Consider the following 42,380-nt stretch of genomic DNA (forward strand, 5'->3'; position numbering starts at 1 on the left):
TCCCGTCGCCGGAGATCTCGACCTTGCCCTCGGCGAACAACCCGGTCTTCACCGGCACGTACCGCGTGGTGGCGCCGTCCACGACCTCGACGCCGTCGGGCTGCAACCCGGTGGTTCACCACGACGGGCGGCGGCTCCTCGCGCAGCTCGCCACCCGCCGCTCGCACCCCGTGAGCGGCGTCATGGTGCGGACCCCTCATCGGCGGGAGTAATTTCGGGAATTAGCGAAATGTCGAAGGACGGTGCGGGTGCTCCCTGAGTGCAAGGCCCTGGCGAACGAGACGCGGCTGCGCATCCTGGAGTGGCTCAAGGACCCGGCGGCCAGCTTCCCGGCGGCTGCCAACACGGCCGGGCTGGGGGTGTGCGTCGGCCTGATCCAGCAGAAGGCAGGCACCTCCGCGTCGACGGTCTCGGCGCACCTGGCCATCCTGCAGCGTGCCGGGTTCCTGCTGGCCACGCGACAGGGCCAGTGGACCTACTACCGGCGCGACGAGGACCGCATCCGCGCCTTCACCGAGCGACTGCACCGCGACCTGTGACCCGGAAAAGGTGAGCCCGTCATGTCCCCAGTCCTGTCCGTACTGGACCTCGCGCCGATCGCGCCCGGCCAGACCGCGCGCGAGAGCTTCGCGGCCAGCGTGGCGCTCGCGCAGGCCGCCGAGCGCAGCGGCTACCGGCGGGTCTGGTACGCCGAGCACCACAACATGGCGTCCATCGCCTCCAGCGCGACCAGCGTGGTGATCGGGCACGTCGCCGAGCACACGTCGACCATCCGGCTGGGCGCCGGCGGGATCATGCTGCCCAACCACTCGCCGCTGGTGATCGCCGAGCAGTTCGGCACGCTGGAGACCCTGTTCCCGGGACGCATCGACCTCGGGCTCGGCCGGGCGCCGGGCAGCGACCAGCAGACGATGGTGGCGCTGCGGCGCGACCCGATGTCGGCGGATTCGTTCCCGCAGGACGTGCTGGAGCTGCAGGCCTATCTGAGCGGCAAGGCCGTGCACGGCGTGCGGGCCGTGCCGCGGGCCGAGGGCGTCGTGCCGCTCTACATCCTGGGCTCGTCGCTGTTCGGGGCGCAGCTGGCCGCCCAGCTCGGGCTGCCGTACGCGTTCGCGTCGCACTTCGCGCCGGACTCGCTGCACCAGGCCGTCTCGCTGTACCGCGAGCGGTTCCAGCCGTCGGAGCAGCTCGCCGAGCCGTACGTGATCGCCGGGGCGAACGTGTTCGCGGCGGAGGACCACGACGAGGCCGAGGCGCAGCGGTCGGTGGCGTACCGGGCGCGCACCCGGGCGATGCTGTCGCAGGGCCGCGCGGGGGCGAACTTCACCGACGCGGAGATCGACGCGTTCCTGGCCTCGCCGCGCGGCCGCGGCCTGGCGTCGATGACGCGCTACACCGCGGTCGGCACTCCCGACGAGGTGCGCGCCTACCTGGCGGACTTCGCGACCGAAGCCCAGGCCGACGAGCTGATCCTGACGCACCACGCGCACGACATCGCGGACCGGGTCCGGTCGGTGGAGCTGACGGCGAACGCCATGGCGGCGGTCGCGTAGGAACTCCGGCTGGCCGCCCCAGCCCGGGGCGCGCAGGTGCCGGCCGCGGACCCGCGTGGTGCAGCCGGAGGTCGGCTGCAAGCGCGGGTGCCGCCCACAGGCGGATCGGCGGCGCGCTGCCCCTGGACAGTGCCGCGCTGGCGCGGCCGGTCCGGGCGGTCAGCGGCGCCCAAGCGCTAGTCGCGTCGCATGCGGATCAGCAGGTTCCGCAGCTCGGCGAGTTCCCCTGCCCCCAGCTCCCGGCACGGTGAGCCGCTCGCGGCGTGGCTGTCGATCCGCTCCAGCGCGGTCTCGGCAGCCGCCGTCAGGTGGATGCGGCGCACCCGCCGGTCGGCCTCGTCGGCGCGGCGTTCGAGCAGTCCCCGCGCCTGCAGACGGTCCACCAGCGCCGTGACGGTCGGCGGCTCCGTGTCCAGCCAGGCCGCCAGCTGCCCGATCGGCGGCGCCTCCCGCTCCTGCCGCAGCCGCCGCAGCACCAGCCACTGCAGCTCGGTCAGCCCCTCCGCCCGGTACGCCTCGCCGTAGACCTGCCGCGCGCGCTCCACCACGTCGAACAGCAACGCGGCCACCTCGCCGACCAGCGCCGGATCATGTGCCACTTGTCCCTCCCGCCGCATATGCTTAGACTGCACTAAATATGAGTGCCATTGAAGCTTCTGTTCAGGGTAGTACCACCTGGGGCGACGGTGACTACCCGTCGATGGCGCGCCGACTCGAACCGGTCGCCCGGCAGGTCGTCGACGAAGCCGCGATCACCGCCCGGGACATGGTGCTCGACATCGCCACGGGCACCGGCAACGCGGCCCTGCTCGCCGCCACCCGGGCACGCACCATCGCCGTCGACTTCGAACCCGCCCTCGTGCGGATCGGCGCCACGCGGAGCGCCGCGGTCGGCTGGCTGGTCGGCGACGCGGCCGCGCTGCCCATCGCCGACGGCGCCGCGGACGTGGTCCTGTCGGTCTTCGGCGTCATGTACGCGCCCGGCTCCGCGGCCCGCGAACTGGCCCGCTGCACCAAACCGGGCGGCCGCGTCGTGCTCGCCTCGTGGGTCCCGGGCAGCCTCCTGCCTGCCACCGGTGCCGCGATGGCGCCCTTCCTGCCACCGCCCACCGGCGCGCCGCCCTCCCGCTGGGGTGACCCCGCCGCCCTCGCCGATCTGCTGACGCCCCACCGCCTCCGGCTCGACGCGGCCGACGCGCACGACCTGCCCCTGATCTTCCCCGACGTGGAGACGGCCGCCGGGTTCTTCGTCGACACCGCCGGCCACGCCCAGCGCGAGCGTCCGCGCCTGGAAGCCGAGGGCCGGTGGGACGACCTGCACGCCGCTGTGGGCGACGCGATCGAAGCCCGAGCCACGCACCGCGCGGGCGGGATCGAGTTGCGGGCGCGGTACCTGCTGGCACGTCTGCGCCGCACCCGCGCCTGACCTGCGATCCGCCCGCCGGGCGGCCGGGTAATATCGGCCGGGTTGTTGAGCAGACAGCGACCGGGTGCGGGCCCGGTGCTGTCTGTCGCTGGTCGCTCGCCCCGCTCCGGATGGTTGCCAGGAAGGGACACGACCAGGATGAGCGACGGTGCGGCAGGCCAGCTCGCACACCTCGACGAGGTGACCCGTGCACTCGAGGAACTGGCCGGCACGGTCGGGAACACCGACGACTTCGACGTGCTGCTGCGGGTGGTCTGCGAGCAGGTCGTGCGCGTGGTGCCCGGGGCCGACATGGCCTCGATCACGGTGCTCGACGATTCCGGCGCGCGATCGGTGGCTTCGACCGACGACCGCGCCACGCGCATCGACGCGGCGCAGTACGACGAGGACGACGGCCCGTGCCTGCGCGCGGCGCGCACCGGGCAGGTGGTCCGGGTCGAGGTCGGCACGGCGCGGGAGTTGTGGCCCGGGTTCTCCGCCGTCGCGGCCGGGCACGGGGTGGCGAGCTACCTGGCTTCGCCGCTGCAGGTGCGCGACGAGGCGATGGGCGCGATCAACCTGTTCGGGTTCGGCGAGCACGGGTTCCGCGACGTCGACCAGAAGTACCTGGAGCTGTACGCGACGGTCGTGGACACGGTGCTGCACCTGTCCAGACGCGCGTTGCGCACCCAGGAACAGGTGCGCCAGTTGCGCGCGGCGATGCGCACGCGCGGGGTCATCGAGCAGGCCAAGGGCATCCTGATGGCTGCGAGGCGGATCAGCGCCGACGAGGCGTTCCAGCTCCTGGTGGGGCAGTCCCAGCGGGAGAACGTCAAGCTGCACACCATTTCGGCGCGGTTCGTCGCCGAGCACTCCGGGCACGTGGTGGACCCGGACGACAGTCTGCCGAACTGAGCGTCAGGCCGCCGACGGCACCGCCGAGGCGATCGTGAAGACCCGGTCCAGCCCGGTCAGCTCGAGCGGGCGCAGCACCGGGCGGCTCGTGCAGACCAGGATGAACTCCTGCCCGGCGGCCTCGCACTCCCGCGAAACCTCGACCAGCAACGCGAGGCCGCCCGAGTCGAGGAATCCGACGCGCAGGAGGTCGAGAACCAGCGTGCGCGGCGGGGGCACCGGCGCCCCCGCACGGGCCGCCCCCAGCCCGTCCCGCAGGTGGACGACGGTTCCGGCGTCGATTTCACCCGTCACGGTCACGACGAGCGCGTCCGGCCGGTAGGTCCACTCCACTTTCAGGTTCGTCACTGGTATCTCCTGGGGCAAGCTCGTGGGCTCGCGAAACAGGGCAGGACACGGACACCGCGCTGCCGACGGAAACTGGCGAGCCACAGCTGCTTGTATAACCGTGACGCAACCGACCCTACCGCATCGCCCGGCTAGGCTTGCCGGACGAGGACCGGCAGGTCGCGTGGAAGAGACGAGGTGTCATGAGCGAATCGCTCCTGTCCGCACCCGCGGTGCTCACGATCGCGCAGGAACTCGCCGAGATCGGCAGGCTGGTGGACGACGACGACGTCACCTCGACCCTGTCCCGGTACGTGGCGCGTGCCTGCGCGTTGCTGCCGGGCTGCGACCGCGCGTCCATCACGGTCCGCACGGCGGCGGGGACGGCCGAGGTGCTCGCGTCCGCGGGCAAGCCGTTGCCGGAGCCGCCGACCGACGGGTCCGGGCCGGACCCGGTCACGGAGGCGCTGACCTACCGCGAGCCGCGGCGGGTGGACGACACCGCGACGGACGAGCGGTGGCCCGCCTACAGCGCGCACCTGCGCCGGCACGGGTTCGGCAGCGCGCTGACGCTGCCACTGCCCGGCGCCGAGTCCGGGGCGGCGTTCAGCGTGCTCTCCGCCGAGCGCGGCCGTTTCGGCGAGGATTCACACGACCTGGCGCTGTTGTTCACCCTCCACGCGGGCGTGGCGTTCGACAACAGCGCGCTCTACCACGACAACATCCGCCTGCTGGGGCACGTGCAGACGGCGCTGCGGACGCGGACGGTCATCGCGCAGGCGCAGGGCCTGCTGATGCACCACGGCCACCAGACGGCGGACGAGGCGCTCGCCGCGCTGAAGCGGATGTCGCAGCAGCGGAACGTGAAACTGCGCGACGTGGCTGCGGCGCTGGTGACGGCCCACCACGAAGGCAGGCTGGCGGAGGTGCTGCGGGCGCGCTGAGTGTCCGCCTCGGGCGTGGTTCGGCGGGTGGTGATGTGGTCTGGCGAGCGTAGCTGGGGGCGCTGGGTGGTCTGCTGGGCGGGTTTTGTTGGTTGGTGGGTGACTGCCGTTGGGCGGTGGTGCTGGAGTCCCGCTGAGTATCGGCCTTGGCTTGGTCGTTCGGCGGTGGAATGTGCTGGCGAGCGCGGCTGGGGGCGCTGGGTGGTCTGCCGGGCGGGTTTTGTTGGTTGGTGGGTGACTGCCGTTGGGCGGTGGTGCTGGAGTCCCGCTGAGTATCGGCCTTGGCTTGGTCGTTCCGGGGTGGAATGTGCCGGTGAGCGCAGCTGGGAGCGCTGGGAGGTCAATCGGGCAGGCTTCATAGGTTGGCGCGCCACTGCTGGCCGCCGGCGGAGGTGTCGGAGGCGTCCGCCTCGGTGTGGTCGCTCGACCGCCGTGTTCGCCGTCGTGTTCAGCGAATGCGACTGGAGGCACTGGGAGGTCAACCGGGCGGGCTCGTCAGCCAATGCGCAACCGCGCGCCGACTGCCGAGCGCTGGTCGCCCGTTGACCGTCCACGGCGGGCGTGGTCGCCCGGCGGTCGATGCCCGCCCACCGGGCGGGCCGTCGGCTGGCCGACCCTCGGCGTGCCGGCCAGCCGGCCGGACCCTCCGCGCGCGGAAGGTCCGTTGACCGTCCACCTCGACCAGTTGGCGTCGGCGCGAGCCAGGAGCGCCGGGGTCCGCGGAACTGCCCACGCTGGGGGGACATCCGCGGACCACGGCGGCAAAGGGGCCGCTGCTGCCAGCGTGCCTGAAACTCAGTGCCGCACGAGCAGGCGGCTCATCAGGGGCAGGTGGTCCGAGGCGACGGGATCCCCGTCCAGCACCCGCGTCACCAGCGGCTGCACCGAGCGCGACGCGTAGATGTAGTCGATCCGCCGGTCCGGCGCCTCCGCCGGGTACGTCGCGCCCGCGCCCTTCCCGGACACCGGCCACGTGTCGGTGAAGGCCACGTTCAGCGGGGCGATCTCCGGGGCCTCCGGGAGCGCGTTCAGGTCGCCCACGAGCACCGCAGGCGTGGTGTCGCCGATGAGCTCCGTGATCTGCCGGGTCTGCTCCAGCCGGTCCACCTGGGAACTTGCCGCGAGGTGTGTGTCGTACACGTGCACCGCCACGCCGCGCACGTCCAGCACCGCGTGCAGCAGCCCGCGCTGCTCCTGGTTCGGCGACCGGAACAGGTGCGTGTTGTCCCACGCGGTGATCGGGTAGCGGGACAGGATCGCGGTGCCGTACTGGATCCGCGGGCTGCCGGCGGCGGGCGGATCCCGGTCGATGTTCGCGCCGAAGACCACGTGGTAGCCGAGCATCCGGGCGAGCTCGGCGGCCTGGTCGGCCCACTCGCTGCGCGCCGAGTAGTGCCGGTCCACCTCCTGCAGCCCGACGACGTCGGCGCCGCTGTCCCGGATCACCCCGGCCACGCGCGCGAGGTCGAGCACGTCGTCGGTGCCCTGCGCGTGGTGGATGTTGAAACTCAGCACGGACAGCACCCGCTGCCGCGGCTCGCTCGCGTTCGCGGGCGCCACCGAGGTCAGCAGGATTCCGCTCAGCATCAGCACGACCGCCAGTGTTCTACGCACCCGGCGATCTTCGGCCGCGCACATGAGGGCCGGGTGAACGAGCGGCGAACGTTTCAGCGCCAGCCGGCGTCGGGTGCGACGTCGCGGACGATCGACTCCAGCAGGTGCGCGTTGTAGTCCACGCCGAGCTGGTTCGGCACCGTCACCAGGACCGTGTCCGCCGCCTGCACGGCCGCGTCCTCGGCGAGCTGCTTGGCGATCACGTCCGGCTCGCCCGCGTAGGTCTTCCCGAACCGCGCCACCCCGCCGTCGAGCCAGCCGACCTGGTCCTGGCTGTCCCGTTCCCGCCCGAAGAACCGCCGGTCGACGTCGGTGGTGATCGGAATTACGCTGCGGCTCACCGACACCCGCGGCTCGCGGACGTGCCCCAGGCGCGCCCACTCCGCGCGGAAGATCTCGATCTGCTCGGCCTGCAGCTCGTCGAACGGCACCCCGGTGTCCTCCGTGAGCAGTGTCGAGCTCATCAGGTTCATCCCCTGCTCGGCGGCCCACTTCGCGGTGGCGCGGGTGCCGCTGCCCCACCAGATCCGCTCGTACAGCGTCGGCGACTGCGGCTGGATCGCGAGCATCCCGCCGCGGCCGGTCATCCGCGGATCGGCCCGGACGACACCGCTGCCGCCGATCGCGGTCCGGAAGATCTCCGTGTGCTTGCGCGCCATGTCCGCGTCGGTCTCGCCGTCGGCCGGGACGTAGCCGAACGCGGACGCGCCGTGCAGCGCGGGTTCGGGGGAGCCGCGGCTGATGCCGAGCTGCAGCCGTTCGCCGCTGAGCAGGTCGGTGGCCGCGGCCTGTTCGGCCATGTAGAGCGGGTTCTCGTAGCGCATGTCGATCACGCCGGTGCCGAGCTCGATGCGCTCGGTGCGCGCGGCCATCGCCGCCAGCAGCGGGAAGGGTGTCGAGAACTGGGGCGCGAAGTGGTGCACGCGCAGGAACGCGCCGTCGACGCCCAGCTCCTCGGCGGCCACGGCGAGCTCGACCATCTGCCGCAGCGCGTCGCCGGCCGTCGGGGTGGGCGTGCCCGGCTGGTGGTGGCCGAACGAAAGGAACCCGATCTTCTTCACACCGGGTATTGTCCAGGACTCGACCGGCATCTGGGGGGCACGATGTTTCTCGTCACTGGCGCGACCGGCACGGCGGGCGGGGCGGTGGTGCGCGAGCTCGCCGGGACTGGTGAGCCGGTGCGGGCGCTGGTGCGGAAGCCGGACGCCGTGGTCCCCGGTGCGGAGCCGGTCGTCGGCGATCTCAACGATCCGGCGAGCGTCCCGTTCGAGGGCGTGACCGGGGTGTTCCTGCTGTCCGGGTACGCGGACATGCCGGGGCTGCTGGCGCGGGCGCGGGCGGTCGGTGTCGAGCGGGTGGTGTTGCTGTCCGGTGGGTCGGCCGCGCTTGCGGATCTGGACAACGCCGTGTCGCGGTACATGACGCTGTCCGAACGGGCCGTGCGGGAGTCCGGTCTGGCGTGGACGTTCCTGCGGCCGCGCGCGTTCATGTCGAACGCGCTGCGGTGGCTGCCGCAGCTGCGGGCGGGCGACGAGGTGCGTGTGCAGTACCCGGACGTGCCCGCGGCGTGCGTCGACCCGGGCGACATCGCGGCGGTGGCCGTGCGGGCGCTGCGGGGCGGGCACGAGGGCCGGATCTACGATCTGACCGGTCCCGAGGCGCTGTTGCCTGCCCAGCAGGTGGCGGTGCTCGGGCGTGTGCTGGGCCGGGACCTGCGCGTGGTGGGCCTGTCCGACGAGGAGACCCGGGCCGAGATGGCAGCGGCGATGCCGGCCGACTACGTGGAGGCGTTCGCCCAGTTCTACGCCGAGGGCAAGCTGGACGAGGCCACGGTGCACCCCGACGTGGCCGAGGTGACCGGGCGGGCGCCGCGCACGTTCGAGCAGTGGGCGCGGGAGAACGCGGACGCTTTCCGCTGACCTGCTGGGGAAAATGTCGCGCGCAGGGTCTGAAGTGGACGCTCCCGGGCGCAACCTTCGGGGCGCCTTCAAGGACGGGAAACTCGCACTGCGGAGCGATGCGCCTGACAGTGCGAGACGTGAGACCGCGTGGCAGCGTGGGCGCGGCTCGCGCCTGGAGGCAGATCGCACCGCGGAGCCTGTGATTCGGGCGGGGCAGTGCGGGACGCATCGGAGGCGTGGGGTAGCACGGGTGGCGTGGCGGGGCGTGTGGTTCGGGCGGGGGGCAGCGCGGGATGCGTCGCGGGGCGTGTGGTTCGGGCGGGGTAGCGCGGGATGCGTGGCGGGGCGTGTGGTTCGGGCGGGGTAGCGCGGGATGCGTGGCGGGGGTGTGGCCGCGCGGGGTAGCGCGGGATGCGTGGCGGGCGTGTGGCCCCGCGGGGTAGCGCGGGATGCGTGGCGGGCGTGTGGCCCCGCGGGGCAGTGCGGGATGCGCCGCGGGCGTGTGGCTTGCGCGGGATAGCGCGGATGGCGTCGTGGGGAGTGGTTCACGCGCGGGGTAGCGCGGGATGCATCGCGGAGCGTAGGACACGGGCGGGGCAGCGCGGCGGGTATCGCGGAGTGTGGGAAGCTCGTAGCGGAGCGTAAAAACCCCGCCGCGAACAGTAGGGCGAGCGCCACCGCCTGCCGCGCGAGCTCAGCCGCCCGCTGACCAGCGTCGAAGCCGCCACCGCGACCCCACGCGCACCCCGGTGTTGACACCCCTCGAACCGGATGTCACTATTCCCCGCAGCCCCTTGGAATCGTTTCCAACCACCGAGCGTCACGGGTTGGAAACGTTTCCAAGGCAACGAACGACGACGGAGCGACAATGACGTCTACACGGGCCACGCTGCTGCAGGTGGCCGAACGAGCCGGGGTGTCTCTGGCCTCGACCTCGCGCGCCCTGCACGGCACCGGCGCTAGCCCGGCCATGATCGAGCGCGTCCGGGCCGCCGCGGAGGAGCTGGGTTACAGCCCGGACGCCATCGGCCGCTCGCTGCGGATGAAGAAGACCTTCCAGATCGCGTTCGCGGTCGCCGACATCGGCAACCCGGTCTACGTCGAGATGATGCGGGCCATCCACGAGGTCCTCGCGCCGCACGGGTACCGCGTCGTGGTCATGACCACCGGCGACACCTCGACCTCGACGGCCGACCTGGTGCGCAGCCTCAACAGCGGTTTCGTCGACGGCATGGTCATCAGCCCGCTGCGCACCGACGACCGCCTGATCGAGGAGATCCAGCAGGCCGCCGTCCCGGTCGTGGTCATCGGCCGCGCCCTGGACGCCCACGGCATCAGCTCGGTCTCCACCGACTCCGCGGGCGGCATCGGCCAGGCGGTCCGCCACCTGCAGGAACTCGGGCGCCGCCGGATCGGCTTCCTCAACGGCCCCCTCGACACGACCCCCGGCCAGGCCCGCCAGCGTGGCTTCGAAGCCGCCGCGGGCACGGGCCACACCACCGAGGTCGCCAAGGACTTCACCGTCGCCGCCGGCCTCACCGCCGCGCGCCGCCTGCTGGCCGCGGCCCCGGAACGCCTCGACGCCATCGTCGCGGCCAACGACCTGCTCGCCATCGGCGCCATCCACGCCATCCGCGAACTCGGGCTGTCCGTGCCGGACGACATCGCGGTCACCGGCATGGACGACACCGAGATCGGCCGCGTCTTCCACCCGACCCTGACCAGCGTCTCCCTCGGCAGCACCGAGCGCGGGCGCGCCGCCGCGCAGCTCATGCTCCGCCTCGCCGACGACGCCGGCCAGGACGCGCAGCAGGTCACCGTCGGCCCGGAGCTGATCGTGCGCGGTTCCACCGTCCCCGCCGCGGGCGGGCTCACCGAGGGAGGCCGGCGATGACCCTGGCCGCGGACACCCGCGCCCCCGCGCCCGCACCGGCGCCCCGCAAGCGCCGCAAGGGCACCATGGCCCGCTCGCGCCGCCGCGAGGCGATCGCGCTGGTGATGCCGTCGCTGATCCCGATCCTGGTGCTCAGCGTCGCGCCGCTGGTGATGGGCCTGGCGCTGGCGTTCACCGACGCCCGCCTGGTCCGCAACCCCGACTACGACTTCACCGGCATCGACAACTTCACCAAGCTGGCGGGCAACTCGTTCTTCTGGGACAGCCTCCGCATCGGTCTGATTTGGACGGTCGGCGTCACCGTGCTGCAGCTGGCCGCCTCGATGGGCCTGGCGCTGCTGCTCAACTCGGGCCTCAAGCTGCAGGGCCTGACCCGTGTGCTCGCCCTCATCCCGTGGGCGATGCCGCCGGTCGTCGTGGCGATCATGTGGCAGATGATCTACTCGGCCAACGGCGGCCCGCTCAACGCCTTCCTCGGCAGCGTCGGCCTGCCCGCCGACACCAACTGGCTCGGCGACTTCTCCACGGCGCTGCCCGCGGTGATCGTCGTCGGCGTGTGGGTCGGCATGCCGCAGACCACCGTCACCCTGCTGGCCGGTCTGCAGCAGATCCCGCAGGACCTGCACGAGGCCGCGGCGGTGGACGGCGCGGGCGCGTGGCGGCGGTTCACCGCGGTCACCTGGCCCAGCCTGCGGCCGATCGTCACCTCGATCACGTCGCTGAACTTCATCTGGAACTTCAACTCGTTCTCGCTGGTCTACGTCCTCACCGAGGGCGGGCCGGGCGGAAAGACGATGGTGCCGGTGCTCTTCATCTACCTCGAAGCGTTCAAGAACCGCAACATCGGCTACGCGGCGGCGATGGGGCTCGTGCTCGTGATCATCGTCGTGCTGCTGCTGGCGGTCTACCTGCGGTCGCAGTTCCGCGACGACCGCGCCGAGCGGGGGCGGTGACCACATGCGCGTCCTCCTGCGTCCCGCCCAGTACCTGGCGCTGGCGGCCTACATCCTGTTCCTCGGCTTCCCGCTGCTGTGGCTGATCTCGGCGTCGGTGAAGTCCTCCGGCGAGCTCAACTCGCTCACCGTGAGCCTGCTGCCGCAGCAGTGGCACTGGGACAACTACACCGAAGCGCTCGACCGACAGGGCCTGGTGCACTCGGCGGGCAACAGCCTGGTCGTGGCGCTGGTGTCCACCGCGCTGGTCATCGTGATCGCGCTGCCCGCGTCCTACGTGCTCGCCCGGCTCAAGGGCAAGATCCGCGCCGCCGGCGTGGGCTGGATCCTGGTGTCCCAGGTCTTCCCCGTGGTCCTGGTGATCCTGCCGCTGTTCCTGATCCTGCGCACCATCGGGCTGGCCGACAGCCTGGCCGGCCTGACGCTGGTGCACACCACCTACACGCTGCCGTTCGCGCTGTGGATGCTGCAGGGCTACGTCAGCGCGATCCCGGTCGACCTGGAAGAGGCCGGCGCGATGGACGGCGCGGGCCGGTGGACCGTGCTGCGCCGGATCGTGTTCCCGCTCCTGATGCCCGGCATCGTCGCCACCGCGATGTTCAGCTTCGTCTCCTCCTGGAACGAGTTCTTCTTCGCGCTGGTGCTGCTCCAGTCGCCGGAGAACTACACGCTGCCCATCACGCTGAACATGTTCATCGGCGGCGAGGGCAAGGTGTCCCTCGGCCCGCTCGCCGCGGGCGCCGTGCTCGCCGCGATCCCCAGCATCGTCTTCTTCACCATCCTGCGCCGGAGGCTCACCAGCGGGCTGATGGCCGGGGCGGTGAAGGGATGAACCCCCGGAAAACGAAAGGTCGGTCAATGAAGTCTCGACGTTTGGTGACGGCCGCGCTCGCGGCGGCCGCGAGCCTGCTGTTCACCGCGTGCTCCAGCGGCGGTGACAGCGCCGGCGGCCCGGTGACGCTCAAGTTCCAGTCCCTGTCGGACCAGCCCGCGGCGATCGCGGCGACGAACAAGATCGTCGACGACTGGAACAAGGCGCACCCCGACGTCAAGGTCGAGGTCGTGCAGGCGGGCTGGGACGGCGTCTACGACAAGCTGATCACGCAGTTCAACGCGGGCAGCGCGCCGGACATCATCCACTACGAGGCCGCCGGCGTCGTCCCGTTCGCCAAGGACGGCTACCTCGCCGACCTCACGCCGTACCTGTCGGAGCAGAAGAAGACCGACATCCCCAAGGGCGTGCTGGACTCGGTCACCGTGGACAACCAGGTGATCGCCTACCCGACCGAGCTGCAGTCCTATGTGGTCTTCGCCAACCGGGCGCTGCTGCAGAAGGCCGGGGTCACCATCCCGGCCGGCGACACGATGACCTGGGACCAGCTGCGGGAGATCGCGAAGGCGACCACCCGCGACGGCGCCTACGGCCTCGGCTGGGGCCTGTCCAGCCCGACCGCCGCGATGGTCGCGCTCGCGCCCGGCTTCGGCGGCAAGTACTTCGACGGCACCGGCACCGACGCGAAGATCAGCGTCGGCCAGGGTGAGATGGCCCTGCCGCAGCTGGTGGACGCCATGGCGCACCAGGACAACTCGATCCTGCCGGTCACGCTGACCCAGTCCGGTTCCAAGGCGCTGGCGCCGTTCTACGCCGGGCAGACCGCGATGACGATCCAGGGTTCGTTCCAGGCCGCCAACATCGCCAAGGACGCGCCCGCCGGTTTCGACTGGGTCGTGCTGCCGCCGCTGGCCGGCCCCGCCGGTCCCGCGCAGGCCGCCAATCCGCAGACGCTGTCGGTGAACAAGGACTCCGCGCACGTCGAGCAGGCCGCGCAGTTCATCGAGTTCTTCACCAACACCGAGAACCTGGCCGCGCTCAACGAGGCCGACGCGCTGATCCCGGCGACCACTTCGGCCCGCGAGGCGCTGACCACGAAGCTCGGCGCGCAGAACGGCTGGAAGGAGATCCTGTCCTCGGGCCAGTACCTCACCTCCGCGCCGTACCTGTTCGTCGACAAGTACGCGCAGTGGAAGGACACCGTCGCTACCCCGGCCTACCAGAAGTTCCTCGCGAAGCAGATCGACGCGAACGGTCTGTCGAAGGAACTGACCGACGGCTGGAACTCCATCAACCGGTAGCGACCGGACCATCTGGAAGGGAAACGTGAAGCCGGTGACCTGGCTGGAAGACCGAGCGGTGGCGGTGATCACCGGGGCGGCCGTGGGGGACGCGCTGGGTGGCGCCACCGAGGGGTGGACCCCGGAGCAGATCGAGGAGCGCCACGGCGGCCGGGTGACCGGCATCGTCGGGCCGTGGTTCCCGAACTGGCGGGAGGCGCGCCCGATCGCGCCGTACCACAAGGGGGACGGGCACGTCACCGACGACACCCTGATGACCCGCGCGCTCGTCGAGGTGTACGCGAAGCGCCGCGCGCACCTCGACGCGTACGCGATGGCCGAGGACCTGGTGCCGCTGATGATCGGCGAACCCAGGTGGGTGCCCGAGCTGGAGTCGACCGCGCTGCTGCTGCAGCGGGTCTTCCTGGCGGAGAAGTGGATCGTCGCCCGGCTCCACTACGGGCACGTCGACCCGCGGGAGGCCGGGGTCGGCAACGTCGTCAACTGCGGCGCCGCGATGTACGTGGCGCCGGTCGGGCTCGCCAACGCCGGGGACCCGCGCGGCGCCTACGCCGAGGCGATCGACCTGACCGGCGCCCACCAGTCCAGCTACGGCCGGGAGGCGGCCGGCGTGTTCGCGGCGATGGTCGCGGCGTCGGTCGCCCCCGGCGCGACGCTGGACGACGTGGTCGCCGCGGCGCTGGACGTCGCGCACGACGGCACCGCCGCCGCCCTCCGCGCCGTGGTGGACGCCTTCGACGGCTGGACTTCCGCACCGTCCAACGACGACGAGGAGCGGGAGCTGGCCCGGCTGATCCGGGACACGGTCGCCCCGTACGACTCGGTGGGGCCGCAGTACCGGCAGATGTCGATGGACGCGCGGCGGCCGTCGCGCACCAAGTCGATCGAGGAGCTGCCCGCCGCGCTCGGGTTCGTGCTCGGCCACCGCGGCGACTACCGCGGCGCGGTGCTGGGCGCGGTGAACTACGGCCGGGACGCCGACTCGATCGCGGTGATGGCGGGCGCGTTGTGCGCCGGTCTCGGTGGCACGGCGGCCGTGCCCGCCGACTGGATCGACGCGATCGGCGAGGCGAGCAGGATGGACCTCCGCGAAACCGGGCGGCTGATGGCCGCGGCGGCCGCGGACATCCTGAAGGCGGACCGGGAACGCGCACTGGCGCGGCTGCGGACGCTGGACGCGCTGGACCAGGCGTGACGGTGCGGGACGACATCAGCTGGGGGTTGTGTGAGGAGGGTGGCGTGACTGTGCGGCTGGAGTGGCGGGAGCCGGTGGTGATCGCGCGGTCGGCTGGGCCGGTGAGTCGGCAGGTGGGCACGGCGCAGGCGGGGGCGCCGCGGCGGCGTGCGGGGGAGCGGTCGTGAGGCTCGGCTGGGGGTTGTGTGAGGAGGGTGGCGTGACTGTGCGGCTGCGGTGGCGGGATCCGGTGGTGATCGCGCGGCCGGCGGGGCCGGTGAGTCGGCAGGTGGGTACGCCGCAGGCCGGGACGCCGCCGCGGCGGACGGGGGAGCGGTCGTGAGGCTCACCTGGGCGCAGCCCGAGGACCTGCTGGCGCACGAGCTGGTGCAGTCCGCCGCCGAGGGCCGGGACGTCACCGCTATCCGGGACCGCTGGGTCGCGGCCGGTGGCGACCCGGTGCCCGCGGTGAGCGGCGCCGGTCCGCGGCCGGCCACCCCGGAGCTGCGGGCGCTGGCCCGCGACCTGCTCGACGAGCTGGCCGCGCTGCCCGCCACGCCGGCGCCGCACGAACCGGACGACTGGGACGCCATCGCCGAACTGCTGCCGCCCGCGCCGAAACTTTCCGGCGGCAGCGGGCGCGTGCTGGACGCGTGGACCGGCCGCGCCGCCGGGTGCCTGCTCGGCAAGCCGGTCGAGAAGATCCCCCGCGAGGGCATCGAGGAGATCCTGCGCGCCACCGGCCGCTGGCCGCTCGACCGCTGGTTCACCGCCGTCGGCCTGCCGGACGAGGTCGCCACGCGGTGGCCGTGGAACCGCCGTTCCGCCCCGACCTCGCTGGCGGAGAACATCGACGGGATGCCGGAGGACGACGACCTCAACTACCCGATGCTCGCGCTCACGCTCCTGGAGCAGCGCGGCCGCGGGTTCACCACCGACGACGTCGCGCAGCTGTGGCTGGACAACCTGCCCGCCGGGCGGGTGTTCACCGCCGAGCGCGCCGCCTACCGCAACATCCTGGACGCCCGCCCGGTGCCGGAGACCGCCACGCACCACAACCCGTTCCGCGAGTGGATCGGCGCGCTCATCCGGACCGACGTGTTCGGCTGGGTCTCGCCGGGCGACGTGCGCGCCGCGGCCCGGATGGCGTGGACCGACGCCCGCCTGAGCCACACCCGCAACGGCATCTACGGCGCGATGTGGGCAGCCGCGCTCGCCTCGGCGTCGATGGTGTGCGGCACGGCCGACGAGGTGCTGGACGCGGCGGAAGCCGTGATCCCGCCGGACAGCAGGCTCGCGCAGGCCGTCCGGTTCGGACGGTCGCTGGCCGGTCTCGGCGTCGACGCGGGACTGGACCGCCTGCACGCCGAATACGGGCACCTGCACTGGGTCCACGTCCTGAACAACGCGGCCGTCATCGCCTTCGCGCTGGCCAGGGGCGGCGGCGAGTTCGGCCCGAGCATTTCGATCGCGGTCACCGCGGGCTGGGACACCGACTCGGCGGCCGCTACTGTCGGCGGCGTCGTCGGCGCCCTGCACGGGGTGCCGGACCAGTGGGCGAAACCGCTGGACGACCGCATCGCGACCTCGCTGCCGGGCGGGGAGCAGCGCATCACCGACCTCGCGGCCCGCACGGCCGCCCTGACCGTGGAACGAGGTGCCGCATGACCGGGCAGGTCGTGGTCGTCGGCTCGGCCAACGTCGACCTCGTCGTCGACGTGCCGCGCCATCCGGGTGGCGGGGAGACGATCCTCGGCGGCGACCTGCGCCGCACCCCGGGTGGCAAGGGCGCGAACTCGGCTGTCGCCGCGGCGCGGGCCGGGGGAGCGGACACCACGTTCGTCGGCGCCCTGGGCCGCGACGAGTCCGCAGATCTGCTGCTGGCCTCCCTGGAGCGAGCCGGGGTCCGCGTCGACCTGGTGTCCCGTGTGGACGCTCCGACCGGGACCGCGCTCATCACCGTCTCCCCGGACGGCGAGAACGCCATCGTGGTCGCGCCCGGCGCGAACGCGCGCCTCGAACTGACCGCCGCCCAGGTCGAGCGGATCGCGCACGCCGACGTCGTGCTGGCGCAGCTGGAGATCCCGCTCGACATGGTCCGCGCGGCCGCCGCCGCACGACGGCCGGGCGCCCGGATGGTGCTCAACGCGGCGCCGTCGCAGGACCTGCCCGGCGATGTCTGGGCGGCGCTGGACCTGCTGATAGTCAACGAGTACGAGGCCGCCGACCTCGCGCACACCCAGGCCGCGCCGGAGGAACTGGCCGCGGCGCTGCTGGAGCGGGTGCCCGCCGTGGTGATCACGCTCGGCGCCGAGGGATCCCTGGTGGCGCAACGGGACCGCGAGCCCGTGCGGGTGCCGGGCGTCAAGGTGGACGCGGTCGACACGACCGGCGCCGGGGACACCTTCTGCGGCGTGCTCGCGGCCGGGCTCGCCCGCGGACTGGACCTGGCCGGCGCCGCCCGGCTCGCCGGTGCCGCGGCCGCGCTCGCGGTCACCCGGCCCGGCGCGCAGGACGCCGTGCCCACCGTCGCGGAGGTCGAGGAGAGCGCGAAATGACCTACACGTTCGACCCGCTCGTGCCGCGCCCGATCGACCGGCCCACCGAGGTCCCGCCCGGCCCGCTGACCGGGGACCAGCTGGTCGCGCTGGACGAGGCGAAGATCTTCGCCGGCCCGGCGGACCCGGCCGACCGCCCGGCGTGGCGCGAGCGGTTGCGCGAGTGGCGCGAGGACGCCCGCGGGCGGCACGGCTACACCGGCGCGGCCTACGAGCGGCCCGGCGCGGCGTGGGCGGCGCGGTGCCGCACTGTCGCGCAGGTGTGGCTGTGGGACGAGCTGCTCTACGACTTCGAGCAGGGCCGCTTCACGCCGGAGCGGTTCCTCGCCGACGCCCGGGAGCGGTTCGCCGGGCTGGACGCCGTCGTGCTGTGGCACGCCTACCCGGTGATCGGCCTGGACGACCGCAACCAGTGGGACTTCTACCGCGACGTGCCCGGGCTGACCGATCTCGTGCGGCAGTTCCACGACGCGGGCCTGCACGTGTTCGTCGACTACAACCCGTGGGACGTCGGCACCCGCCGCGCCGGGGACGACCTCGAGGAGCTCGCGTCGCTGGTCGCCGACCTCGGCGCGGACGGAGTCTTCCTGGACACCCTCAAGAAGGCGGAACCCGAGTTCGTCGAGGCCCTGGAGCGGGCGAAGCCGGGGATCGTGCTGGAGGGCGAGTCGAAGCTGCCGGTCGAGCGGATCGAGGACCACGCGTCGTCGTGGGCGCAGTTCTTCGCCGACTCGCCCGTGCCCGGCGTGCTGCGCGCGCACTGGTACGAGCGGCGGCACATGCAGCACCACGTCCGCCGCTGGCACCGCGACCACACCGAGGAACTGCAGTCGGCGTGGCTCAACGGCGTCGGCGTGATGGTGTGGGAGGTCGTCTTCGGCGTGTGGGTCGGCTGGTCGCGCCGGGACGCGGCGACGGTGCGGCGCATGGTGACCGTCCAGCGGGCGGCCGAGGACCTGCTGCTGCACGGCGAGTGGACGCCGCTGGCCGAACTCGCGCCCGGCGCGGAGGAGGCCGGGGTGTACGGCTCCCGCTGGGACCTCGGCGACCAGACACTGTGGACGGTCGTCAACCGGAGCGACCGGGACTACACCGGCCCGGTCGCGCCCGGAATCCCGTTGCTGGGTCCGGGTGTGCCCGCGCGAGGGATCGCCGCGTTCCTGCGGGCCGAGGCGGAACCCGCGTGGGTGAAGGAACTGCCGGACGTGCCGCACGATCCGGACGCCCGCTTCCCGCACCGCCTCGCCGTGCGCAAGCAGTCGGCCCGCAGCACCGGCACGCCCGACCCGGACGCCGTGGTCGTGCCCGCCGGACCGTACGTGCTGACCGTCCGCTACCGCGCCCGCGAGACCGGGATGTACCAGGGCGCGCCGTACGTCGACGAGTGGAAGCCGCTGCCGCCGCGGCTGCACGACGCGCGCACTCTCCAGCGCGACGGTGTGCTCGCGAACGCGGTGGCCGTCGCGGCGACCGAGGTGACCAACGCGCAGTTCACCGAGTTCCTGGAGCGGACCGGCTACCGGCCGGCGCAACCGCACCGGTTCCTCGCGTGGAACACCGACGCCGACGCGCCGGTGACCTACGTGGACCTCGACGACGCCCGCGCGTACTGCGCGTGGCGCGGCGGGCGGCTGCCCACCGAGGACGAATGGCAGCTCGCGGGCGAGACCGGCCTGCTGCGCCGCGGCGAGCCCGCCGTGTGGAACTGGACCGAGAGCGAGCACTCCGACGGGCGCACCCGGTTCGTGATGCTCAAGGGCGGCTGCGACTACCGCGCCGAAGGCTCCGACTGGTACGTCGAAGGCGGCCGCCGCGACCCGGACTACAGCGTGAAGCTGCTCCTGCCCGGGCTCGGGCTGGCGCGCGGCGCGACCGTGGGGTTCCGCTGCGCCTGGGACCTGCCGGAGGTGACCGCGTGACCGTCTCCCGGGACCCCGCCGCCGGGGCGCTGGCCGGGCTGCGCGTCGTCGACGCCGCCACGCTGTTCGCCGGCCCGATGGCCGCGATGCACCTGGGTGACATGGGCGCCGAGGTGATCAAGGTCGAGCACCCCGGCCGTCCCGATCCGGCGCGCAACCACGGCGTCGCCAAGGACGGCGTCAACCTGTGGTGGAAGACGCTCGGCCGCAACAAGCGCACCATCACCGCCGACCTGGGCAAACCCGGCGGCCGCGAGGTGTTCCTGAAGCTGGCCGAACGGTCGGACGTGATCATCGAGAACTTCCGGCCGGGCACGCTGGAGCGCTGGGACCTGGGCTACGACGAGCTGTCCGCGCGCAACCCGCGGCTCGTGCTCGCCCGTGTCACCGGGTTCGGGCAGATCGGCCCGTACCGGCGGCGGCCCGGGTTCGGCACGCTGGCGGAGGCGATGAGCGGGTTCGCCGCCGCCACCGGGGAACCGGACGGGCCGCCGACGCTGCCGCCGTTCGGGCTCGCCGATGGCATCGCCTCGCTGGCCACCGCGTACGCGATCATGGTGGCGCTGTCGGCGCGTGAGCGGACCGGGCGCGGTCAGGTCGTGGACACCGCGATCGTGGAGCCGATCCTGGCGATGCTGGGGCCGCAGATCACGCGGTGGGACCAGCTGCGCTCGGTGCAGCCGCGCACCGGCAACCGGTCGGTGAACAACGCGCCGCGCAACACCTACCGCACCGGCGACGGGCAGTGGGTCGCCGTGTCGACGTCGGCGCAGTCGATCGCCGAGCGCGTGATGCGGCTGGTCGGGAGGCCGGACCTGATCGACGAGCCGTGGTTCGCCAGCGGCGCCGAGCGCGCGAAGCACGCCGACGAGCTCGACGAGGCCGTGGGCGGGTGGATCGCCCGGCACACCCGCGACGAGGTGGTCGCCGAGTTCGAGGCCGCGCAGGCCGCGGTGGCGCCGATCTACGACGCCGAGGACATCGTCGAGGACCCGCAGTTCCGCGCCCTGGGCACGATCCACGAGATCGAGGACCCAGAGCTGGGGCCGACGCTCATGCAGGGGCCCATCTTCCGGCTGTCCGGCCACGACGGGGTCATCGCCCACACGGGCCGCGCGCATGGCGCGGACACCGACGAAGTGCTGGGGGAGCTGGGTTTCGCGCCGTCCGAGGTGGCGCGGCTGCGTGAGGAGGGTGCGGTGTGAGTGCGCCCGCGTTGACGCTGTTGCATGCGCCCGCGGATCGGGTCGTGAAGGTGCTGGGTGTCGCGTCTTCGGTGGTGGCGGGGTTGCGTGAGGAGGGCGCGGCGTGAGTGCGCCCGCGTTGACTCTGGTGCCGGCTGGCCGGCGGGACCGGGTGGGGAAGGTGCTGTTCGCGCCGTTGGTCGTGGCGCGGATGCGTGGGGAGGGTGTGGTGTGAGCGCTCCGGCGTTGACTCTGCTGTATGTGCCGGCCGATCGGCCGGATCGGGTGGTGAAGGCGCTGTTCGCGCCGTTGGTCGTGGTGCGGTTGCGTGAGGAGGGTGTGGTGTGAGCGCTCCGGCGTTGACCCTGCTGTATGTGCCGGCCGATCGGCCCGACCGGGTGGCGAAGGCGCTGGATTCGGCCGCCGACGTCGTGCTCGTGGACCTGGAGGACGCCGTCGCCCCGGCTCGCAAGGACGAGGCGCGAGCGAACGCGGTGCGGCTGCTGTCGGAGTCGCTCGCCCGCCGCGTGCAGGTGCGCATCAACCACGCGAGCACGCCGTGGCACACGGCGGACCTGGCGGCTCTGGCCGGTTTGCCGGTGGAGGTGGGCGCGCGGATCCCGAAGGTCGAGTCTGCGCAGGAGATCCACGCGCTGGCCGAGGCGTTGCCCGGCCGGGAGCTGCACCCGCTCATCGAATCCGCGCTCGGCGTCGAGCGGGCACTGGAGATCGCGACGGCGTCGGCGCAGGTCGCCTCCATCGGCCTCGGCGAAGCGGACCTGCGCTCCGACCTCGGGGTGACCGACGAGGCCGGGCTGGCCTGGGCGCGCAGCCGGGTGGTCGTCGCCGCGCGCGCTGCCCGCCTGGTGCCGCCGGTGATGTCGGCCTACACCAACGTCCGTGACCTGGACGGGCTCGCCGCGTCCTGCCGCGCGGGGCGGGCGCTGGGGTTCCGCGGGCGCACCGCGATCCACCCGGCCCAGCTGGACACCATTCGGGTCGCTTTCCTGCCCAGCGAACAAGAAGTGTCACGGGCCCGCGAGGTGCTGTCCCGGCTGGACCACGCCACCGCGGCCGGCGTCGGGGCGATCGCCCTGACCGACGGCACCTTCCTCGACGTGGCGATGCTGGAGCAGGCCCGCACGGTCCTCGCACTCGCGGGGGAGTGACGCCTGGTCCGCGGAGGCGCCGGCGGACGGATCATTCCGGCCAGTCGTTGCGGAGGATCACCTCCACGAAGTCGATGTGCCGGTAGGCGGGGTCGACGTGTTCGAGGACGTCGGCGTTGACCGTGCCGAAGGTGGAGTCCGGGCGGTGCCGGAAGCCGTCGGCGAAGGCCTGGATGATGCGGCGCTTGAAGTCCGGGCGCGGGTGGGCCGCGACGACGGCCGCGAGGTCGGACTCGGCCAGCTTGTCCCGGCCGATGCCGAGCACGTCGGTCTCCACACCCGCGGTCACGAGGGCCACCTCGGGTTCCAGCCGCCACGGCACCTCGGGGGTGGTGTGCAGGGCGATGCCCTCCCACACCTTGCGCACGGAGTCCTCGGGCACGCCGTGGGATTCGAGGAAGCGGCGGGCCTCGTCGGCGCCGTCGAGTTCGAACCGCTGCGTCGCGCCCCGGTGCTTCTCGGTGAGGCCGAGGTCGTGGAACATCGCGCCGACGTAGAGCAGTTCCGGGTCGGCGGTGAGGCCGAGGCGGCGGCCCTGCAGCGAGCCGAACAGGAACACCCGGCGCGAGTGGTGGAACAGCAGGTCGTCGGTCGCGTCGCGGACCAGCTCGGTGGCTTCGGCGGCGAGCGCGGAGTCGGGGATGGTGATGCCGGCGATCACGGTGGTCATCGGTGGTGTCCTTTCTGGTCCCCTCGAGCGTCGCAGCGGCGGGGTTGCCTGCGCTCCTCGATTCGCGACGTACTCTCCACAGATCGGGACGTGTGGAGGTGCGCGTGCGGCGGCTGGCGCTACTGGTGTTCGACGAGGTGAAGCTGCTCGACGTGGCCGGGCCGAGCGAGGTGTTCGCCGAGGCCAACCGGTTCGGCGCGGACTACCGGCTGGTGCTGTGCTCGGTCGGCGGGCGGGACGTGTCGTCGTCGACCGGCATGCGGATCCCCGTCGACGCCGACGTTGCGGACACCGGGCCGCTGGACACGGCTCTGGTGATGGGCGGCGACGTGTTCCCCGCGCGCGCCGTCCCGCCGGAACTGGCCGAGGCGGCGCGGACCATCGCGGGGCGGGCGAAGCGGGTCGCGTCGATCTGCACGGGATCGTTCGTGCTCGCCGCGGCGGGACTGCTGGACGGCCGCCGGGCCACGACGCACTGGCAGCACGCCGCGACGCTGGCCCGCGCGCACCCGGCGATCCAGGTCGAGCCGGACGCGATCTTCGTGGAGGACGGGTCGGTGTTCACCTCGGCCGGGGTCACGGCAGGCATCGACCTGGCGCTGGCGCTGGTGGAGCGCGACCACGGGCCCGAGCTGGCCCGCCGCGTGGCGCGGTCGCTGGTGGTGTTCCTGCAGCGGCCCGGCGGGCAGTCGCAGTTCTCGCCGTCGCTGCGCGGCCCGGCCCCGAAGACCCCGCCACTGCGCGCGGTGTGCGACGCGGTCGCGGCGGACCCGGCGGGGGACCACTCGCTGCCGAAGCTGGCCGCGCGGGCGGGTCTGAGCACCCGCCACCTGACGCGGCTCTTCCAGGAGGAACTGGGCACCACGCCGGCCAAGTACGTGGAACTGATCCGCTTCGACGCGGCGAAGTCCCTGCTCGACGCGGGCCACCCGGTGACCGCCACGGCCTACGCGAGCGGCTTCGGCAGCGCCGAATCCCTGCGGCGCGTGTTCGTGCAGCACACGGGCGTCTCGCCGAGGGCGTACCAGCAACGGTTCCAGACGAGCCGCCGAACCTGAGGTGGTTCGCGGACGAGTGGGCCTGCCCCCGCGGGTAGTGCGCCGATGCGGGGCAGCGCGCCATCCCCTCCGGAAGGCCGACCCGCCAGCTCTTCGCACCTCAGGTTCCAGTCGGCAATGCGCGCCGCCGCGTGGGTGGTCCGAGGCCTTGGCGGGCCGGACCACCCGCCGTCCCAGCGCGTTGCCCATTGATCCGGCGCGCGGTCCCGCACCGAAATGGCGGCCGGTGGCCGTATGCGCCAAGCCCTCCGCAGGCCGGACCCGCGCCGCCCCGCGCGCTGCCCGCTCTGGCACGCGGCGGCACACCGGACCTCCATCGATCCAGCGCGCTGCCGCGCGGGCCGATCCGGCGCGCTGCTGCGGACCACCGCCGACTCGGCGCGCTACCCACCGATTCGGCGCGCTGCCGCGGGCCGGACCACCCACCACCCCAGCGCGCCGCCGCGTGGGTGGTCCGAGGCCTCGGCGGGCCGGACCACCGCCCGGCCCGCGGCCGCGCGCCGACGCGGCGCCGACCCGCCCAGCCGCGTCCGCTGTCAGGCTCCCCTCACACGCGGCGCCCCACGAACGCCAGCATCCGCGTCTGCTCGTCGGCGTCCGGCGGCGGCGTCACCTCCGGCCCGAAGAAACCCGGCCGCCGCACGACGTGTTGCCTCGCCCAGTCCGCGGCCAGCGCCACCAGGTCCGCGTCGGCCCGCACGTCCATGCCAAGCGCGTGCCCGATGTCCCAGCTGTGCACCACCGTGTCGGTGATCATCAGCGGCACCACCGCGGCCAGCGGCACCTCGCCGATGCCGGTGATCGACGTGGTCCGCGCCAGCGCCTCCCCGGTCAGCGCCGGCATCGACGCCGCCCGCGCCTTGCGCCACGTCTCCACCGGGTCGTCGCCGGTCCACGTGCCCGGCCGCGGCGATCCCGGCGCGCCTGACCGGTCCGGGTCCGGCTCGCCCACCGCCCACGCCCGCATCTGCCACTGGCCCCAGATCAGATGCCCGGCCACGTCCCGCACGGTCCACTCCGCGCACATCGACGGCACGTCCCACCGGTCGTCCGGCACCGCCGCCAGCACCGCGTCCAGCCCGTCCTGCGCCCGCCGGTACTGCTCCATCAGTTCCATCGCCGACTCCTTTCCTCGGTTGACCCGAGGACGAACGGCGACGACCGGACTCGACATCACGCCGGCAGAATTTTCAGCCCCCCGTTCGCGGTGACGACGCGGCCACCGGTCGGCGGCGGGAAGTGGGTGCCCAGCAGCAGGGTTCCGCTGTCGGCCAGCGACGCCAGCAGCGACCGGCGCGTCGACTCGGCGAGCGCCGGATCGATGTCGACACAACTGGTGATCCCCGGGTGCGCCAGCTGGACCGGGTGGTGCACGCAGTCACCGGTGATCACCGCGCTGCTGTTCCCGCTGGTCAACCGCACGGCGACGTGCCCGGGGGTGTGGCCGGGCGTGGGGACCAGCCGCACCCCGGGCGCGACCTCGACGCCGCCGTCGGGCACGTCGACCAGGTCGAGCAGCCCCGCGTCCGCCACCGGCTCGACCGAGTCGCGGAACATCTGCCGCCGCGGCTCGTCCATGTCGTAGCCCGACCAGAAGTCCCGTTCGGCGCGTGAGGTCAGGTAGCGGGCCCGCGGGAAGGTCGGCACCCACTCGCCGTCCACCAGCCGCGTGTTCCAGCCGACGTGGTCGGTGTGCAGGTGCGTGAGCACGACCAGGTCCACCGACTCCGGCGCGAATCCCGCCGCCGTGAGCCGGTCCAGGTAGCCGGTGCGCAGGTCGTGCCACGCCGGGTTGGCGCGCTGCTTGCCGTCGCCGATGCCGGTGTCGACCAGGATCCGCAGACCGCCGGCCGTGACCGCGAAGCTGTGGCTGGCCAGGCGCAGCACGTCGCCGTCGGCGAAGTCGGGCCGCAGCCAGTCGTGCCGGTTCACGACGTCCGGCGTCGCGCCTGGCAACAGCCAGGGACCGGTCTCGGGCGGCAGCAGCACCTCGTCGACCCGCTGCACCGTGATGTCACCCACGAACCACATGACACCTCCTAAACGCAATGTGTTTGCGTTAAGGTTAACGCAAACACTTAGCTTTAGGAGGAGGACCATGTCATCCGAAGTCCGGCCCGAGGTGGTGGCCACCGCCGACCACATCGACACCGTGGTCGGTGTCCTGCGCGAACTCGACCTCGGCGAGACCGCGCCGGCGGCGGTCTACCAGGCGGGAGAGTCCGATGCGGCCCGCTGACCTGACGCTGTCCGGCGCGGCGGCGGCCGTGCGGAGCCGCGAACTGTCCCCGGTCGAACTGGTCGACGACGTGCTGATGCGCATCGAGGAGGCCGACGCCCGTCTCGGCGCGTACGTCGCCGTCACCGCCGACCGTGCCCGGGACGCCGCCCGCGAGGCCGAGCGCGAGATCGCGAGGGGCGGCGTGCGCGGGCCGCTGCACGGAATCCCGATGGGGCTCAAGGACCTGATCGACGTCGCCGGGCTGCCGACCACCGCGAGTTCCCGCGTGCGGGCCGGGCACCGAGCCGAGTCGGACAGCGCGGTCGCGGCCCGGCTGGCGGGGGCCGGCGCGGTCCTGGTCGGCAAGACCCACACGCACGAGTTCGCCTACGGGCTGATCACGCCGCAGACGGTCAACGCCCGCGACGGCGGGCGAATCGCAGGCGGGTCGAGCGGCGGATCCGCGGTGGCGGTCGCGGCCGGGATGGCGACCTTCTCGCTGGGCACCGACACCGGCGGCTCGATCCGGGTGCCCGCGGCACTGAACGGGGTCGCCGGTTTCAAGCCGAGCTACGACCTGGTGCCGCGGGAGGGGGTGGTGCCGTTGTCCTGGTCGCTGGACCACGTCGGGCCGATCACGCGCACCGCCGAGGACGCCGCGCTCGTGATGGAAGTCCTGTGTGGAGTATCCACCGTGGAGCCGTCCGGGCTGCGGGTCGGCGTGCCGGGGAACTACTACTTCGACCACGTCGACCCCGAGGTCGAATCGGCGGTGCGGGCGGGAATCAGCCGACTGGAGGCGCTCGGCGCGCGGCTGGTGGATGTCGAAATCCCCATGACGCGGTACGTTCAGGGAGTCCAATGGGGACTGATGGTCCCGGAAGCAAGCGCTTACCACGACCCGACTGTGCACGCGGTGTCCGAGCTCTACGCCGCGGACGTGCGGGTGCTGCTCGAAGCCGGGCGCCGGATGTCCGCTGTGGACTACCTGCGGGCCCAACGGGCGCGGACGCTCATGCGACGTGAGTGGTCGCGTCTGATGGAGACGGTCGACGTGATCGCCGCCCCGGCCGTGCCGGTCACCGCGGTGCCGGTGGGGCAGGAGAGCGTGACCTGGCCCGACGGGACGACAGAGAGCGTCTCGGATGCCTACGTGCGGTTGTCGGCGCCGGCCAACATCACCGGGCTGCCGTCGCTGACCGTGCCCGTGGGGGAGGACCGGGCGGGGCTGCCGATCGGGATGCAGCTCATCGGCCGCGCCGGGGGTGACGGTGTGGTGCTGGGGCTGGGCCGGGCGTTCGAGCGTTGACCCTCCAGCCGGTGGAGACGCTAGCGTCGGACGCGTGACGTGTGCGGAGTGCGGTGGGGCCGGTCCCTGCGATGAGTTGTTCCAAGTGGTGCTGGCGCTGGACCACTCGCGGCAGGAGCCGTGGGGGCCGTTGCACGGGGTGACCGTGGGGTGTTTCCTGCTGCAGCACCCGAGCCGGCTGCCGGAGCGGGACCGGGGGCGGAACTGGGCGATCGTCCGCGCCTTCGTGGACGGTGGCCGCCCCGCGGTGGCCGGTCTCACCGCGGCGGTCCGCCGGGCCAACTCGCATCGGGCCCGTGGTGCGCTGCCGGAGTTCGATGCGCCGCCGGGTGGCGCGGGGCCGTTCGAGGTCACGATCGCCGACGTCGCCCAGGACGGGACGTTTCCGGCGGCGGGGTTCGAGGAGCGGGTCCGGGCCTGGGCGCGGGCCACGCTTGACGCACAATCGTTGCGTTAAGCTGGGGGTGTGAGCCGCAAGCCGATGGTGCGCCCCGGCGGCCGCAGCGCGCGGGTGCAGGAGTCCGTGCACGCCGCGGTTCGTGCCCTGGAGGCCGAGGCCGGGCGGGAGGCGCTGACGGTGCCGCTGATCGCCGCGCGGGCCGGCGTGACGCCGTCGACGATCTACCGCCGCTGGGGCGACCTGCACGAGCTGCTGTCGGACGTCGCGGTGGAACGCCTCCGGCCCGAGTCGCCGCCCGAGGACCACGGCTCGCTGGGGGCTGACCTGGCGGCGTGGGCGGAGCAGTTCCTGGAGGAGATGTCCGCGCAGCCCGGGCGCGCCTACATCCGGGACGCGCTGCTCGGGGACGACACCAACGCCAGCCGGTGCTCGGCGTACGCGGCGGAACAGATCGAGGTGATCCTGGCGCGAGCGGCCCAGCGCGGCGAGGCGGCGCCGGAGGTGGAGACGGTGCTGGACCACGTGGTGGCGCCGATGATGTACCGGATCCTGTTCCGCCCGGACGGCCTGTCGCCCAGCTACGCGCGGCGGCTGGTGGAGGAGTTGCTGGGCTGAGCTTTTGCCGGATGGCTGGACCTCTCGCGGCGGTCACCGCTGTTCCTGCCGTGGGCACGAGCGGGCCGCCAACCGGAGCGCCGACTTGATGGGCTGGGCAATCGCGCGCACACGATTGGCCCAACCCCGATCAAGCCGCAGAGCAACCCCACCTACCGCAGCGCTTCGACCACCCGCGAGGTCGCCTCGGCGAGCAGCTTGTTGTCGTACGAAGCGTCGGCGGTCGCTCGGCTCGACATCAGCGCCAGCACGATCGGCGCACGGTTCGGCGGCCAGATCACCCCGATGTCGTTGCGGGTGCCGTAGTCGCCGGTGCCCGTCTTGTCCGCCACCGGCCACTCGGACGGCACGCCGGCGCGGATGAGCTCCGTCCCGGTCTTGTTGCGGCGCATGATCCCGGCCAGCAGATCCCGCTTGTCTGCAGGCAACGCCTCGCCCAGGAGGAACGCTCGCAGGCTGCCCGCCATCGCCCGCGGAGTGCTCGTGTCCCGGACGTCGCCGGGAATGGCCGAGTTCAGCTCGACCTCGAGCCGGTCCGGGTGGGTCGTCGTGTCGCCGATCTCGCGCAGCACGGCCGCCAGCCCTGCCGGGCCGCCCACCTCCGCGAACAGCAGGTTCGCCGCCGTGTTGTCGCTCTGCAGCAGCGCCGCCTCGGCCGCCTCGCGCACCGTCACGCTCCGCCGGTCCTTCGTGATCGGCGAGTTCGGCTGGATGTCCGCGTCGGTGTAGGTCACCACTTTGTCCAGGTCGACGTTCCGCCGCAGCACGGCGCCCGCCAGCAGCGACTTGATCGCCGACGCGTAGTTGAACCGCTCGTCGGCCCGGTGCGTGATCTCCCGCCCGGTCCCGGTGTCGATCGCGTACACCCCGAGCCGCGCGTCGAACCGCGCTTCCAGATCGGCGAAGTCCACCTGCGGCGCCGGCGCCACAGTCGAAACGGCGGGCGGCGGCGGGGGCGGTTCCGCGGCACACGCCCCGACCAGCCCGAAGACGAGCAGGACCACCACGGCGCGAAGAGTTCGAACAAGCATGGCCCCAGCCTCCCGTGCCCACTCGATGCCGTCGAAGACGAAAAAGACAGTTTCCATGCGGATCCGGCATAAGATGCGCGGCGTGGATCTCGTCGGCGCCTGCCGGGCCTTCGTCAGCGTCAGCGAGCGCGGCAGCTTCACCCTCGGCGCGGCCGCGGCCGGCATCCCCCAGCCGGTCGCCAGCCGCCGCATCGCCGCGCTCGAACAGCACCTCGGCGACCGGCTCTTCGACCGCTCGACCCGGCGCGCGGTGCTGACGCCGTTCGGCCGCGACGTGCTCCCCGCGGCCGCCCGGCTGGTCCGCCTCGCCGACGCCTTCGAACACGACGCCCGCCGCGCGCGCCGCCGCCCGTTGCGGTTCGCCGTGCCGGACTGGTGCTCCGCCCGCGAGCTCGCCCACCTCGACGCCGAAGCCCGCGACCACGACCTCGTCCTCGACTTCCGCCCCGCGCCGCCCGCCGAACGCGCCGGCCTCGTCCGCACCCAGGAGGTCCGCGCCGCCCTCACCGCGGTTCCCGAGGACGAAGCCCGCTGGCGGGTGCCGCTCGGTGTGGCCGCAGCGGTGCCGCCGGCCGCGCATACGGTCTACCTGGAAACCCTGCGCGTCGGCCGCGGCGACGACGGCCCGGCGCGGCGCGTGTGGCTGCAACCCGAGGACGACGTGCCGCACATCCGCGACCGGCTCACCCACCTGCGTGACGCCCTCGGGCTGCGGCCCTCGCAGGTCGTCACCGCGGAGTCGCTGGTCACCGCGGTCGCCGACGTGCTCGGCACCGCCGACCTCCTGCTCTGTTCGGAGGCGCAGGCCGCCGAGCTGGACCTGCACTGGCGGCCGCTCGGCGAGGTCCGCCTGGTCCGCGGCTACGCGCTGGCCACGACGTACAGTGACGACAGCGAGCGCCTGCGGCCGCTGTCGCGGTCGATCGGCCGATGCCTGGGGGAGACGTGAACACCGAAGCGCTGCTGCGCGAGCTGCGGGACCAGCTCGACGACGCCGGCCTGCGCGGCTCGTTCCTGGTGCGGGACCTGCGCAGCGGCGAGGAGATCGCGATCGAGCCGGACGCGCAGTGGCCGTCCGCGTCGTTGGTCAAGGTGCCGCTCGCGGTCGCCACGCTGGAACGGATCCGGCTCGGCGAACTCGACGGCGCCACCCAGCTGGACATCGAACCCGGCCGCATCACCACCCCCGGACCGACCGGGCTGAGCCGGTTCCGCCACCCGGCGCGCGTCGCCGTCGACGACCTGCTCTACCTCAGCACGGCGATCAGCGACGGCGTCGCGGCCGACGCGTTGTTCGGCCTCACCCCGCCGCCCGAGGTCGCCCGGATCCTGAAGGGGTTCGGCATCGAGGGCATCACCGTCCGGCACCCGGTGCAGGAGCTGGCCGACACACCCGCGGAACGTTTCGAGCGCGGCGAGGTGCACCTGGCGTACGCGCTGGCCGTGGACGCGGGCACCGCCGGGCGCGGGCACCGCATCCCGCAACTCGACGTGACCCGCGCGAGTTCCGGTTCGGCGCGGGCGTTCGCGGACCTGCTGCAGGCGCTGTGGACGCCGTCGGCGATCCCCGCCGAGGTCGCCGCCCGGGTGCGGGAACTGATGCGGCACAACGTGGTCCGGCACCGGCTCGCGCCGGACTTCGTCTCCGACGCGTCGGTGTGGTCGTCCAAGACCGGCACGGTGCTGACGCTGCGGCACGAGATCGGGGTGGTCGAGCACGCCGACGGGCAGGCCTTCGCGGTGGCGGCGCTGACCGAGTCGCGCGTGGCGGCGGCGCAGCAGCCCGGCGCGGAGGCCGTGATGGCGCGGGTCGCCCGCCGGCTGCGGGACCACCTGCGGCTCTAGGCCATCGCGGCGCGCATCGCCGCGCCCATCGCCGCGGAGTCGTGGCCGGCCTCGACGCCGTCGACGATCACGATGCTGCCCGGGATGTGGTCCGCGCGCAACGGCACGATCTCCTGGTAGGCGGGGGAGTCGTACCAGGTGCGGGCGTCGGCGGCGGTGGGGAAGCCGATCATCACCAGGTGGCCGGGCCAGTCGCCCTCGCGGACCTCGACGGGCGCGCCGTGCACGAGGAACCGGCCGCCGAAGGGATCCAGGGTCGACTGGATGCGCTCCAGGTACTCGGCGATGTCGGCGTGCGGCTCGGCGGGCATCAGGTGGGCGATGACGTAGGCGGTCATGGGGTCCGTCCTTTCCGGAGGCTGATGACCCCATCCTGTGGCCTGCGGCGCGGGGCGTCGATTACGCGGGAGGTAATGCGGGGGAGGAGGTCGCGGGTAACGCGCCTCCCGGGCCGGGTCACGGCCCGGGAGGTGGCCGGTCGCGAGCGGGTGGCGGCTTGGTTGGGGGAGGCGGGGTGTTTCCGGCGGGTGGCGGCCGGAACCGGGCGGTTGGGCGGCCGGGGTTGCGGCGAGGTGGCCGGTCGCGAGCGGGTGGCGGCGTGGCTTGGGGGAGGCGGGCTGTTTCCGGCGGGTGGCCGGAACCGGGCGGTTGGGTGGCCGGGGTCGCGGCGAGGTGGCCGGTTATGAGCGGGTGGTGGCCTGGCGTGGGGGCCGGCTGTTTTCGGCGGGTGGCGGCCGGAACCGGGCGGCCGGGGTGCCGGGGTTGCGGCGAGGTGGCTGGTCGCGAGCAGGTGGCGGCCTGGTCCGGGGGAGGCTGGCTGTTTCGGGCGGCGGGCAGCCTCGTTCCGGGGAGGCGGCGCGGTTCCGGCGAGTGGTGACCGGGCTCGTGCGGGAGCCGCCGGCGTTCCCGCTCCGGCGGCTGGTCACCGGAGCGGTTCCGGCTTTGCTCGCGCGTAGGCATCCGCCCGGGCGTCCTCCGGAAGCCACCGCGTCCCGGAGGTCACCGGCGCGTCCCGGCGTCCTCCGGAAGCCACCGCGTCCCGGAGGTCACCGGCGCGGCCCGGCGTCCTCCGGAATCCACTGCCCCTCCCGGAGGTCACCGGCGCGGCCCGGCCTCCTCCGGGAGGCCACCCTTCCTGAAGATCACCGGCGCGAGCCGCCCCCACCACTGCCGCTCACGGAGTCGCCAGCGCCTGCTGCGATCCGGGGTGCATCGGCACCGGCTGGGTGCGCGTCGCGTTCTCCCGGGTGATCTCCTTCGCCGCCGGGTGCACGCTCTCCAGCTCGGCCTTCTTGTCGAAGATCAGCTTGGTGATCGCGCACGCGTCGCTCGCCGGGAAGTCCTCCCGCACCAGCAGCAGGTTCGGCACCACGATCGTCGGCACGTCCGCGGGCTGCCCGTACGTCGCCGCGGGGATCGTGCCCGTGTCGTACACCGGGTTGATCTGCTTGAGCGCCGCCAGCTGCGGGGTGATGTCGATGAACTTCACCTGCCCCTTCATCGTCGTCGTGATGTCGGTGATCTGCGCCGTCGGCAGGCCACCGGACCACACCAGCCCGTCGATCGTGCCGGACTTGATGCCGTCCGCGGTCTTCGCCAGGTCCAGCCGCTGCGCCTGCACGTCGGTGTCCGGGTTGAGCCCCGCCGCCTGCAGCAGCCGGTTCGCGATCACCTCGGTGCCGGACTTCGGCGAACCCGTCGAGATCCGCTTGCCGCGCATGTCGGCGATGCTGTTGATCCCCGAGTCGGTGCGCACCAGCACCTGCGTCGAGTTCGGGTAGATCCGCGTCAGCGCCTGCACCTTCTGCGGCTTGCCGTCGAAACTCCCCTTGCCCTGCACCGCGTCCGCGGCGGTGTCGGCCAGCGAGAACGCGATGTCGTAGGTGCCGTCGACCAGCTGCTGGATGTTCTGCACCGACGCGCCGGTCTCCGCCGCGGTCGCCTTCAGCCCGGTGTTGTTGCTGATCAGCTGCGCGAGCCCGCCGCCGAGCACGTAGTACACGCCGCCGCTGTTGCCGGTGGCGATGGTGAGCCTGCCGCTGCCGGCCTCACACCCCTGGCTCCCGCCCGCCGCCGGCTGGTTCGGTTGCTTCCCGCCGCAGCCCGTCGCGATCAGGGCCGCCGCCACCAGCACCGTCAGCAGTCGTTTCATGCCGCCTCCTTCTGATCACGAGGTGCGCGGCCGTCGCGGCCACGCCGAAGGCCAGGCCCGCCACGATCGGCCCCGGCTCCAGGTAGAGCAGGCACACCGCGGCGGGCACGAAGAGCACGCGGACCACCGGGTGGACCGGCCCGAACAGCCACCCGCCGGTCACCACGCCGAGCGCGGCGACGGCGAGCGCGGACACCGCCAGCACCCACACCACCGTCACCGCCCCGGACTGGAGCAGCAGCGCCGCCCCGTTGTCGGTGAGCACGAACGCGATCGGCACCAGGAACGCAGGCAGCGTGTACTTCCAGCACTGCCACATGGTCTTCATGACCCGGCCACCGGTGATCGCCGCCGCCGCGACCGCCGCCAGCGCCGTCGGCGGCGTCACCTCCGACAGCACCGCGTAGTAGAAGATGAACATCGCGCGCTCGGCCGGCGCCACGCCCAGCGTCTCCAGCGCCGGCGCGATCACCACCCAGGCGATGATGAACGACGCCGTCACCGGCACCGCCAGCCCGAGCACCCCCACCGCGACCGCGGACAGCAGCACCGTCAGCACCAGCACGACCGTCGCGTTGTCGGTGACCGCCCGCGCCACGTCGACCAGCGCGTCGGCGAGTTCCAGGCCCAGCCCGGTCTTGGTGATCGTGGACGTGATCACCCCGGCCGCGGCGCACACCGCGATCACCGGCAGCGCGCCCCGCACGCCCCGGGACAGCGCGCCCACCATGTCCACCGCCCAGCCGCGCAGGTCCCGCCGCCGGGCGATCAACGCGAACAGCGCCGCCACCCCGGTCGCGTACACCACGGCCGCGAACGGCGGGATGTCCAGCGCCAGGAACACCACGATGATCGCCAGCGACAGGAAGTGGTAGCCGCCGCGCAGCAGCAGCCGCCACGGGTCGCCGCGCTCGACGTCCACCGGCTTGGCGTGGAAGCGGCGGGCGTCGGCCTCCATCGCGAACACGATGCCCAGGTAGTAGAGCAACGTCGGCACCGACGCCCAGATCAGCACGGTCAGGTAGGAGGTCTGCAGGTACTCGGCGATGATGAACGCGGCCGCGCCCAGCGTCGGCGGCGACAGGATCGCCCCGATGCCCGACGCGGCGAGCAGGCCGCCCGCGTGCTCCTTCGGGTACCCGGCGCGCTTGAGGATCGGCCAGGTGATCGAGCCCAGGCTGACCGCGGTCGCGGTGCCCGAGCCGGACACCGTGCCCAGCAGGAACCCGGACAGCACCGTCGTGCGGCCCGGCGCCGTGCGGGACCGGCGGAACGCGGCGAAGGAGATGTCGACGAAGAACCGTCCCGCGCCGGAGGCCTCCAGCACCGCGCCGTAGATCGTGAACAGCACGATGTAGCTGGCGGCCACGTCCAGCGGGGTGCCGAAGAAGCCGCTCGCGTCGTTGTAGAGGGCGTTGATGATCTGGCTGAAGTCCACGCCGGCGTGCGCGATGCCCCAGTCCGGCGGCAGGTAGCCGCCGTAGTAGGCGTAGGCGAGGAACAGCAGGCAGACGACCGGCAGCACCCAGCCGGTGGTGCGCCGGGTGGCCTCCAGGATGAGCAGGAGCAGCAACGCGCCCGCGACGATGTCGAGCGTGGACAGCTGGCCCTGCCGGTCGAGGAAGTCGTCGTAGCCGGACAGCACCGGGTACAGGCCCACGACCAGCGCGACCACGGACAGCGCCCAGTCCAGCAGCCACGGGTTGTCCGGGGAGCGCCGCGACCGCGCCAGCGGCCGGTAGCAGAGGAACACCAGCGGCAGGGTGCAGCCGAGGAAGATCACCAGGTAGAACTGGTTGCCCTTGCTGTAGGGGAAGAAGACCTGCTTCAGCACGAGCAGGGCGACCGCGAGCGCGGCCAGGTACACCAGCAGGTCGGGCCCCCGCGACAACCGCCGCGCTGGCCGTTCTTCGTCGTGCTCGGCGACGATGTCGCTGACCTCGTCGCCCTTCACGGGCTTGGTCATCACCGCTCCTTTGCGATGATCACACCTTAGGTCGCGTACCCGTCATACGGAAGGTTTCGCCAGTGCTCGGCCGCCTGCGCCATGTCGCGGCGCAGGTGCTCGAAGAACCGGCCGGTGTCCCGCAGCCGGGCGCCGGCGGGGGAGTCGCCGAACACCTGCGCGCCCTGCCGCGCGCAGTCCGCCCACAGCGTCATCGACCGGACGCTGACCAGCCACGCCTGGTACCAGACGTGCTCGTCGATGACGTACCGCTGGCGGCGGCCGTCGCGTTCGCGCCGCGCCAGGCCGCGCTCCTCGAGCCAGCGGACCGCCTTGGACACCGAGGCGGGGCTGACTCGCAGCCCGGCGGTGAGCTCGGCCGCGGTGAGGCTTCCGGTGTCGCAAGTGAACAGGCGGACGAGGACCTTCGCCATCATCGGCGGCACCCCGGTCTGGACCATCACCGCGGCGAAGTCCTGCTCGAACCGCCGCGGATCGCCCCCGCCCGCCGCGGGTGGTTCCGGCGCCGGGACCGGCCTGCGGCGGTGGGCACGCCAGGCGGTGGCCTGCTGGGCGCGGTCGGCGCGGTAGCCGTGGGCGCCGCCGTTGCGGGCGACCTCGCGGATGACCGTCGACTTGGGCCGTCCCAGCCTGCGGCCGATCTCCGCGTAGCTGAGCCCCATCGCCAGCCCGGCGGCGATGCGCCGGCGTTCGCCGAACGTCAGCCGGGTACGGGCCGGTGCATTCGGTTCCACGCTCATTGCACCGATGCTAGATCACCGACCTGGGAGTTCCTTGTTTGCCGGTTGCTCCGCGTTCGCCGGTGTTCCTAGCGTTCGCGGAATGCTGAAGCGATTGACCTACCCGGACGGGCACCTCGGCTGGGTGGCGACGAGCTACCAGACCGTCCGCGCGGTGCTGGCCGACCCGCGGTTCAGCGCCCGGTCGGACCTGCGGCACATGCCGGTCCCCGGCGCGCCCGGCAACGGGGTGTCGGCGCGTGCCGGGATGTTCAACTCGATGGATCCGCCGGAGCACACGCGCTACCGCCGCCTGCTCGCCGGCCAGTTCACGGTCCGGCGCATGCGGCAGCTGACGGGGCGCGTGCGCGAGATCGTCGACGAGCACCTCGACGCCATCGCCGGGGCGAGCGGGCCGGTGGACCTGGTGCGTGTCTGGGCGCAGCCGATCCCCGCGCAGGTCATCTGCGAGCTGCTCGGGGTGCCCTACGCGGACCGCGCGCGGTTCCAAGGGCACGCGCTGGACCTGTTCCGCCTGGACCGGACGCCGGAGCAGGCCGCAGCGGCGTACTCGGCGGTGCACGAGTTCGTGCGCGACCTGGTGGCGGCCAAGCGGGACGCGCCTGCCGACGACCTGCTGAGCGGCCTCACCGCGGCCGACCTCACCGACGAGGAACTGGTCAACATCGGCTTCGTGCTGCTCGGCGCGGGCCTGGACACCACGGCGAACATGCTCGCGCTGGGCGCGTTCACGCTGCGCACCCACCCCGGCGCGGCGGAGGTCCTGCGCGCCGAGCCGGGGCGGGCGGTCGAGGAGCTGCTGCGCTACCACAGCGTCATCCCGTTCACGGTGCGCGCGGCGCTGGCGGACATCGAGCTGGACGGCGAGCGGATCGCCGCGGGCGAGTGCGTCACCGTGTGCCTGCCCGAGGCCAACCGCGACCCCGCGCGCTTCCCCGATCCGGACGTGCTCGACCTGCTGCGGCCGTCCGCCGGGCACGTCGCGTTCGGCCACGGCGTGCACCAGTGCCTCGGCCAGCAGCTCGCCAGGGTGGAGCTGCAGGTCGCGTTGCCGGCGCTGGCGACGAGGTTCCCGTCGCTACGGCTCGCGGTGCCGGCCGCGGATGTCGTGGTGCGGACGGGAAGTCTGGTGCGCGGGGTGGCGGAGTTACCGGTGGTCTGGGCGACTGAGCGGTAAAGGTGTGTCTGGTGACGGGGATGTCGACCGGGATCGTGGCGCGGATGGCGGCGTTGCGGGAAGCCGGAGACCACGCGCTGCCGATGGACGCCTGCAAGGGCGAGGACCTCGAACGCGCCGCCGCCGGCGGTGGAGGACGTGCCGCTCGCCTTGGCGCGGGACCAGTTGGCGGTCAACGTGCTCAAACCGGCGCGGCTGGTCCAGCTTGTCAGCTGCGCGGCCGTCCCGTCCTCGAAACAGGTCCTGATGATGCCGGGCTGGACGACCACGACGTCGATCCCGAACGGCGCGACCGCCATGCGGAGACCCGCTACGCCATCGGCTGGATGCCGGAGAAATTGCTGGAGCTCAACGAACCCTGCCGCTCCGCGAGTTCGACGCGCTGGTCAACCGGGTGTGGTCGGGCCACTGTGGAGGGTCAGGCGTGTTCGCCGAGGTTCCACTCCCAGCCGTTGAAACCGTCCAGTCCGTACGGGGCCAGCACGAGGCTTCCGGTGGTGTTGCGGGAATCCAGGACCACCGTGCCGACGTAGTTCTGGCCCGGCGAGAGCGCGAGCGGGAACAGCTTGCTGCGCGACAGGCAGCCGATCGCCGGTGCGCTGCTGAGGCTGCCGCCGGTTTCGGTGACGCCGTCCGGGCCGATGATCGAGAAGTTGTTCGGGTTCAGCAGGCTCGGCGCGAAGTCGCCGCTCATCGACGACGACGTTGTCACCGTCATGTCCAGGAAGATGAACCGCCCGTTTTCCGGCTTCTGCGCGTACGGCTCGGTGCAGCGGCCGCCGACGGTGACCTTGGTGAGCGTGAAGGCGACCTCCGGCCGGCCGGCGTGGCTGCCGAAGCCGATGGTCTCGCCGATCTTCACCTCGACGTTCTGCCGGGGGTTGACCGGGATCACCGGCGTGGGCGACTTCGAGGTCGTGGGCCGGGGCCGGGAGGTGGTGGCGGGCGCGGCCTTGATGCTGTCGTCGTCTGCCGTGACGGCGAGCGTGACGCCGACCGACACCCCGGCGACGACGAGCGCACCGGCGATCGCGAGGGCGACGACGGCGCCGATGTTGCGCCGCGGCGGCTGTGGCCACTGCGGGTAGGGGTAGCCGGGCGGCTGACTGGTCACGAAGATCCTCCTGATCGGTGCGCACGGCTTGTCGTGAGCAGGAGGATCTTCGTTACCGGCTAGCGCGACGGCGGTGTCCCACCCGGACCGGAGCCGGCGGACGGGGTGGTCCGGGTGTCCACGCGCACCGCGAGGCTCACGGTGTAGCCGCCGGTGACGTCCCCGGTGACGGTCGCCAGCTGGGAGGCGCCGCCGTCGTCACCGAAGACGTTGTCGCTGGACAGGCTCACCTTCCGCAGGTTCGCGACGGAGTCCTCGTAGCCCGATTGCTGGTAGACGGTCTGGCACACGTCCTGCGGCAGCGCGACCTGCGAGGTGGCGATCGCGTTCGACGAGTCGGCGATGCTCGCCTGATCGGGGTAGACCTCGAAGTGGATGTGCGGCCACCGGCCGTCGTAGCAGGCCGGGAAGACGCTGGTGAACCGCACACGCCCGTCGGCGTCGGCGATCTGCACGCCACGCAGGAAGTTCTGGTCCTCGACGCCGTCGGAGTACATCGAGTAGCCGCCCTCGCGGGTGCAGTGCCACACGTACACCGCGACGCCGGCGAACGCGGCACCGCCGTTGGCCAGGTCGGACACGGTCAGCTCCAGCGTCATCGGCACGCCCTCGGCGGTGCCGGTGGACTCCCCGAAACTGGAGCGGATGTCGCTGCGCACAATGCCGCTCTGCGCCAGCACGTCCGGCCCGTTGGAGCCGTCGCCGGGGTAGGGGCCTGCGGTCTCGTCCGGGATCTCGCCCGTCGTGGCCGAGGTGGTGGTCGTTGTGGAGCCGGTCGACCCGGCGCCGCACGCGGTGAGCGCGACACCGGCCGCGCCGATCCCGAGGAACCGCAACGCCCGGCGGCGGTCGAACAGGGTGCCGATGTCGAAGCCGAGCCCCTGGTCGACGACTTCGTCGTGCGGGCGGGGGAGTGGGCGGCCCTGGTAGGCGGGCTGGTCGTCTCGCATGGGCACCATCGTCGGGTCTCGTGCTGTGTGCCGGGTTTGCCTAGTCTGTGAGGCAGGCATGCCATCGAGCACCGGCCGCTGTTGCCCGGCGAGGTGTTGCCGGTGCATTGTTTCCACGAGGTGATCCGGGACCGCTACGTCGACGAGAACCGCGCGCCCCTGCCGGGGCCCGTGGAACCCGTGGGGCAGTTTCTGCTCAACAGCGTCCGCACCCTGGACGATGCCGTCAGCGAGGCGCTCGGGATCCCGCTCACCTCATGACACCCGTGCTCAAATGAGCGCCCCGCCGCGTGCCCGCGTGCCCCTGATTCGCGGCTCTTTCGGGCAACGCCGGAGGAAAACGGCGTTCCGTCACCCCTCCGGTGCGTTGTGATCTCCACCGTGTGCCGGTGGGTCGCTCGACAGCGGGCGCCCCGGCGCCGACACTGATCAACGAACAAGCCACACTGGCCGTCCACGCCTCACGGCCCCGCGTCCGAGGCCGGAATCCGAAAGGTGACACAAGCGTCGATGGTGTCTCGGTTCGACTTCACGCTCGGCAGCGTGGAGGCCGTCGTCGTCGGGCGGGCGCTGGGCGTCGACGTCCGCGTGTTCCCCCTGCGCATCAGCCACACCACCGTGGACCCGCTCCGCTTCGCCAGACTCGCGCTCCGGGTGCACGCCGACCTCGAGGACCGCGGCCTGTCCACCCGCGGCCGGCTCGACCCGGGCGTGCGCGCCGCGTTCGAACTGCTCGGCGACCACCGCGTCACGGTCACCGCGAGCGGGACCGACTCCCGCGCCGGTGACCTCGCCGTGCACGCCGCCACCGACGGCGCGCAGGCGCTCGTGATCCGCCAGGCCCCCGGCGAGGACAGGCTGTGGTTCTCCCTGTTCCCGGACGAGGACCTGGTGCCCCGCGTGGCCGGCTCGCTCACCCCGGCCGACCCCGCGCCCGGCACGCCGCTGTCGGTGTCGCGCCGCGAGGACGAGCGCCCGCGCTCGGCGCTGGCCGCGCTGCGCCAGGCCGAGGAGGAGTTCGACGAGGAGGAGACCGAGGCCTTCGGCAGCCTCCAGGTCACCACGGTCGTGCGGTCGCGGCGGCCCGCGCGTGCCCGCGCGGTGTCCGAAGAGGACCGGCTCGAAGAGGTCTTCGCGGCCCCGCGGCGCGGCGGCGGCTACTTCACCGCGCACGGCCGCGGACGCCACGGCGAACGCCGCTCGGCCACCCCGGTCACGTGGCTGGACACCGAGGACGGGCGGTACCTGGTGAGCACCCGGACCGACGCGACCGGGACGATCACCGCGACCTACACGCCCGCGGGGTTCCCGGCGGTCGCCGAAGCCGTCCGCGACATGATCGCTGCCGTCTACTGAGATCGGGGAGGAACCGGGGATGAGCGAGGAAGCGCCGAAGGCGGAGAAGGCGGTCCGGATGGTGCAGGCGGTCGCGTTGAAGCGGCTGGCCACCGAGGGCGGCTTCGCCGTCGACGAGCGGACCGGCGACAAGATGATCCAGGCGCTGCAGGGCATCGTCGACGCGCTCGAGTCGCGCTGGTCGGCGCTGCAGGCGTTCGGGCAGGCGCCGCCGATGAGCGACACCACCACCGCGAAGTGGGTGTCGGACGTGATGGTGAAGACCGCGAGCGACGAGCGCGGCCTGCTCACCCAGCTCACGCAGGCCAAGGCCGAACTGCCCACCTACATCGAGGCGATCAAGCTCGCCCAGAAGAACTACCGGTCCCAGGACGGCGAAACCGGGATCACGTTGCGGCGATACCGCGCCGAGCAGGCCTGACCGAGCAACCTCGAAGGGGAGAAGATCGTGGAGCTGTCCGACGTCGGCGGCGGGGTGCAGGACGTCACCGCGGACCCGAGCTCGCCGTACTACATCGGTCCCATCGGCCACGACCACACCTCGGGTGACGAGATCCGCGAGGAGGTCACCAAGCAGGTCGACGAGGAGATCGCGAAGGGCTGGCTGGGGGACGTCGTCACCCCGCTGCTGCGCGACGAGACCATCCAGCGGCGCTACGAGCAGCGCATCGTCGCCGTCCGCGACAGCGTCGACGACGGGGTCGAGATCCGCGACCACGGCCCGGCGCCCAGCTCGCTGTGGGACAACGCGACCCACCAGCAGATGCTCGAAGCCATCACCACCAACGCCGACTCCGCCGCGGTCGCCGTCACCTCCGAGGAGTGGGTGCGGCTGGGCAAGGAACTCACCGAGCACCAGCAGAACCTGGCCGACGCCATCAACGACAGCCTCGCCGACTGGCAGGGGGAGGGCGGCGACGCGGCCCGCAAGCACCTCGCCGACGTCGGCCTGTGGCTCGGCAACACCGCCAAGGGCGCCACGCTCACCGGCCGCCAGCAGGAGATCCACTCGCAGGCGCTGAACGAGACGCAGAAGCAGATGGCGGCCAACCCGCCGGTGAACTTCGACGTGCAGGCCGCCAACGCGCACCTGCAGACGATCACCGACCCGGTCGTGTACGCGCAGCAGGCGCAGCTCGACCAGCAGGCGCTGCAGCAGTCGGAGGCCGCACGCCAGCAGGCCGCGCGGATCATGACCCAGTACGACGACACCGTCGCCGGCGCCACCATCACCCCGGCGTTCGTCGCGCCGCCCAAGCTCGGCGGGCCGAACGCGCAGATCGCGTCGCTGCGCACCGGCGCGACCGGGCCGGCTTCGGCGCGGATCCCGGCCACCGAAGCCGGTGCCGCGCAGGCCGCGAGCCTGCGCTCGGCTCCCACCGCGGGCGCTCCCGCGGCCGCCGGCGCGGGCACCGGGGACGTGAACGCGGCGGTGGCCGCGGCGAACCTGAACCCCCCGTCGCTGCCGACCGGGACCTCCGTCCCCGGGACCGCCGTGCCCGGCCTGGACACCTCGGGCGCAGGCACCGGGGTCGGCGCGCCCGCGCTGAACACCTACAGCGGTGCGTCCGGCTACGGCAGCGGAACCGGCGCCGTGCCGCATCTGTCCACTCCGGACTACCCGGCCGGGACCCCCGGGAACTACAGCGGCGGCACGCTGCAGAACCACGCGTCGGTGCCCGACCTCGACATCCCGGACTCGACGGTGGCCGCCTCGGCGGTCGACACCGGCACGTCCGGCAGCTCGTCGGCGCGCATGCCGACCATCGGCTACTCCGGCGGGATCAACGGCGACAGCATCGCCAGCCGTCTCGGCGGGCCTACCGTGAGCGGCAACCCGCTGGCCGGGCTCGACTCTGTCAGTGGCCCGGCGGGCACCCCGCTCGGCGGCGGCACCAGCACCGGGGCGAAGGGTCTCGGCGGCGCGGGCGGTGCCGGCGCGGCGGCGCTCAAGGGCCTCGGTGGTGGCGGTGCAGGCGGCAGTGGCCTCGGTGGCGTCGGTGGCGCGTCGGGCGCGAGCGGCGCCCGGCTCGCCGCGGGTGGGGTCGCCGGTGCCTCCGGTGCTGCGGCGGCCGCCGAAGAAGCCGCGGCGGCGCGTGGCGCGGCGGGCGCGACCGGCGCGGCGGGCCGCGC

Annotated in this window: 43 protein-coding genes; 29 read left to right on the forward strand and 14 right to left on the reverse strand. The window is 72.9% G+C overall.

Annotation, left to right across the window (positions count from 1 at the left end):
- The first annotated feature begins 242 nt into the window (after window positions 1-242).
- Together ABZ193_RS31730 and ABZ193_RS31735 are read left to right on the forward strand one after the other, a co-directional pair.
- Complete coding sequence (locus ABZ193_RS31730; protein ID WP_354712512.1) at window positions 243-539, forward strand: metalloregulator ArsR/SmtB family transcription factor; 297 nt, start codon at window positions 243-245, stop codon at window positions 537-539.
- A 21-nt stretch (window positions 540-560) separates the two neighbouring features.
- On the forward strand, window positions 561-1,553 hold the full coding sequence (locus tag ABZ193_RS31735; protein WP_354712513.1) for an LLM class flavin-dependent oxidoreductase: 993 nt from the start codon (window positions 561-563) through the stop codon (window positions 1,551-1,553).
- Between the two features lie 176 nt (window positions 1,554-1,729).
- Here the strand turns inward: ABZ193_RS31735 and ABZ193_RS31740 are convergent, their stop codons facing one another.
- The gene (locus tag ABZ193_RS31740; RefSeq protein ID WP_237338706.1) at window positions 1,730-2,152 is read right to left on the reverse strand and encodes a MarR family transcriptional regulator; all 423 of its coding nucleotides are present in this window, start codon (window positions 2,150-2,152) and stop codon (window positions 1,730-1,732) included.
- A 101-nt stretch (window positions 2,153-2,253) separates the two neighbouring features.
- Between ABZ193_RS31740 and ABZ193_RS31745 the strand changes: the two genes are divergently transcribed.
- Both ABZ193_RS31745 and ABZ193_RS31750 read left to right on the forward strand, forming a co-directional pair.
- The gene (locus tag ABZ193_RS31745; protein WP_354712514.1) at window positions 2,254-2,979 is read left to right on the forward strand and encodes a class I SAM-dependent methyltransferase; all 726 of its coding nucleotides are present in this window, start codon (window positions 2,254-2,256) and stop codon (window positions 2,977-2,979) included.
- A 138-nt stretch (window positions 2,980-3,117) separates the two neighbouring features.
- The gene (locus tag ABZ193_RS31750) at window positions 3,118-3,873 is read left to right on the forward strand and encodes a GAF and ANTAR domain-containing protein (protein WP_020422193.1); all 756 of its coding nucleotides are present in this window, start codon (window positions 3,118-3,120) and stop codon (window positions 3,871-3,873) included.
- Window positions 3,874-3,876: 3 nt separating this feature from the next.
- On the opposite strand, the gene ABZ193_RS31755 is transcribed toward ABZ193_RS31750, so the two are convergent.
- Window positions 3,877-4,221 carry an STAS domain-containing protein gene (locus ABZ193_RS31755; RefSeq protein WP_020422194.1) on the reverse strand — a complete coding sequence of 115 codons (345 nt, stop codon included), beginning with the start codon at window positions 4,219-4,221 and terminating at the stop codon, window positions 3,877-3,879.
- 182 nt (window positions 4,222-4,403) lie between these two features.
- On the opposite strand from ABZ193_RS31755, the gene ABZ193_RS31760 reads away from it, so the two are divergent.
- On the forward strand, window positions 4,404-5,144 hold the full coding sequence (locus tag ABZ193_RS31760) for a GAF and ANTAR domain-containing protein (RefSeq protein WP_020422195.1): 741 nt from the start codon (window positions 4,404-4,406) through the stop codon (window positions 5,142-5,144).
- A gap of 795 nt (window positions 5,145-5,939) precedes the next feature.
- Here the strand turns inward: ABZ193_RS31760 and ABZ193_RS31765 are convergent.
- Together ABZ193_RS31765 and ABZ193_RS31770 are read right to left on the reverse strand one after the other, a co-directional pair.
- The gene (locus tag ABZ193_RS31765; RefSeq protein WP_354712515.1) at window positions 5,940-6,758 is read right to left on the reverse strand and encodes an endonuclease/exonuclease/phosphatase family protein; all 819 of its coding nucleotides are present in this window, start codon (window positions 6,756-6,758) and stop codon (window positions 5,940-5,942) included.
- 53 nt (window positions 6,759-6,811) lie between these two features.
- Window positions 6,812-7,819 (reverse strand): LLM class flavin-dependent oxidoreductase, encoded by a 1,008-nt coding sequence (locus tag ABZ193_RS31770; RefSeq protein ID WP_354712516.1) that lies wholly within the window; start codon window positions 7,817-7,819, stop codon window positions 6,812-6,814.
- 42 nt (window positions 7,820-7,861) lie between these two features.
- On the opposite strand from ABZ193_RS31770, the gene ABZ193_RS31775 reads away from it, so the two are divergent.
- The 12 genes from ABZ193_RS31775 to ABZ193_RS31830 all read left to right on the forward strand — a co-directional run bounded on the left by ABZ193_RS31775 (window position 7,862) and on the right by ABZ193_RS31830 (window position 21,643).
- Window positions 7,862-8,677: an NAD(P)H-binding protein gene (locus tag ABZ193_RS31775; RefSeq protein ID WP_354712517.1), complete on the forward strand. Its 816-nt coding sequence runs from the start codon at window positions 7,862-7,864 to the stop codon at window positions 8,675-8,677.
- 850 nt (window positions 8,678-9,527) lie between these two features.
- Entirely contained in the window at window positions 9,528-10,553 is a 1,026-nt protein-coding gene (locus ABZ193_RS31780; protein ID WP_354712518.1) for a LacI family DNA-binding transcriptional regulator, read from the forward strand.
- Entirely contained in the window at window positions 10,550-11,506 is a 957-nt protein-coding gene (locus tag ABZ193_RS31785; protein ID WP_237338699.1) for a sugar ABC transporter permease, read from the forward strand. Before ABZ193_RS31780 ends, ABZ193_RS31785 begins: the two co-directional genes overlap by 4 nt.
- 4 nt (window positions 11,507-11,510) lie before the next feature.
- Complete coding sequence (locus ABZ193_RS31790; protein WP_354712519.1) at window positions 11,511-12,338, forward strand: carbohydrate ABC transporter permease; 828 nt, start codon at window positions 11,511-11,513, stop codon at window positions 12,336-12,338.
- 26 nt (window positions 12,339-12,364) lie between these two features.
- On the forward strand, window positions 12,365-13,639 hold the full coding sequence (locus ABZ193_RS31795) for a sugar ABC transporter substrate-binding protein (protein ID WP_354712520.1): 1,275 nt from the start codon (window positions 12,365-12,367) through the stop codon (window positions 13,637-13,639).
- 34 nt (window positions 13,640-13,673) lie between these two features.
- Window positions 13,674-14,834, forward strand: a complete 1,161-nt coding sequence (locus tag ABZ193_RS31800; protein WP_237338696.1) for an ADP-ribosylglycohydrolase family protein — start codon at window positions 13,674-13,676, stop codon at window positions 14,832-14,834.
- Between the two features lie 44 nt (window positions 14,835-14,878).
- Window positions 14,879-15,001 carry a hypothetical protein gene (locus ABZ193_RS31805; RefSeq protein ID WP_354712521.1) on the forward strand — a complete coding sequence of 41 codons (123 nt, stop codon included), beginning with the start codon at window positions 14,879-14,881 and terminating at the stop codon, window positions 14,999-15,001.
- Between the two features lie 151 nt (window positions 15,002-15,152).
- Window positions 15,153-16,481, forward strand: coding sequence for an ADP-ribosylglycohydrolase family protein (locus ABZ193_RS31810; protein ID WP_354712522.1), 1,329 nt, complete (start codon window positions 15,153-15,155; stop codon window positions 16,479-16,481).
- A complete protein-coding gene (locus ABZ193_RS31815; RefSeq protein ID WP_354712523.1) occupies window positions 16,478-17,371 on the forward strand; it encodes a ribokinase in 894 nt (297 codons plus the stop codon). The genes ABZ193_RS31810 and ABZ193_RS31815 overlap by 4 nt, the downstream gene beginning before the upstream one ends.
- The gene (locus tag ABZ193_RS31820; RefSeq protein WP_354712524.1) at window positions 17,368-19,290 is read left to right on the forward strand and encodes an SUMF1/EgtB/PvdO family nonheme iron enzyme; all 1,923 of its coding nucleotides are present in this window, start codon (window positions 17,368-17,370) and stop codon (window positions 19,288-19,290) included. The genes ABZ193_RS31815 and ABZ193_RS31820 overlap by 4 nt, the downstream gene beginning before the upstream one ends.
- Window positions 19,287-20,495, forward strand: coding sequence for a CoA transferase (locus ABZ193_RS31825; protein WP_020422208.1), 1,209 nt, complete (start codon window positions 19,287-19,289; stop codon window positions 20,493-20,495). The genes ABZ193_RS31820 and ABZ193_RS31825 overlap by 4 nt, the downstream gene beginning before the upstream one ends.
- Window positions 20,496-20,818: 323 nt before the next feature.
- The gene (locus tag ABZ193_RS31830) at window positions 20,819-21,643 is read left to right on the forward strand and encodes a CoA ester lyase (RefSeq protein ID WP_237338691.1); all 825 of its coding nucleotides are present in this window, start codon (window positions 20,819-20,821) and stop codon (window positions 21,641-21,643) included.
- 31 nt (window positions 21,644-21,674) lie between these two features.
- On the opposite strand, the gene ABZ193_RS31835 is transcribed toward ABZ193_RS31830, so the two are convergent.
- Window positions 21,675-22,313, reverse strand: coding sequence for an HD domain-containing protein (locus ABZ193_RS31835; protein ID WP_237338690.1), 639 nt, complete (start codon window positions 22,311-22,313; stop codon window positions 21,675-21,677).
- 104 nt (window positions 22,314-22,417) lie between these two features.
- Here ABZ193_RS31835 and ABZ193_RS31840 point away from each other — a divergent pair, with 104 nt between their 5' ends.
- Window positions 22,418-23,371: a GlxA family transcriptional regulator gene (locus ABZ193_RS31840; protein WP_354712525.1), complete on the forward strand. Its 954-nt coding sequence runs from the start codon at window positions 22,418-22,420 to the stop codon at window positions 23,369-23,371.
- A 547-nt stretch (window positions 23,372-23,918) separates the two neighbouring features.
- Here the strand turns inward: ABZ193_RS31840 and ABZ193_RS31845 are convergent.
- A complete protein-coding gene (locus ABZ193_RS31845; protein ID WP_237338688.1) occupies window positions 23,919-24,488 on the reverse strand; it encodes a TIGR03086 family metal-binding protein in 570 nt (189 codons plus the stop codon).
- 56 nt (window positions 24,489-24,544) lie between these two features.
- Window positions 24,545-25,402 carry an MBL fold metallo-hydrolase gene (locus ABZ193_RS31850; protein WP_237338687.1) on the reverse strand — a complete coding sequence of 286 codons (858 nt, stop codon included), beginning with the start codon at window positions 25,400-25,402 and terminating at the stop codon, window positions 24,545-24,547.
- Window positions 25,403-25,469: 67 nt separating this feature from the next.
- On the opposite strand from ABZ193_RS31850, the gene ABZ193_RS31855 reads away from it, so the two are divergent.
- From ABZ193_RS31855 to ABZ193_RS31870, 4 genes are read left to right on the forward strand one after another with little or no spacing between them, the layout of a single operon-like run.
- Complete coding sequence (locus ABZ193_RS31855; protein ID WP_237338686.1) at window positions 25,470-25,610, forward strand: hypothetical protein; 141 nt, start codon at window positions 25,470-25,472, stop codon at window positions 25,608-25,610.
- Window positions 25,597-26,901, forward strand: coding sequence for an amidase (locus ABZ193_RS31860; RefSeq protein WP_237338685.1), 1,305 nt, complete (start codon window positions 25,597-25,599; stop codon window positions 26,899-26,901). Before ABZ193_RS31855 ends, ABZ193_RS31860 begins: the two co-directional genes overlap by 14 nt.
- Window positions 26,902-26,935: 34 nt before the next feature.
- Window positions 26,936-27,358, forward strand: coding sequence for a DUF5946 family protein (locus ABZ193_RS31865; RefSeq protein ID WP_027936656.1), 423 nt, complete (start codon window positions 26,936-26,938; stop codon window positions 27,356-27,358).
- Between the two features lie 9 nt (window positions 27,359-27,367).
- On the forward strand, window positions 27,368-27,916 hold the full coding sequence (locus ABZ193_RS31870) for a TetR/AcrR family transcriptional regulator (protein ID WP_237338684.1): 549 nt from the start codon (window positions 27,368-27,370) through the stop codon (window positions 27,914-27,916).
- 152 nt (window positions 27,917-28,068) lie between these two features.
- On the opposite strand, the gene bla is transcribed toward ABZ193_RS31870, so the two are convergent.
- Window positions 28,069-28,947, reverse strand: coding sequence for a class A beta-lactamase (bla, locus tag ABZ193_RS31875; RefSeq protein WP_354712532.1), 879 nt, complete (start codon window positions 28,945-28,947; stop codon window positions 28,069-28,071).
- A gap of 73 nt (window positions 28,948-29,020) precedes the next feature.
- On the opposite strand from bla, the gene ABZ193_RS31880 reads away from it, so the two are divergent.
- Together ABZ193_RS31880 and ABZ193_RS31885 are read left to right on the forward strand one after the other, a co-directional pair.
- Window positions 29,021-29,896: a LysR family transcriptional regulator gene (locus ABZ193_RS31880; protein ID WP_354712533.1), complete on the forward strand. Its 876-nt coding sequence runs from the start codon at window positions 29,021-29,023 to the stop codon at window positions 29,894-29,896.
- Window positions 29,893-30,792, forward strand: coding sequence for a serine hydrolase (locus ABZ193_RS31885; protein WP_020423277.1), 900 nt, complete (start codon window positions 29,893-29,895; stop codon window positions 30,790-30,792). Before ABZ193_RS31880 ends, ABZ193_RS31885 begins: the two co-directional genes overlap by 4 nt.
- Here the strand turns inward: ABZ193_RS31885 and ABZ193_RS31890 are convergent.
- The 4 genes from ABZ193_RS31890 to ABZ193_RS31905 form a co-directional block, all read right to left on the reverse strand.
- A complete protein-coding gene (locus ABZ193_RS31890; protein ID WP_237335342.1) occupies window positions 30,789-31,130 on the reverse strand; it encodes a DUF1330 domain-containing protein in 342 nt (113 codons plus the stop codon). The two genes, ABZ193_RS31885 and ABZ193_RS31890, sit on opposite strands and share 4 nt — an antisense overlap.
- 836 nt (window positions 31,131-31,966) lie before the next feature.
- Window positions 31,967-32,944 (reverse strand): TAXI family TRAP transporter solute-binding subunit, encoded by a 978-nt coding sequence (locus ABZ193_RS31895; RefSeq protein WP_027936658.1) that lies wholly within the window; start codon window positions 32,942-32,944, stop codon window positions 31,967-31,969.
- Window positions 32,841-34,910, reverse strand: a complete 2,070-nt coding sequence (locus ABZ193_RS31900; RefSeq protein WP_020423280.1) for a TRAP transporter fused permease subunit — start codon at window positions 34,908-34,910, stop codon at window positions 32,841-32,843. Before ABZ193_RS31900 ends, ABZ193_RS31895 begins: the two co-directional genes overlap by 104 nt.
- A 26-nt stretch (window positions 34,911-34,936) precedes the next feature.
- Complete coding sequence (locus ABZ193_RS31905; protein ID WP_237335343.1) at window positions 34,937-35,650, reverse strand: helix-turn-helix domain-containing protein; 714 nt, start codon at window positions 35,648-35,650, stop codon at window positions 34,937-34,939.
- 82 nt (window positions 35,651-35,732) lie between these two features.
- Between ABZ193_RS31905 and ABZ193_RS31910 the strand changes: the two genes are divergently transcribed.
- Entirely contained in the window at window positions 35,733-36,827 is a 1,095-nt protein-coding gene (locus ABZ193_RS31910) for a cytochrome P450 (protein WP_237335344.1), read from the forward strand.
- A 418-nt stretch (window positions 36,828-37,245) separates the two neighbouring features.
- On the opposite strand, the gene ABZ193_RS31915 is transcribed toward ABZ193_RS31910, so the two are convergent.
- Window positions 37,246-37,941, reverse strand: a complete 696-nt coding sequence (locus ABZ193_RS31915; protein WP_354712526.1) for a hypothetical protein — start codon at window positions 37,939-37,941, stop codon at window positions 37,246-37,248.
- Window positions 37,942-38,000: 59 nt separating this feature from the next.
- Window positions 38,001-38,891, reverse strand: coding sequence for an intradiol ring-cleavage dioxygenase (locus tag ABZ193_RS31920; protein WP_354712527.1), 891 nt, complete (start codon window positions 38,889-38,891; stop codon window positions 38,001-38,003).
- A 102-nt stretch (window positions 38,892-38,993) separates the two neighbouring features.
- Here ABZ193_RS31920 and ABZ193_RS31925 point away from each other — a divergent pair, with 102 nt between their 5' ends.
- The 4 genes from ABZ193_RS31925 to ABZ193_RS31940 form a co-directional block, all read left to right on the forward strand.
- Entirely contained in the window at window positions 38,994-39,152 is a 159-nt protein-coding gene (locus ABZ193_RS31925) for a hypothetical protein (protein WP_354712528.1), read from the forward strand.
- Window positions 39,153-39,401: 249 nt separating this feature from the next.
- Window positions 39,402-40,247 (forward strand): ESX secretion-associated protein EspG, encoded by an 846-nt coding sequence (locus tag ABZ193_RS31930; protein WP_354712529.1) that lies wholly within the window; start codon window positions 39,402-39,404, stop codon window positions 40,245-40,247.
- Window positions 40,248-40,266: 19 nt separating this feature from the next.
- The gene (locus tag ABZ193_RS31935; protein ID WP_354712530.1) at window positions 40,267-40,668 is read left to right on the forward strand and encodes a hypothetical protein; all 402 of its coding nucleotides are present in this window, start codon (window positions 40,267-40,269) and stop codon (window positions 40,666-40,668) included.
- A gap of 27 nt (window positions 40,669-40,695) precedes the next feature.
- Window positions 40,696-42,380: hypothetical protein (locus tag ABZ193_RS31940; protein WP_354712531.1), on the forward strand; the 1,685-nt coding region annotated here is incomplete at its 3' end.

This window comes from Amycolatopsis sp. NPDC006125 (genome assembly GCF_040614195.1).
Taxonomy (GTDB): Bacteria; Actinomycetota; Actinomycetes; order Mycobacteriales; family Pseudonocardiaceae; genus Amycolatopsis_E; species Amycolatopsis_E tucumanensis.

What these genes read in the sequence shown, in the direction of transcription:
- ABZ193_RS31835 (WP_237338690.1), bottom strand. Translation starts at nt 22,313, where the DNA reads ATGACCACCGTGATCGCCGGCATCACCATCCCCGACTCCGCGCTCGCC.
- ABZ193_RS31860 (WP_237338685.1), top strand. Translation starts at nt 25,597, where the DNA reads ATGCGGCCCGCTGACCTGACGCTGTCCGGCGCGGCGGCGGCCGTGCGG.
- ABZ193_RS31780 (WP_354712518.1), top strand. Translation starts at nt 9,528, where the DNA reads ATGACGTCTACACGGGCCACGCTGCTGCAGGTGGCCGAACGAGCCGGG.
- ABZ193_RS31930 (WP_354712529.1), top strand. Translation starts at nt 39,402, where the DNA reads ATGGTGTCTCGGTTCGACTTCACGCTCGGCAGCGTGGAGGCCGTCGTC.
- ABZ193_RS31795 (WP_354712520.1), top strand. Translation starts at nt 12,365, where the DNA reads ATGAAGTCTCGACGTTTGGTGACGGCCGCGCTCGCGGCGGCCGCGAGC.
- ABZ193_RS31775 (WP_354712517.1), top strand. Translation starts at nt 7,862, where the DNA reads ATGTTTCTCGTCACTGGCGCGACCGGCACGGCGGGCGGGGCGGTGGTG.
- ABZ193_RS31815 (WP_354712523.1), top strand. Translation starts at nt 16,478, where the DNA reads ATGACCGGGCAGGTCGTGGTCGTCGGCTCGGCCAACGTCGACCTCGTC.
- ABZ193_RS31790 (WP_354712519.1), top strand. Translation starts at nt 11,511, where the DNA reads ATGCGCGTCCTCCTGCGTCCCGCCCAGTACCTGGCGCTGGCGGCCTAC.
- ABZ193_RS31850 (WP_237338687.1), bottom strand. Translation starts at nt 25,402, where the DNA reads ATGTGGTTCGTGGGTGACATCACGGTGCAGCGGGTCGACGAGGTGCTG.
- ABZ193_RS31910 (WP_237335344.1), top strand. Translation starts at nt 35,733, where the DNA reads ATGCTGAAGCGATTGACCTACCCGGACGGGCACCTCGGCTGGGTGGCG.
- ABZ193_RS31905 (WP_237335343.1), bottom strand. Translation starts at nt 35,650, where the DNA reads ATGAGCGTGGAACCGAATGCACCGGCCCGTACCCGGCTGACGTTCGGC.
- ABZ193_RS31760 (WP_020422195.1), top strand. Translation starts at nt 4,404, where the DNA reads ATGAGCGAATCGCTCCTGTCCGCACCCGCGGTGCTCACGATCGCGCAG.
- ABZ193_RS31735 (WP_354712513.1), top strand. Translation starts at nt 561, where the DNA reads ATGTCCCCAGTCCTGTCCGTACTGGACCTCGCGCCGATCGCGCCCGGC.
- ABZ193_RS31750 (WP_020422193.1), top strand. Translation starts at nt 3,118, where the DNA reads ATGAGCGACGGTGCGGCAGGCCAGCTCGCACACCTCGACGAGGTGACC.
- bla (WP_354712532.1), bottom strand. Translation starts at nt 28,947, where the DNA reads ATGCTTGTTCGAACTCTTCGCGCCGTGGTGGTCCTGCTCGTCTTCGGG.
- ABZ193_RS31880 (WP_354712533.1), top strand. Translation starts at nt 29,021, where the DNA reads ATGCGCGGCGTGGATCTCGTCGGCGCCTGCCGGGCCTTCGTCAGCGTC.
- ABZ193_RS31820 (WP_354712524.1), top strand. Translation starts at nt 17,368, where the DNA reads ATGACCTACACGTTCGACCCGCTCGTGCCGCGCCCGATCGACCGGCCC.
- ABZ193_RS31935 (WP_354712530.1), top strand. Translation starts at nt 40,267, where the DNA reads ATGAGCGAGGAAGCGCCGAAGGCGGAGAAGGCGGTCCGGATGGTGCAG.
- ABZ193_RS31895 (WP_027936658.1), bottom strand. Translation starts at nt 32,944, where the DNA reads ATGAAACGACTGCTGACGGTGCTGGTGGCGGCGGCCCTGATCGCGACG.
- ABZ193_RS31785 (WP_237338699.1), top strand. Translation starts at nt 10,550, where the DNA reads ATGACCCTGGCCGCGGACACCCGCGCCCCCGCGCCCGCACCGGCGCCC.
- ABZ193_RS31855 (WP_237338686.1), top strand. Translation starts at nt 25,470, where the DNA reads ATGTCATCCGAAGTCCGGCCCGAGGTGGTGGCCACCGCCGACCACATC.
- ABZ193_RS31845 (WP_237338688.1), bottom strand. Translation starts at nt 24,488, where the DNA reads ATGGAACTGATGGAGCAGTACCGGCGGGCGCAGGACGGGCTGGACGCG.
- ABZ193_RS31900 (WP_020423280.1), bottom strand. Translation starts at nt 34,910, where the DNA reads ATGACCAAGCCCGTGAAGGGCGACGAGGTCAGCGACATCGTCGCCGAG.
- ABZ193_RS31920 (WP_354712527.1), bottom strand. Translation starts at nt 38,891, where the DNA reads ATGCGAGACGACCAGCCCGCCTACCAGGGCCGCCCACTCCCCCGCCCG.
- ABZ193_RS31890 (WP_237335342.1), bottom strand. Translation starts at nt 31,130, where the DNA reads ATGACCGCCTACGTCATCGCCCACCTGATGCCCGCCGAGCCGCACGCC.
- ABZ193_RS31745 (WP_354712514.1), top strand. Translation starts at nt 2,254, where the DNA reads ATGGCGCGCCGACTCGAACCGGTCGCCCGGCAGGTCGTCGACGAAGCC.